General features: G+C 64.5%; 54 protein-coding genes and 4 pseudogenes (1 of these 58 cut by a window edge). 31 read left to right on the top strand and 27 right to left on the bottom strand.

What is annotated here, in order from left to right:
* From ACZ6DT_RS11055 to ACZ6DT_RS11040, 4 genes are all read left to right on the top strand, one after another.
* A protein-coding gene (locus ACZ6DT_RS11055) for a S8 family peptidase (RefSeq protein WP_465592065.1) crosses the window boundary here: on the top strand, positions 1 to 560 show its final stretch. Its footprint begins 856 nt before the window's first position; only the last 560 of its 1416 coding nucleotides appear in the window; the start codon falls outside the window, past its left edge; the stop codon is at positions 558 to 560.
* Between the two features lie 288 nt (positions 561 to 848).
* A complete protein-coding gene (locus ACZ6DT_RS11050; protein WP_465592062.1) occupies positions 849 to 1928 on the top strand; it encodes an AfsR/SARP family transcriptional regulator in 1080 nt (359 codons plus the stop codon).
* Between the two features lie 919 nt (positions 1929 to 2847).
* Entirely contained in the window at positions 2848 to 3261 is a 414-nt protein-coding gene (locus ACZ6DT_RS11045) for an SRPBCC family protein (protein ID WP_465592059.1), read from the top strand.
* 92 nt (positions 3262 to 3353) lie between these two features.
* Complete coding sequence (locus tag ACZ6DT_RS11040; protein WP_465592056.1) at positions 3354 to 4547, top strand: MFS transporter; 1194 nt, start codon at positions 3354 to 3356, stop codon at positions 4545 to 4547.
* 288 nt (positions 4548 to 4835) lie between these two features.
* Here the strand turns inward: ACZ6DT_RS11040 and ACZ6DT_RS11035 are convergent, their stop codons facing one another.
* The gene (locus ACZ6DT_RS11035; protein WP_465592053.1) at positions 4836 to 5243 is read right to left on the bottom strand and encodes a nuclear transport factor 2 family protein; all 408 of its coding nucleotides are present in this window, start codon (positions 5241 to 5243) and stop codon (positions 4836 to 4838) included.
* 71 nt (positions 5244 to 5314) lie between these two features.
* On the opposite strand from ACZ6DT_RS11035, the gene ACZ6DT_RS11030 reads away from it, so the two are divergent.
* The 6 genes from ACZ6DT_RS11030 (at position 5315) to ACZ6DT_RS11005 (ending at position 13809) form a co-directional block, all read left to right on the top strand.
* Complete coding sequence (locus tag ACZ6DT_RS11030) at positions 5315 to 6256, top strand: LysR family transcriptional regulator (RefSeq protein ID WP_465592050.1); 942 nt, start codon at positions 5315 to 5317, stop codon at positions 6254 to 6256.
* Complete coding sequence (locus ACZ6DT_RS11025) at positions 6257 to 7177, top strand: LysR family transcriptional regulator (protein WP_465592047.1); 921 nt, start codon at positions 6257 to 6259, stop codon at positions 7175 to 7177.
* A gap of 428 nt (positions 7178 to 7605) precedes the next feature.
* Entirely contained in the window at positions 7606 to 9264 is a 1659-nt protein-coding gene (locus tag ACZ6DT_RS11020; RefSeq protein WP_465592044.1) for an FAD-dependent monooxygenase, read from the top strand.
* A gap of 1039 nt (positions 9265 to 10303) precedes the next feature.
* The gene (locus ACZ6DT_RS11015; RefSeq protein WP_465592041.1) at positions 10304 to 11275 is read left to right on the top strand and encodes an NAD-dependent epimerase/dehydratase family protein; all 972 of its coding nucleotides are present in this window, start codon (positions 10304 to 10306) and stop codon (positions 11273 to 11275) included.
* 706 nt (positions 11276 to 11981) lie between these two features.
* The gene (locus ACZ6DT_RS11010; protein ID WP_465592039.1) at positions 11982 to 12338 is read left to right on the top strand and encodes a peptidase inhibitor family I36 protein; all 357 of its coding nucleotides are present in this window, start codon (positions 11982 to 11984) and stop codon (positions 12336 to 12338) included.
* A 1069-nt stretch (positions 12339 to 13407) separates the two neighbouring features.
* Positions 13408 to 13809: a DUF6924 domain-containing protein gene (locus ACZ6DT_RS11005; protein ID WP_465592036.1), complete on the top strand. Its 402-nt coding sequence runs from the start codon at positions 13408 to 13410 to the stop codon at positions 13807 to 13809.
* Positions 13810 to 14168: 359 nt separating this feature from the next.
* On the opposite strand, the gene ACZ6DT_RS11000 is transcribed toward ACZ6DT_RS11005, so the two are convergent.
* Complete coding sequence (locus ACZ6DT_RS11000; RefSeq protein ID WP_465592033.1) at positions 14169 to 14948, bottom strand: alpha/beta hydrolase family protein; 780 nt, start codon at positions 14946 to 14948, stop codon at positions 14169 to 14171.
* A 534-nt stretch (positions 14949 to 15482) separates the two neighbouring features.
* On the bottom strand, positions 15483 to 16241 hold the full coding sequence (locus tag ACZ6DT_RS10995) for an SDR family oxidoreductase (protein ID WP_465592030.1): 759 nt from the start codon (positions 16239 to 16241) through the stop codon (positions 15483 to 15485).
* A 102-nt stretch (positions 16242 to 16343) separates the two neighbouring features.
* Here ACZ6DT_RS10995 and ACZ6DT_RS10990 point away from each other — a divergent pair, with 102 nt between their 5' ends.
* Positions 16344 to 17303 (top strand): helix-turn-helix domain-containing protein, encoded by a 960-nt coding sequence (locus ACZ6DT_RS10990; RefSeq protein WP_465592975.1) that lies wholly within the window; start codon positions 16344 to 16346, stop codon positions 17301 to 17303.
* Between the two features lie 600 nt (positions 17304 to 17903).
* Here ACZ6DT_RS10990 and ACZ6DT_RS10985 read toward each other — a convergent pair.
* Positions 17904 to 18941 (bottom strand): hypothetical protein, encoded by a 1038-nt coding sequence (locus ACZ6DT_RS10985; protein ID WP_465592027.1) that lies wholly within the window; start codon positions 18939 to 18941, stop codon positions 17904 to 17906.
* A gap of 56 nt (positions 18942 to 18997) precedes the next feature.
* Complete coding sequence (locus ACZ6DT_RS10980; RefSeq protein WP_465592024.1) at positions 18998 to 19414, bottom strand: hypothetical protein; 417 nt, start codon at positions 19412 to 19414, stop codon at positions 18998 to 19000.
* A gap of 362 nt (positions 19415 to 19776) precedes the next feature.
* On the opposite strand from ACZ6DT_RS10980, the pseudogene ACZ6DT_RS10975 reads away from it, so the two are divergent.
* Both ACZ6DT_RS10975 and ACZ6DT_RS10970 read left to right on the top strand, forming a co-directional pair.
* Positions 19777 to 20025 (top strand): annotated as a pseudogene (locus ACZ6DT_RS10975) (IS982 family transposase); the annotation flags it as partial.
* Entirely contained in the window at positions 20016 to 20192 is a 177-nt protein-coding gene (locus tag ACZ6DT_RS10970) for a hypothetical protein (protein WP_465593005.1), read from the top strand. The pseudogene ACZ6DT_RS10975 and the gene ACZ6DT_RS10970, both read left to right, overlap by 10 nt.
* A gap of 388 nt (positions 20193 to 20580) precedes the next feature.
* Here the strand turns inward: ACZ6DT_RS10970 and ACZ6DT_RS10965 are convergent, their stop codons facing one another.
* Both ACZ6DT_RS10965 and ACZ6DT_RS10960 read right to left on the bottom strand, forming a co-directional pair.
* Positions 20581 to 20943: a DUF4345 family protein gene (locus ACZ6DT_RS10965; protein ID WP_465592022.1), complete on the bottom strand. Its 363-nt coding sequence runs from the start codon at positions 20941 to 20943 to the stop codon at positions 20581 to 20583.
* Positions 20940 to 21317, bottom strand: coding sequence for a hypothetical protein (locus tag ACZ6DT_RS10960; protein ID WP_465592019.1), 378 nt, complete (start codon positions 21315 to 21317; stop codon positions 20940 to 20942). The genes ACZ6DT_RS10965 and ACZ6DT_RS10960 overlap by 4 nt, the downstream gene beginning before the upstream one ends.
* Before the next feature lie 34 nt (positions 21318 to 21351).
* Between ACZ6DT_RS10960 and ACZ6DT_RS10955 the strand changes: the two genes are divergently transcribed.
* The 7 genes from ACZ6DT_RS10955 (at position 21352) to ACZ6DT_RS10925 (ending at position 26881) form a co-directional block, all read left to right on the top strand.
* A complete protein-coding gene (locus ACZ6DT_RS10955; RefSeq protein WP_465592016.1) occupies positions 21352 to 21963 on the top strand; it encodes a helix-turn-helix domain-containing protein in 612 nt (203 codons plus the stop codon).
* 619 nt (positions 21964 to 22582) lie between these two features.
* Positions 22583 to 23428, top strand: coding sequence for a hypothetical protein (locus ACZ6DT_RS10950; protein ID WP_465592013.1), 846 nt, complete (start codon positions 22583 to 22585; stop codon positions 23426 to 23428).
* A gap of 10 nt (positions 23429 to 23438) precedes the next feature.
* On the top strand, positions 23439 to 24290 hold the full coding sequence (locus tag ACZ6DT_RS10945) for a hypothetical protein (RefSeq protein ID WP_465592010.1): 852 nt from the start codon (positions 23439 to 23441) through the stop codon (positions 24288 to 24290).
* On the top strand, positions 24287 to 24727 hold the full coding sequence (locus ACZ6DT_RS10940) for a hypothetical protein (RefSeq protein ID WP_465592007.1): 441 nt from the start codon (positions 24287 to 24289) through the stop codon (positions 24725 to 24727). The genes ACZ6DT_RS10945 and ACZ6DT_RS10940 overlap by 4 nt, the downstream gene beginning before the upstream one ends.
* A gap of 906 nt (positions 24728 to 25633) precedes the next feature.
* Entirely contained in the window at positions 25634 to 25843 is a 210-nt protein-coding gene (locus ACZ6DT_RS10935; protein ID WP_465592004.1) for a hypothetical protein, read from the top strand.
* 10 nt (positions 25844 to 25853) lie between these two features.
* Complete coding sequence (locus tag ACZ6DT_RS10930; RefSeq protein ID WP_465592002.1) at positions 25854 to 26183, top strand: transposase; 330 nt, start codon at positions 25854 to 25856, stop codon at positions 26181 to 26183.
* A complete protein-coding gene (locus ACZ6DT_RS10925) occupies positions 26180 to 26881 on the top strand; it encodes an IS3 family transposase (protein WP_465591999.1) in 702 nt (233 codons plus the stop codon). Before ACZ6DT_RS10930 ends, ACZ6DT_RS10925 begins: the two co-directional genes overlap by 4 nt.
* Before the next feature lie 95 nt (positions 26882 to 26976).
* Here the strand turns inward: ACZ6DT_RS10925 and ACZ6DT_RS10920 are convergent.
* Both ACZ6DT_RS10920 and ACZ6DT_RS10915 read right to left on the bottom strand, forming a co-directional pair.
* Positions 26977 to 28229, bottom strand: a pseudogene (locus tag ACZ6DT_RS10920) (IS4 family transposase).
* 195 nt (positions 28230 to 28424) lie between these two features.
* A pseudogene (locus tag ACZ6DT_RS10915) lies at positions 28425 to 29606 on the bottom strand (IS3 family transposase); the annotation flags it as partial.
* A gap of 270 nt (positions 29607 to 29876) precedes the next feature.
* Between ACZ6DT_RS10915 and ACZ6DT_RS10910 the strand changes: the two are divergent.
* A complete protein-coding gene (locus ACZ6DT_RS10910; RefSeq protein WP_465591996.1) occupies positions 29877 to 30296 on the top strand; it encodes a histone-like nucleoid-structuring protein Lsr2 in 420 nt (139 codons plus the stop codon).
* A 135-nt stretch (positions 30297 to 30431) separates the two neighbouring features.
* On the opposite strand, the gene ACZ6DT_RS10905 is transcribed toward ACZ6DT_RS10910, so the two are convergent.
* Genes ACZ6DT_RS10905 through ACZ6DT_RS10895 form a run of 3 tightly spaced genes read right to left on the bottom strand, consistent with a single transcriptional unit; the run spans position 30432 to position 31575 of the window.
* Entirely contained in the window at positions 30432 to 30785 is a 354-nt protein-coding gene (locus tag ACZ6DT_RS10905; protein ID WP_465591993.1) for a hypothetical protein, read from the bottom strand.
* Positions 30786 to 30804: 19 nt separating this feature from the next.
* On the bottom strand, positions 30805 to 31284 hold the full coding sequence (locus tag ACZ6DT_RS10900; RefSeq protein WP_465591990.1) for a hypothetical protein: 480 nt from the start codon (positions 31282 to 31284) through the stop codon (positions 30805 to 30807).
* A gap of 57 nt (positions 31285 to 31341) precedes the next feature.
* Positions 31342 to 31575, bottom strand: a complete 234-nt coding sequence (locus ACZ6DT_RS10895; protein WP_465591987.1) for a hypothetical protein — start codon at positions 31573 to 31575, stop codon at positions 31342 to 31344.
* A gap of 579 nt (positions 31576 to 32154) precedes the next feature.
* On the opposite strand from ACZ6DT_RS10895, the gene ACZ6DT_RS10890 reads away from it, so the two are divergent.
* The 6 genes from ACZ6DT_RS10890 (at position 32155) to ACZ6DT_RS10865 (ending at position 37155) form a co-directional block, all read left to right on the top strand.
* Complete coding sequence (locus ACZ6DT_RS10890; RefSeq protein WP_465591984.1) at positions 32155 to 32415, top strand: hypothetical protein; 261 nt, start codon at positions 32155 to 32157, stop codon at positions 32413 to 32415.
* Positions 32416 to 32783: 368 nt separating this feature from the next.
* Positions 32784 to 33776, top strand: coding sequence for an ornithine carbamoyltransferase (locus ACZ6DT_RS10885; protein WP_465591981.1), 993 nt, complete (start codon positions 32784 to 32786; stop codon positions 33774 to 33776).
* Complete coding sequence (locus tag ACZ6DT_RS10880) at positions 33773 to 34690, top strand: methyltransferase domain-containing protein (RefSeq protein ID WP_465591978.1); 918 nt, start codon at positions 33773 to 33775, stop codon at positions 34688 to 34690. Before ACZ6DT_RS10885 ends, ACZ6DT_RS10880 begins: the two co-directional genes overlap by 4 nt.
* Before the next feature lie 27 nt (positions 34691 to 34717).
* A complete protein-coding gene (locus ACZ6DT_RS10875) occupies positions 34718 to 35824 on the top strand; it encodes a carboxylate-amine ligase (RefSeq protein ID WP_465591975.1) in 1107 nt (368 codons plus the stop codon).
* Positions 35825 to 35840: 16 nt separating this feature from the next.
* Positions 35841 to 36071, top strand: coding sequence for a CDGSH iron-sulfur domain-containing protein (locus ACZ6DT_RS10870; protein ID WP_465591972.1), 231 nt, complete (start codon positions 35841 to 35843; stop codon positions 36069 to 36071).
* A gap of 10 nt (positions 36072 to 36081) precedes the next feature.
* Positions 36082 to 37155 (top strand): iron-containing redox enzyme family protein, encoded by a 1074-nt coding sequence (locus ACZ6DT_RS10865; RefSeq protein WP_465591969.1) that lies wholly within the window; start codon positions 36082 to 36084, stop codon positions 37153 to 37155.
* 154 nt (positions 37156 to 37309) lie between these two features.
* On the opposite strand, the gene ACZ6DT_RS10860 is transcribed toward ACZ6DT_RS10865, so the two are convergent.
* The 8 genes from ACZ6DT_RS10860 to ACZ6DT_RS10825 all read right to left on the bottom strand — a co-directional run bounded on the left by ACZ6DT_RS10860 (position 37310) and on the right by ACZ6DT_RS10825 (position 43924).
* On the bottom strand, positions 37310 to 38206 hold the full coding sequence (locus ACZ6DT_RS10860) for an SAM-dependent methyltransferase (RefSeq protein WP_465591966.1): 897 nt from the start codon (positions 38204 to 38206) through the stop codon (positions 37310 to 37312).
* Positions 38173 to 38805, bottom strand: coding sequence for a cysteine hydrolase family protein (locus ACZ6DT_RS10855; protein ID WP_465591963.1), 633 nt, complete (start codon positions 38803 to 38805; stop codon positions 38173 to 38175). Before ACZ6DT_RS10855 ends, ACZ6DT_RS10860 begins: the two co-directional genes overlap by 34 nt.
* Positions 38802 to 39884: an isocitrate/isopropylmalate family dehydrogenase gene (locus ACZ6DT_RS10850; RefSeq protein ID WP_465591960.1), complete on the bottom strand. Its 1083-nt coding sequence runs from the start codon at positions 39882 to 39884 to the stop codon at positions 38802 to 38804. The genes ACZ6DT_RS10855 and ACZ6DT_RS10850 overlap by 4 nt, the downstream gene beginning before the upstream one ends.
* A gap of 30 nt (positions 39885 to 39914) precedes the next feature.
* On the bottom strand, positions 39915 to 40451 hold the full coding sequence (locus ACZ6DT_RS10845; RefSeq protein WP_465591957.1) for an EF-hand domain-containing protein: 537 nt from the start codon (positions 40449 to 40451) through the stop codon (positions 39915 to 39917).
* 328 nt (positions 40452 to 40779) lie between these two features.
* Positions 40780 to 41130 carry an ABATE domain-containing protein gene (locus ACZ6DT_RS10840; RefSeq protein WP_465591954.1) on the bottom strand — a complete coding sequence of 117 codons (351 nt, stop codon included), beginning with the start codon at positions 41128 to 41130 and terminating at the stop codon, positions 40780 to 40782.
* A 141-nt stretch (positions 41131 to 41271) separates the two neighbouring features.
* Positions 41272 to 41955: a GmrSD restriction endonuclease domain-containing protein gene (locus ACZ6DT_RS10835; RefSeq protein WP_465591951.1), complete on the bottom strand. Its 684-nt coding sequence runs from the start codon at positions 41953 to 41955 to the stop codon at positions 41272 to 41274.
* A 57-nt stretch (positions 41956 to 42012) separates the two neighbouring features.
* Complete coding sequence (locus tag ACZ6DT_RS10830; RefSeq protein WP_465591948.1) at positions 42013 to 42555, bottom strand: hypothetical protein; 543 nt, start codon at positions 42553 to 42555, stop codon at positions 42013 to 42015.
* Positions 42556 to 43096: 541 nt separating this feature from the next.
* Positions 43097 to 43924, bottom strand: coding sequence for a hypothetical protein (locus ACZ6DT_RS10825; protein ID WP_465591945.1), 828 nt, complete (start codon positions 43922 to 43924; stop codon positions 43097 to 43099).
* Positions 43925 to 44309: 385 nt separating this feature from the next.
* On the opposite strand from ACZ6DT_RS10825, the gene pip reads away from it, so the two are divergent.
* The 3 genes from pip to ACZ6DT_RS10810 all read left to right on the top strand — a co-directional run bounded on the left by pip (position 44310) and on the right by ACZ6DT_RS10810 (position 46833).
* The gene (gene pip / locus ACZ6DT_RS10820; protein WP_465591942.1) at positions 44310 to 45287 is read left to right on the top strand and encodes a prolyl aminopeptidase; all 978 of its coding nucleotides are present in this window, start codon (positions 44310 to 44312) and stop codon (positions 45285 to 45287) included.
* A gap of 44 nt (positions 45288 to 45331) precedes the next feature.
* Entirely contained in the window at positions 45332 to 45484 is a 153-nt protein-coding gene (locus ACZ6DT_RS10815) for a hypothetical protein (RefSeq protein ID WP_465591939.1), read from the top strand.
* 1154 nt (positions 45485 to 46638) lie between these two features.
* The gene (locus tag ACZ6DT_RS10810; protein ID WP_465591936.1) at positions 46639 to 46833 is read left to right on the top strand and encodes a hypothetical protein; all 195 of its coding nucleotides are present in this window, start codon (positions 46639 to 46641) and stop codon (positions 46831 to 46833) included.
* Between the two features lie 124 nt (positions 46834 to 46957).
* Here the strand turns inward: ACZ6DT_RS10810 and ACZ6DT_RS10805 are convergent, their stop codons facing one another.
* Together ACZ6DT_RS10805 and ACZ6DT_RS10800 are read right to left on the bottom strand one after the other, a co-directional pair.
* Complete coding sequence (locus ACZ6DT_RS10805) at positions 46958 to 48235, bottom strand: pentapeptide repeat-containing protein (protein ID WP_465591933.1); 1278 nt, start codon at positions 48233 to 48235, stop codon at positions 46958 to 46960.
* An 866-nt stretch (positions 48236 to 49101) separates the two neighbouring features.
* A pseudogene (locus ACZ6DT_RS10800) lies at positions 49102 to 50209 on the bottom strand (IS256 family transposase); the annotation flags it as partial.
* A gap of 925 nt (positions 50210 to 51134) precedes the next feature.
* Here ACZ6DT_RS10800 and ACZ6DT_RS10795 point away from each other — a divergent pair.
* Entirely contained in the window at positions 51135 to 51341 is a 207-nt protein-coding gene (locus ACZ6DT_RS10795; RefSeq protein WP_465591930.1) for a hypothetical protein, read from the top strand.
* 23 nt (positions 51342 to 51364) lie between these two features.
* On the opposite strand, the gene ACZ6DT_RS10790 is transcribed toward ACZ6DT_RS10795, so the two are convergent.
* From ACZ6DT_RS10790 to ACZ6DT_RS10770, 5 genes are read right to left on the bottom strand one after another with little or no spacing between them, the layout of a single operon-like run.
* Positions 51365 to 52579, bottom strand: a complete 1215-nt coding sequence (locus tag ACZ6DT_RS10790; RefSeq protein WP_465591927.1) for an MFS transporter — start codon at positions 52577 to 52579, stop codon at positions 51365 to 51367.
* 5 nt (positions 52580 to 52584) lie between these two features.
* Entirely contained in the window at positions 52585 to 53883 is a 1299-nt protein-coding gene (locus tag ACZ6DT_RS10785; RefSeq protein ID WP_465591924.1) for an aminotransferase class III-fold pyridoxal phosphate-dependent enzyme, read from the bottom strand.
* 18 nt (positions 53884 to 53901) lie between these two features.
* Entirely contained in the window at positions 53902 to 54795 is an 894-nt protein-coding gene (locus tag ACZ6DT_RS10780) for an NAD-dependent epimerase/dehydratase family protein (RefSeq protein WP_465591921.1), read from the bottom strand.
* A complete protein-coding gene (locus ACZ6DT_RS10775) occupies positions 54780 to 55520 on the bottom strand; it encodes an HAD family hydrolase (RefSeq protein WP_465591918.1) in 741 nt (246 codons plus the stop codon). Before ACZ6DT_RS10775 ends, ACZ6DT_RS10780 begins: the two co-directional genes overlap by 16 nt.
* A complete protein-coding gene (locus tag ACZ6DT_RS10770) occupies positions 55517 to 56587 on the bottom strand; it encodes a trehalose-6-phosphate synthase (protein ID WP_465591915.1) in 1071 nt (356 codons plus the stop codon). Before ACZ6DT_RS10770 ends, ACZ6DT_RS10775 begins: the two co-directional genes overlap by 4 nt.
* Positions 56588 to 56662: the final 75 nt, after the last annotated feature.

Genomic DNA, 56662 nt, shown 5'->3' with positions numbered 1-56662 from the left:
CGGTCAGTTCGCTGGGTAACAACAATTGGGACCTCGCCCACGACATCGTCGACACGTTGAGCCCGACCAATGGAACGCACTTGACTCGGAATACCGACGCGTCGTGCGTGAGCCTTCCGGCCGAGATTCCGGGAGTCGTCGGTGTATCCGCGGTAGGCGCGGCGAAGAGCCGCTATTACGCGTCGAATTACGGTACCGGTGTGGCAGATCTCACGGCGCCGGGAGGTGACTGGAGGTTCCAGACCCCGTCGACGCCGGATGCGAACGGGCGAGTGCTGTCCACGATTCCGGGTGGCCAGTACGGCTACCTGCAGGGGACTTCCATGGCAGCACCACATGTCACCGGTGTGCTGGCACTTCTGAAGAGCCGCTACCCGATGCTGTCCGGGGATTCACTCAAAGCCGCTGCCGAAGCCGGCGCGGAGGTTCTGCCGTGCCCAGCCGGCGGCGTCCACGACCCAGGAGGCACTGGTCAGTTCCGCGCCGTCTGTGAAGGAGGCGTGAGCGGAGCGGGCTTCTACGGGAAGGGTTTGGTCAACGCGCTCCGAGCGGTCGGCTGACCGGTTCGAAACCACTATAACGTCAGCTGATAACAGAAAACACGCTGTTTGGAAGTACAAGTCGGTCGATGGTGCTCCTCGCGAGTGGCGCCATCGGCCGACTTGCTTTCGCGAGCACTTCGTAATTCCACCGAGAGTGCTGGCCGCGGTCCTGGGGGCCGACCGCGAGCGCTGCGGCCAAGAGTCCGACGGTGATGCGAAGTGAACTTCGCCGTTGTCGAAGTCAGAGTCGCAAATGCAGGACTGGCGGTAGTAGTGTCTGCTGTGAAGTTGTGCACTGGGGGTTCGATGGAAATCGGAATGCTGGGTTCTGTTTCAGTCTTGACCGATGAGGGACCGCTTACACTGGGTGGTCCGAAACCACGCACACTGCTGGCTCGGTTGGCGGTGTCGGCTGGCGCTGTCGTGTCAGTAGAACAGCTTATCGACGCGGTATGGGATGCGGACGCGCTGAAACGCTCCAGAGCGTCGGTGCACACCTATGTGTCCACGCTTCGAAAAGTCATTGTTGAAGGTGGCGGCCAAGATGTGATCATGCGTGGGCCTGGTGGTTACCGGCTGGCGCCCGACGTCGCGTCGATCGACTTCGACGGCTTCGTGCTTTCCGTACGGGACGGGAGGCGAGCGCTACGTGAGCATCGGTTCGCGGCCGCCGCGAAGTCGCTCGGCGACGGGCTCGACCAGTGGCACGGTACCGCATTGGGCGGTGCGGACGGCGGTTGGATGAGCGCTGAACGGGACCGGCTTTCGGAAATGCGGCTCGCAGCAGTGGAGGACTGGTCAGCGGCCAGGCGACCTGGAAGGTCTTTCGTGTCGATTGATGATGTGCCGACCCCTGCGGCGGGTGCTTCTCCGGACGGCCCTGCGGCGGCTTTCGTCGATGCTTTCGCGCAGGGGTGGAGGGCGCCTGCCGATGCCGATGAGCTAGCCGACCACTTTGACCCCTGGCTCCATGCCGACTACCGGTTCACGCAGCCGCTGATCCGGGCTCCCGGCTCCGGGCGCAACGCGTTCCGAGAAAGGTTCGCGCGTCCGATCTTTTCGCTGTGCTCCGATGTACGTGGATCGGTGGAGTCCTGGGCTCACCGAGATGGAATGCTTTTCATCGCGTTTCGTCTCGACGTTACCGTCGGCCGTCGCAGGGTACGGTTGCGTGTCTGTGACCAGGTACTCCTTGACGATGGCCTCGTCGCTGAACGACACACCCATTTGGATGTGGTGCCGTTGCTGGGTGCCATCCTGCGCAGTCCACGCCTATGGTGGCGTGTGGCGAGGTGGCAGTGTGACGACATGATCGCCAAGCGGAGGCAACTGAGAACACGGCGAGATGACGGCTGGCTGTTCTCCGGATATCCGGGCCGGAAATGATCGGTGATGGGATCCGTGATATTGGCGAAGGGGGCGGTTTCTAGAGAACTTCTATCAACGGCTTCACGGGATCGGCGCGGTCGTGCGCGAGGAGCTTGTCGCAAATTCTGGCACTACCATCGCCGATATATTTGAAGCGCAACTATTCGGTGGCTCTGCGATGCTGGAATCGGCTTACGGTCACATGGCCATTCGAAATTCGGAAAACTTTAGCCGGGCTCCGGGCTCGCGTGCTTTGCTCGGCTCTGGCTGCCTCATCCGAGGAGCTGGATCTGCCAAGGTCGTGCATGGTCTCATATCGGGCTGTTGCCTGGTCGAACAGCGTCGAGCAGGGCGCTGAGGATCAGCTCAAGTCGATAGAATGCGGCCCCGGAACTCCTGGGGGAGAGCTGCCGGGGCCGCCGCATGAAACGGTCGTCTCCTGGGGGAGAGGCTGGCGACCGTTCCGAAAACAACGCAGTTCTCATTCCTTCATCTACTGGTAGGCCACTTTAGAGGAACCGGATGCCTAAGATCAAGTCTGCTCGCTCGCACGGGTAAGTGAGGAGTTCGGAATATTGCGTTACCGGTGTTCAGGGACCCTGGGGAACGAATCATGCAAAAATCCGTCGATCGATATCTTCTTGTCTATATCTGCGGCGCACGCCGGGCTTCTGTGGTCTCGTTCGTAGCGGGAATGGTGGGGGATTCGGCACCGGGACAAGTCGACCGCTTGTGGTTACGGAGCAGTGAGACTACTTCAACGGGTAGTTCGGCCATTCGCGCCGTAGGTGCCGACCGGCACTCAGGCTGGAGACGTGCGCGTTGTACGGTTCGTGGCGTTTCGGCGCTGGCCCATCGAGGTCCCTGTCGGCTGTACGTGGTCTTCAGGCGGCTGTTACCGCTGGACAAGTAGTAGGCAAACGCTTACAGTAAACAGGTGCATATAGAAACGCTTCATGCCGAGACGCGATCGGTGTCCATCAAGGCGTCCCCGCAAATCGTCGTTGACCTGGTGTCCGATCCGCATAATCTCCCTCTGTGGGCCCCAGGAGCGGCATCTGCGGTGCGTCCTGATGGTGACGCGTGGTTGGTCGAGAGTGGCGGAACCGAGACCCGTATGTTCGTGCGTGTCTCGCGGGAGCACGGGACCGTCGACCTCTTGGTTGCCGAGGATCCTCCTCAGGGGGTGTTCACCCGTGTCCTGCCCAGCGGTAAGGGTGCCGAGTATCAGTTCACCCTTCTGTTCCCCGAGGGGACGCCCGAACAGGCCGTCGCACAGCAGATGACCATTGTCGAAGAAGAACTGCAGATGGTGCGTAGACTGTCCGAAGAGCGTCAAAGCAGTAAGTAGCAGTTCGAGCTTGGCCCGACTTTCTCTCGCGCCGAAAATCGTACGGAGTTCATTCCATGTCTGGCCCCGACGCTGAGGCAGAGCTCTCAAGCGTGGTGCAGCTGCTACGTGGCAGCCGGCCTTTACGAGCGCTCTTCTCGGCACGAGTGATCTCCTATACTGGGGATTCGCTCAGCCTTGTCACGTTGATGCTTCATGTGGCCAATTCCACCGGCCAGGGTCTGGCGGTGGCCTTGTTGCTGCTGGTCGGCGACTTCGTGCCCTCACTGCTCGGCCCGCTCGCCGGAGCCATCAGTGATCGGTTCGATCTGCGTAAAGTAATGATCACGTGCGAGATCGTGCAGGGCGTGGTGATGCTGCTCATCGCACTCACGCTGCCGCCGCTTCCGTTCCTGCTCGCTTTGGTCGGTGTTCGCGCCGTCGCCTCGCAGGTGTTTCAGCCCGCCTCCCGGTCGGCCGTTCCGGCCATGGTCGGCGGCCGGGATCTGGAGGTCGCGAACTCGGCTGTCGGCTTCGGCTCGAACTGCGCCGAAGCGTTCGGTCCCCTTCTCGCCGCCGCCATGCTGCCGTTCCTGGGTATCCGCGGCGTTCTGCTGATCGATGCTGCGTCGTTCTTGCTGTCCGCTGCGATTCTGACGGCCACCAAGCCAATGTCACCTGAACCGGATCCGGACAATCTGGCGTTATCGGCCCAGGCAAGGGTCGGTCTCAGTTACATTCTACGCACGCCCGCTGTTCGGATCTTGTCCTTGGGCTTCTGTGCGGTGGTGGCCTTCAACGGGATCGATGATGTGGCATTGGTACTGCTGGCCAAAGAAGAGCTGAAGTCAGGCGATAGCTCCGTGGGCCTTCTGCTTGGAGCAGTCGGAATAGGCCTCCTCATCGGCTACGCACTATTGAGCCGGTTCAGTGCCAAGGTCTCGATGCCTGCGCTGCTGATCGCCGGGTTCTTCGTGAGCAGTGCGGGGAACTTCCTCACAGGTCTTGCCTGGTCCGTCGTCGCCGCGTTCACCGTGCAAGCCACGAGAGGGCTCGGTCTTGCCGGCATGGACGTGGCTTCCTCGACCATCCTGCAACGAATCGTGCCGCCGAAGCTGCTGGGTAGAGTGTTCGGCAATCTTTACGGTGCGATCGGGGTGGCAGCCGCACTGTCTTATATCGGCGGCGGCCTGTTGCTCGACCTCGCCGGCGCTCGGGCCACGTTTCTCGTTGCGGGAGTCAGTGGAACTTTGTGCACCCTGTTGGTGGCACTGGTGCTGCCACGGGCCATACGCAAGCATCGCTGAGTCTGTAGTTCGATGACTCGTACTGAAAGAATATTATGGCGACTCCCGAAGGAAGAAGGTGCGGTGCGTATATCACCGAGTGAAGATCTGCTGCGGAGAGCGAAGACCCGAAATTAGTCGTCAGTCGTGTAAAGCCTGGCAGTGCAATCGCTGCCAGGCGCTTACTGGTTCGACCCGTGAGGCGAGAATCCGGTGGGGGTCGACAGCTGCGTGCGTTATATTCAGCTCACCTTGATCCGCAGGTTCGCGGTGCGGGTGGTATGTTGATGAACGGTTTCGAACAGTGAATCAGCGGGTGGGAAGTTTCAGAACCTTCTCCACCAGGGCAGAGTTGCAGTATTCGACGACTTCGACGATTCGATCGTCCGTCAGGCGAAAGATGAAGCAGTATGTTTGATCGTAAGTATCCCCATTTTTCGTCGTGGCATGGCCGCGTGCTTGTACGACCACATGATCCTCGGCTGCGAGGATCATGTCTGCCTCGCTGCGGTAACTGTCGGAAAACTGCGCCATCAGAGGGCGAAGTAACTTGTGCACCACTTCCGTCTTCGGCTCCCAGACGCCGCCCCATGACCAATCTCCCGGAAAAATCCATCGACACTCGTCGGCCATGGCATCGGTCAGGGCACGAGCGTTTCCCGCTGCCAACTGATCGAACACCGTCACGAGGAGTTTCCTGTTGTCTTCCGCACTCATGTTTCTGACGCTACGCTGGCGCGAGTAATGCGACAAGTGACATGTTCGCATGACTGCTATGCTTGTTCGGCATGAGCGACTTCACGATTTTGGGTTTACGCGTGGTTCGGGCGGCGGTACGCTATGGCTCGTTTTCCATAGCGGCAGAGAATCTGGGGTATACGCAATCCGCTGTTTCCCGGCAGATAGCCTTGATGGAGAGAGCGGCTGGCGTCGCGCTATTCGATCGGCAGGCTCGCGGCGTTCAGCCCACGGATGCGGGGCGAATTGTCGCGCAACACGCAGAAACGGTTCTCAATGAATTGAACATAACTGAACAGTCGCTACGCGAACTGGGCTCCCCGTCCTCTCGTCGGTTACGTGTCGGCGCCTACTCAACGGCAATGGCGGCTCTGGTGCCGGTCGCCATCGCAGAGTATGCGACCCGCGAACCGTTGACCCGCATCAAACTGCGAGAAGGGCTCTCGGCAGCGCTGTTGGCATCAATGGTTTCCGGACGGCTCGACATGGCGATAGTCACAGAACCCCACCGTAAACCGGTGGGAATCGACCTCACTCCTCTGCTCGAAGACGAGTTGTATCTGGCTATGCCTGTCAACCACCGGCTTGCCGGCAGGCGTAGCGTCACTGGCGAGGAGTTGCGCGGGGAACGCTGGATTTCAGGGGCCGCCAACCCGACTGATGGACTGCTGGGTATCTGGAATCAGTCGACGGAACAGCTCAACATAAACTTCATCGTTCGTGATTGGATCTCGAAGATCGGGCTGGTGGCGGCGGGGTTAGGGCTGGCCGTCGTCCCTGGGCTGATGGTTCCATCATTGCCCGAAGGCGTAGCAGTGGCTCGGATCGGAGAAGCAGGCGCGAAGCGTGTCACGTTCGCGGCCACGCCGGCAACTGCCGAAGGAGAAGAGCGTTGCCGTGAATTCCTGATCACGCTGCGCGAATCAGCGGTTGAAGTCGGACTCGGAGCGGCTCGACGACTGCGAAACACTCGTTATCCTAGGAGGATGTAGATGAATCGTTGGAATGCACCGACAATACATCAGTTGAGAGCTTTTCTCGTTTTGGCTGAGGAGCTGCATTTTGGCCGCGCTGCTGCACGGCTCTTCATGAGTCAGCCTGCGTTGAGCCGGCAGTTCAACGTCTTGGAGCAACGTCTTGGAATTCAGCTCCTTGATCGAAACCAGCGGTCCGTCAAGCTGACGCAGGTAGGTGAGGTGATCCTCCCCAAAGTGACGGCGGTTCTCGCGGCGACGGATGAGCTCCACCGGGTTTCGATCGAATACTCCGAAACAGTGACCGCGAACCTTATCGTGGGAACGGTCGGCGCCGAGGCGGCTATGGAGCACACACGCCTGGTGATAGCCGAAGTAGCACGGCGGTATCCGAACCTGCACATAGACGTCCGGTTGCTCAATGCCACAGAACAGTTTCGCAGTCTCTACACCGGAGACGTGGACGTCGTCTTCTGTCGCCCACCTGTTCCGGAGCAGATTCAGACTCATCATCTCGCAACCGAAGCCCGTGTGGTCTGTGTGCCGGCAGACGACACGCTCGCGTCGAGGAAGGAAGTATCTCTTGCGGAACTCGACGGGCGCGTGATGATCGATTACCCGCCCGAGTGCCCGCAGGTTTGGCGGAAGTTCTGGGCGGTGGACCCACGCCCAGACGGTTCTCCGGTCAAGTACGGACCGATTGTGAGAGATGTCGAATCGCTGCTGGCCACTGTGGCGCAAGGCAGAGCCATCGCGTTCCAGCCCGCAGCGGCAAGGCACTTCTTTCCGCGTCCGGGCATCGCGTTCCTCGATGTCACTGGTATCGATCCATGCACCTCGGCGCTGGCTTGGCACGCCGACAGCGCACAACGACCCGCTGTCAAGGCCATCAGGCTGGCAGCCGAGGAATTGTTCCCTTCTCACGTTCAGGAACCGTGACCTCGCAGCTTCGGCCGGCCACGCGAAAAGGACGGAATGGCTGTGTCGTAGGTCATGGTGGTGATGGACGTAGAGATGGGCTTGGCAAGCCATCCCGCGTAACGACACCGACGTAGAAAGAAGCGACGGATCTGCGGATGGTCGAAGAACGCGAACACTGGGGCGATAATCTTATCGCGGGAGAGCTGAAGTGCAAGCAGTTCGGTTATGCATTTTAGTGAGAGAAGATAGCATGTTGTATATGAGACGTGCTCAAGGCTCTTTCAACTACACCTTCAGGGCTGCCTGATGAAGTTGTCCATGGCAGGTCTTCAATTTCGCTTCTGGCTTCCCCTCATTTCCAATTTATAGCGCACAGGAGGGCTTGCGGCAAGCCCTGGTCGGTTCGGCAGAATCGTCGGCGTAACCCAGACGCCAAGGAAGTTGGAATGGAAATCATGAGCCCTGCCCCCACCGTCCGCTCTACGGCTAGCCAGGATGTGCGGTCCGAAGTCGATGTCGTCATCGTGGGCGCCGGCCCGGTCGGGCTGATGCTGGCCTGTGAACTGCGGCTCGCCGGCGTTCGATCCATGGTTCTCGAGCGGCAGCCGCAGCTGCGTGAAATTCCGAAGGCCAACGGGCTTGGCGGGCAGATCTTGGAACTACTTCGTTACCGGGGCTTGCTCGAAAGGTTCGAGGCGGCCTGTGACGCGCCGAGTCATCCCGCTCCTCGCTACCCGTTCGGCGAAGTACATGTCGACTTCTCGCCGCTGTCCGAACCTCCGCTACGGGGCCTCACCCTTGCTCAACCGATCCTCGAACGTCTCCTGGACGAACGGGCACGCGAACTGGGTGCGGTCGTGCGCCGCGGGCACGAGGTGGTCGAGATCGTTGACGACGGCTCCACAGTGACCGCCCAAGTAGAGGGACGTGACGGACGATACCTGGTGACCTCTCGATACCTGGTGGGGTGCGACGGCGGACACAGCAGGATTCGCGAGCTGGCCGGGATCGAATTCCCAGGAACAACGTATCCCGAGGTTCATCGGCTCGGACAGATCACGTTGCCCGATTCGATGGCCGGACCCGAAACCGGCGAGTTCCTCGACTTGCCCGGTGCCGGCAAGGTAAAAGCCGGCTTCACGCGCACAGAACGCGGCGTATTCGGATACGGGGCATTGACTCCAGAGGTTCTGCTCGTCTCCACCACGGAGAAGGAGGCGGTCGACACCGACGACAACACGCCGATGTGCCTGGCGGAGTTCCAGGACAGTGTCCGCCGCGTCCTGGGTGTAGAGATACCTGTCAAGGAGGTGATCCGGCTTTCGCGCTATCAGTTGCACGCTCGGCAGGCCGATCGATACCGCAGCGGACGAATCCTGCTGGCGGGCGACGCGGCACACCTCTTTCCCGCCACAGGCGTGGGCCTGAACACTGGCATGCTCGATGCGGTCAATCTTGCCTGGAAGCTGGCGGCGGACATCGACGGCTGGGCGCCGACGGGACTGCTCGATACCTATCACGACGAACGTCGGATGGCCGGTATGAGGACCATGCTCCACACGCAGGCCCAGGTGGCCCTGCGACGCGGTCAGGACTCCGCCGCTGACGCGCTGCGGACGATTTTCCTGGAGCTGTTCTCCGATGAGCAGCCGCTACGCCGTATTGGAGGTATGCTCGCCGGTACAGACGTCCGTTCCCCACTGCACACCTATGACTCTCACGCCCTGACCGGAACTTTCGTTCCCGATCTCGTGCTTCATACCGAAAATGGCACTACGACGAGCATCGCGACCCTGATGCAGGCCGCACGACCGATCTTGCTCGTTCTGGCCGATCGAGCGGATCTACGCGACGCTGCTCGAGAGTGGGATACTCGTGTCATCACTCAAGTCGCGAAAACCAGTGACAGGCCGGCCGATGCCCTTTTGATCCTGCCGGATGCTCACGTTGCGTGGACCGCAGGCATCGACGAATCGACGAACACGGCCGTGCTCGCGTTGCAACAAGCCCTTACCGCATGGTTCGGCACACCTCCGGATACGCGGCCGGAAACCGCTCCCAGCGGAGTGCCGCGAACTCAGGATTCGGAGACGTCACGAGAGTGAAGAAAGTCGAGGCTTGGTCAGTGTTGAACTCTGCACCTCAAGTTATTGAGAGGTAAGGCAAAGGTGTCCGGCCGCCGAAGCCTTGCGTGGCCCGATCGCCGGGGTCCGGCGCGTCCGTGACCGTCCACAAGGACTCCAGAACGGATCTCGGCGCCCGATTTGAGCATTTACCGTAGCTTTGCGCGGGGGTCGTAAGTGGCGGTTCGGGTTATTGAGGGGGTAAGGCAACTTGGCGTACTGGAGTCGGAGGCGGGCGCGAAATCGCTGAAGGGGCCTGGCGTGGTTTCGACAGTCCACAGGGATATCACGATCCCTGTGTCCGCTGGGCCGCTGCCATGATTGTCTCTCGCATGGGTACACGAAGGCCCCCTTCCTTGCGCTAGGCGCAAGGAAGGGGGCCTTCATGTACTCCACGTCCGCCCCAGGCGCACCGGCGCAGCCGACGAAACCCGACCCTCACCCTCCCGAAGTACTTGACGGCCTCCTTCCCCGTTTTCAGAGAAGGGAAGGAGGCCGTCACAGACCTGCGATCGGTCGAAGCCGCAATGCAGTAGGTATCCAAGACACTCTTGGCCCCAACTGTCTTCACTCACGACCCCAGCGCGGGGCTACGCAAAGCACTCGAATCGGGCACTTGAGGGAGACGGGATGTCCGTCGTGGACAGTTGCGGCCGAGGGCGGCCTGTGTCCGGCTCACGTCCCCGAAACCCTTTTATGGAGTCAACGAAACAACCGGTGCGGCAAGGCTCGCAACACGACACGTTTTGCCCTCCCTCAATAGTTCGGCGCAGCGGTAGCATCAAGGCGCGATGTTGTTGAAGGGTGGCGAGGTCGAGAATCCATTACCGGAGGTGAACGTACGGTTCGTCGAGCCGCCAGTGAGTAGCTGTGGCGCGCCGTTGCAACGCTCCGGCTAGCACGGTTGTCTCTCCGCGTGCTCGCCGCCGTCGGACGTTCGCAGCGGTGACGGAGCGGCCGCATCGAAGCGGACGCTCGAACTTGTGGCCCGTGAGGTGCACAGAGAAGGATTGGACACCATTTGCGAATAGTCATCATCGGCGGCAGCGGACATGTCGGTACCTTCCTCGTCCCACGGCTGATACGCGCCGGTCACGATGTGGTCAATATCAGCCGCGGGACACGAGTTGCCTATGCCGACGCTTCGGAGTGGCAGCAGGTACGTCAAGTCACCGCGGACCGGCATCGCGAGGACGAGCAGGGAACGTTCGGCGAACGGGTGGCCGGGCTGGCGCCGGATGTCGTGATCGATATGGTGTGCTTCACCCTGGACTCGGCGAGCGCGCTGGTCGCGGCTCTGCGCGGAAGAACCGGTCATCTGCTGCATTGCGGTTCGATGTGGCGCTACGGGCCCAGTCACAAACTGCCGATCTCGGAGGCTGACGGCTCGGCACCGATCGGTGAGTACGGCATCCAAAAGGACAAGATCGCGCGGATGCTGAAAGCGGAGACTGCCGCCGGAGGCCTCGAGACGACCTCCCTGCATCCCGGGCACCTCGTGGGTCCGGGCTGGCATCCGGTCAACCCGGTGGGCAACTTCGATCCGGTCACCTGGTTCACGCTGTCCTCTGGAGCACCAATGCAAATTCCAGGAAGCGGTGCCGAAGTGATGCATCACGTGCATGCCGACGACGTCGCACACGCCTTCGAGCAGGCGATCGAACACCGCACCGCCGCGGTGGGAGAGGATTTCAACGTCGTCGCGCCCACCGCCTTGACCGTCCGCGGCTATGCAGCGGCGGCGGCCGGTTGGTTCGGTCGGGCCATCGCGCTTGAGCCCGTCACCTGGGAGCAGTTCCGGCGGGCCACACCCCCCGACCAAGCCCAGCACAGCTGGAACCACCTGCACCGGAGCCAGTGCCTGACCATCGAGAAAGCCCGAACGCTCCTCGGCTACGCCCCCCGGTACGAACCCGAAGAGGCGGTACTCGAGGCCGTTCGCTGGCTGATCGAACACGACGAACTCAAGGTCGCCGCCCCCCTCGTCGTCTGACCACGGGGTGCGACACAGGGGGGCCTTCGCTATGAGTTCCGTCGGGCACGCGAAGAAGCGGGGATGCCGAAACCCTGTGTCTCATTGGGCGCGACCCCGGCCTCGGATGAGTGGCTTGCGTCACGCGAGCGACGTGATCGGGTTGGCCGCCGCCCTGACAATCCCAGCACGTTCATGCAGTTCCGGACTTCGTCGTGAACGTCTCGTTCATCATGCTCGTGCTGGATCGCGCTGCGACGGGGGAGGACGATGCCGCGCCGGGCCACCTGGTCGGTGATCCTCGCCGGACACTGGCACCGCCTGGCGCCACTGCACGAGCGTGATGCGCGTTGATGTCCGATAGTGCATCGTGGGTCGAGCAGATCGCATCACGGGGTCATTGCTTTTCCCGCGGTGCAGGACAAGGCTGAATCTCGCAGACGTCCTCGGATCGAGCGATCGCCCCTGCGGTGATCTGGGTGGCCACGGCCGTCAGATCGAGGGTCTCCTCACCGGTGCCTCGGCAGCACACCTGAATGAAGCGCTCCGCGCGATCGGTGTCGTCGCGTCGGGGGAGTGGGTGGCTTCACCGACGTACTCGGTACTTCTGGAGGCACTTACCTTTGTCATGCTCGCATCGATACCGCTAGGCGAGAACGGCGCAACGATCTTCGTCTGGACGTGAACCGCAGAGGTCTCTGAGCTGGATCAAGTGAAAGGAAAACAGATGTCGTTCTTCAAGAGAGGTCTTGGCATCGTGGTGATCGCTTTGGCCGGTGTGCTGGTCACCGTGCCGTCGGCGGACGCTGCGACGGGATATGACCGCTGTACGGTGGGGTATATGTGCCTGTTCGCGGGAGATGACGGACAAGGTGCCATGGCACTCTTTCAGGTTGGTTCACCGGACTTGTCCTTGCAGAATTTCGATGATCGTACGAGGAGTTGGAACAACAGGAATTCGAGCTCGTTCTGCATGTATGTCAACAAGAACTATGACAACAGTGCGGGTGCCGGTACCTTTCATTCAGGAACCAAGGGTAACGTTGCCGAATTCAATCGGTACAGCTCACTTCGCCGTTGCTGACGAAGGCCCGCCTCTGGATGGGCTGAACTTCGTCACCGGTGTTGCACTTTCTGCCCGGAAATCGCGGAGCTGATGATGCGGTCGGCCGTGCCTCCGGACGAGATGTCGACTCCTGCGGAGGCGGTGACTTTCGAGTGCGACGTCACGCCATCGTTCCCCTGTGCCGTCGGCTGGATGGATGCCGTAGGTGGTCGGACTCGCGACAGCCCGGAGTCGTGCTTGTTCGCCGGCGCTGATCGAGGACTGGAGAACGGCAGCTTCGGTGTGCTTGTGGCCCAGCTCCGGCTACACCCGCGTCTTGACTGAGGGCATTCGCGTGGTCGTAGGTCGCCGGAGATGCTCACGCATTGACGAGCGATGGGATGGGACCGCAGAACAGGTCGTGGTCACGTGTCGCCCGGCTGCGGATCGCGGTACCTGCTTCAAGCCCACATCGAACTTCTCCACGCTCTGGCGGTACGGCGGGAAGAATCGTGCGCCGAGTTGCAGGTTCGTGGTCGCCTGGGGCGGTGATCCGTCGGCGCGGTGTGTGTGGGTGAGCACAGAGCGCCGGCCTCGGCCGGTTCGTGCGGTACTGCCGCCCCCGCCGGCGGGAATCGGTCGTCGTGTCCGATATCGCCACCGACCGGTTCTGGAGGATTTCCAGGCTGGCTTGGTAAGCCAAGCCAGCCTGGACGCCTGCTGGTCGACGCCGACCCTGGCCCGTGACGGGGCCTGCTGGAACCTTCCCATGAACCGTCGTGTCCAGCGCGTCCCGCAGGACTCCGCCCCCGCCCGAGTTTCGGCTGGCACCGCGGCCCTGATTATCGAACGCCACTATAACGAGCAGGCAGGGCAAAACGCGGAGGACAGGCCGCCGGTATTCCCTCCCGGCCGTTCTGGAAGCCCGCCTCACTGATCGCGAGTATCCGGCTAATGTTTGAGCACGGGATCATGGTTCAGTCGTCTGCCGCGCTCGGGTTGCCGCAGTCGTGGTAAGCCAGAGCTAAGGTGGCAGACAGGAGCGCGGGTGTCTCTGAAATTCAGCTAACTGGCATGTCGCATGCGCGAGAAGTGAAAGGACGTCGCCATGAAAAGTCAGCCTGAAGCTGTCGGAACTCCGCTGATTCGCACGGATTTCTCCGATCCGGCTCGCTGGGAGGCATTGCGAACGGCGGTGGAGACACCGAACGAGGACGACTTCCTGGCGCATGTGCACTTCGTGGACGACCAAGCCTATCGCGACATGACCGCCGAGCAGCTTCTGCCGTTGATCGGTCGACATTCGCTCTTCATCGTCGCCGACAGACGGGCATTGTCTGACTTCGGCCGACCGTTACTGTGCATATACCGAGGTGGCCAGCAAACTGAACAGCTAAGAGTTATCTCTAGAGAGTTGTGGTCAATCGAGAACAACATTTCCTTGGCGAACATGGACTGGGACGAGTTCGCCCGCGCGGCAGACGACGACGGCGTCTTTCGAGGGTTTTGAGCTGCAAATCGCGCCGGAATAGATGTGGTATCCCGCAGCGGGCCTGCTTACGTTGGACAACGATGTCAACACGAACACGATCTCGGGGAACGCCACACGATCGTTCACCGGGCGGGGCCCCGCTGACGTGACTCAATTCTGGGATCAACGCCTACAGCTCATCCGAACCCAAGCGCGGCGATAGATCTTTGCCTCGCCATCAGCACAGGGGTTGCGACGGCATCGGCACCGTCTGCGAAGTCGGAGAAAGCGTGTGGTCACCGGCCAAGGCTGCCTTGACCGGCATCCGGTCCCGCATCGGACCGATGAACCTTGACCTGACTGGTGCGACGCGTGAGTCAGCACTGCTCTGGCCGAGCTCAGCTCCTGGTGAGCCCGAGGTGCTCAGTCAGGAACTCAGCCCGGTCGGCATACGCGGCCACGTCGTTGATCACGTGCCCCGAGTCGTACCATCTCTGCTGCTTGGGCTGCGGCGCCATCGCGTAGAACTCCTCGGACTCCGCCGCGGTGACACCGATGTCGAACCGCGCGAACTGGTAGAGCACTGGGACTCGCACGTCACCGATGAAATGTTCCGCGTCGTACGGCGCCATCTCGGCCAGGGTCCGCTCGAACAACTCCGGAGGCAACGACGCCCGCATCCGTGCGACCTCGGGGTGGTGGGTGTTGCGCCAGTGATGCGTCAGGCCCGCCATCGGCACTTCGAGTACGAAACACGCAAACCGCTGGTCGAGCCCGGCAACCACCGCCATCGTCATCGCACCACCGCTGTGCCCGACACCCGCGATCCGATCTGTCCGGCCCAGCAGCAGATCCGCGCCCCGACGCAGGGCCAGCATCGACCGGCGGATCGCGGCCACCTGGTCGTCATCGACGTACTGGAACTGCAAGCACAATCCGATCCCGCCCGATCTGGCCAGCGCGATCGCCTCCGGCAGGAACCCCTCCGTGCCACTGGTGGTGTGCATGTAAAGCACGCCCGCCCTGGGTGTGCCGTCGGGCTCGACCAAGTATCCTGTGACGCGGCCGCCCTCGGCGTTTTCGAACGAGCAACGAGAAATCGTCACGCCGGGACGGACGGCAAGCAGTTCGGAAGTTTCGTGCAGCGGGGCAGACGGGTCGCAGTGCAAGTCGGGCATGAATCCAGTATATACGCGCCCGACAGCGGCCGACCCGATTTTTGCCGTCTTTAACAAGCTTAACCTGCTGCGTGCCAAACGGGTGGGGCCCTGCCGACGGCGTTTTCCAGCGGACGCTTCGATTCCGTCGTTGCGCGGCGTTGCGGGCAGTCCGGGATGAACAACCGGATCGAGCTGAGCTCTTTCGGAGCAGTGAACACTGAGTCCATTTCCTGGCGATGTTCGTGGCGATGATGACGACTTTCGCCGTCTGCGGACAGCTTCAGTCCTGCTCGACAGTTCCCGGACAGCTCCACTCACATCTGGAGGCCTTCACCCGTCAGCATGACAGGCCTAACCACCCCAACCCGAATTACACCTCAAGTGCTCGCTGATGCGGAATATGGCACTTCGATGCTTGTCTGTTTATCGATGCGTGAACAGTGAGGTGGCAGGGATCGGCGTCGGGCTGGGCAGCCTATACGCGTGAATCTCGGGGCAGCGACCCTGTAGGACCGCTCGGTGGTAACACAGCGAAGACGGTCACTCGTCGTCCTACTGCGGTTGGGCAGACGGCATCACCGTGAGCTGGGAGAGGCACGTCCCCACCGGACGGCTCACCGCGTAAGCGATCGCGTCAGCGACGGTAGCCGGATCGAGCAGTTTCCCACTACGGACCGCCGAGGCGAGCCGATCGCGGATGCCGGTATGAGTGGTGTGTTCGAACAGTTCGGTGGCAACGCCACCGGGTTTGACGTCGGTGACTCTAAGTCCCGTGGCGGCGAGTTCCACACGTAGAGCTCGGGATAGATAGGACAGTGCGGCCTTCGTCGCGCCGTAGACGGCAAATGCGGAGACGGGGACGTCAGCGCCGGTACTGGAGACGTTGACGACGTCCGCGGCCCTCCCGGCGCTAGCTGCGGCTTGGAGACTGGGGAGCAGTGTGCGAGTCGTGTGGAGAACCGCGCTTACGTTCAGGTCGAGCATCTGCCGCCACTCTTCGTCGCGACCCTCGGTCAGTGGATTGGGGAGCATGACGGCGGCGTTGTTGACCAGGAGATCGACGGTCTTGAGGTTGACACGATCGACGAGTGCTTCGACAGCGTGCCGATCGGTGAGATCTGCCGGTATCGCTACGGCCTGGTCGCCGATCTCGTCGGCGAGTGCCTTCAGGCGGTCGGCACGACGGGCGACGAGAACGACACGAGCACCGTCTTCGGCGAGACGACGGGCGGTAGCGGCACCGATTCCGGACGCGGCACCGGTGATCAGTGCTTGCCGCCCGGCAAGTGGTGCGGTAGGGGTTGTCGACATGGTCGGAAGTCTGACCCCGCCCCAGATGGTGTATCCAGGCCTGGTTCTGACTAGGTTGGATTGACCCATGTTACGGGCGGATCGATCGTGGATGATGGAACCATGTGTTCGGAACTAGGCGGCTTCCTCCGGTCCCGGCGTGCTCGCATCCAGCCGGCCGACGTAGGGCTCAGCCCACAGGGCCGGCGTCGGGTGCCCGGATTGCGTCGCGATGAGGTGGCCGTAGCGGCCGGGGTGAGCACCGATTACTACACCCGCGTCGAGCAGGGGAGAGCGACACCGTCGTGGCAGGTGCTGGCCGCGGTGGCCGCCGTGCTGCGGCTCGACGACGTCGAACGTGAACATCTGCTTCGCCTGACCGGTCCTCGGTCGTGGCCACAGCGTTGTGAACAGCACGCGGCGGAGGGCGTGCAAGCCGGGATGCGGGAGATCTTGGTTCGGCTGGTGGATCTACCCGCCGTCGTTCTGAGTGGAACTCTGGACGTGCTCGCGTGGACACCCCTCGCGGCCGAGCTTCTCGGTCTGCACCCCGACGGTGAGCGCAATATGGCGCGCAGACTCTTCCTGCAGCCGGAGAGCCGCCTCCTTTATCCCGAGTGGAACACCGTAGCAGCGGAAACAGTGAGTCATCTGCGCCGGATTTCGGTAGAACGGCCGTCAGATGTCGAGCTTGTGCACCTCGTGCGGGAACTCTCTGTCACATCCGCCGATTTCGCTCGGCTATGGCGCAGGCACGATGTGGCAGCTGGAACTAGCCGTCGTAAGGTCTTCTACCATCCTCAGGCAGGCTGCTTCGAGCTCGAACCCGAAGTACTGGCCTCTGCCCGTGACCGGCAAACGTTGTGTATCTATCGGGCGGAGACGGGAACCGTCGGCGCGGATGCGCTGGTATCGCTCAAGGCGCTCGGTCTCGCGGGCTCGGACGACCGGCTGGCTGAGGCACCTCGGAATAGGCAGATTCGTGACGGCATACGGCAAACACCCCGTCGGCAGGGGTCCTCGCCTCAAGCGGGGTCACTCCTCGCGCCGTCGGCTTGTCCGAACTCGGTGCCCGCGAGGTGAGGGTCGGGCTGGAGGGCGTCGACCGGTGAGTCGATCTCATCCTCGGCACCGTGGGCGGACTGTAGCTGACAGCTGCCCGGGAGTTGCTCGCAGCAGGCGGCGGTGTGAAAAACGTCCTCGTTTTCTTCTTTGGCCAGACCAAGAAGAGGAGCACATTAAATGATACCCGGACGGTGGATCGTGGCGGCTGGAAGGTGTGCCCACAGCCGCCCCAAGCACTTTTGGACCGTCGCATCGCCGGTAAAGGCGTGCTGTAAGTGGATCTGGCGACCGATGGACAGCGTCGCCATCTTCCGAATTGTTGTTACGGCGCAAGGCGTCGTTGCCCGCGACCGGGCACATCGGTGCGACCCCCATCTCGTACTTATCCGCGTTGGTGAGGCAGCAATGATTTCACTCGAGCCTGGTCGGCAGCGGGGAACGCTGCCGACCAGGCTCGGGTCTGACGGGTTGGGTACAAGAAAGGTACTGGGCGTGACCGTCGCCGACCCGCCGGTCAGGTATCGACCCGCTGGCCACCCGGGGTGCTGAGGTTGTCTCTATCTTGTGGCAGTGGGCCAGAGGCAAGGGCCGTGGTGATGGTGTCGACGGCCGTCGTTTCTACAGAGTCCACCGTACGGCTCTGGAATTGCCTTGCTGCGTTAGGGCACTTCCCGCGGCGAAGGTTTTTGCGGCGATGGAAACCGCGTGGCTGCTGGTTCCGTTGGGGAGTGTTCCGAGAGGGGTGACGTTGCCGTCGGCGTCCCAGGTGACGGCGTGCGCCTGGTTTCCGCTGAACGAGGCGCCTGAGCTGGTGCCACTGGCGTCTATGCCCCACGCGTAGCTCGCCGAATCGCCGGGTAGGACGCCAAGGTCGGTGACCGCCCCGGTGGCGCTCCAGCGGACGGCATGATTCTGACCGTTCACGGTGGTGGAGTTTCCGACGACGACGCCGTTGTCGTTGATACCCCAGGCCGCGGTTGTCGACCCGCCGAGGCCGGGGAGTTCGGTAGCGGTTCCGTCCACAGCCCATCGGACAGCTCTGCTCTGAGCTGTCTGTGTCGATACGCCGACGACCACGCCGTAATTGTTGACACGGCGTGCTTCGCTGGCACTATCGCCCGGGAGTGTCCCTAGATCGATCACGCCACCGGTGGCGCCCCAGCGCACAGCGTGCCGCTGGCCGGCGCTGGTCGTCGCGTAGCCGCTGGCAATACCGTTGTCATTGATTCCGTAGGCGTAGCTGCTGGTTCCACCGATGCCGGGCAGGGCGGCGACGGCACCGGATGCAGACCAGCGGACGGCACGCGGATTGGTTTGTGAGCTGAGCGACGCGCCGGCGGCCGTTCCCGCGGTGTTGACCGCCCAGCTGTAACTGCTCGGATCACCGGGCAGTGCGCTGAGGGCGGTCGCTGTGCCGTCGGCCGCCCACCGGACGGCACGAACGCGGCCGTCCGTGTGCGAAGCGCCGACAACCACACCCTGAGCGTTCACACCCTGGCCCTCGCTCCACAAGTCTCCTGGCAACGTGCCCAGGTCTGTGATCGCGGCGAGCGCCGAAGATGCCGGATCCGGCGCGGCGGAGGCGGTTCCGCTCCACGACGCGATCGCGGCTGTCGTCAAAACCACGACACCGACTCTTCCCCAGAACTTCGACATGGTTTCCTTTCAACGAGGAGAGTTCTGTTCACTTGCTGATCATCGACACGATTCGATTAGAGCGCGTTCTCCGGGCGAAACTGTTGTCGACTGACAGCATCAAGACGCGACACTGCCGGCGACTGTTTCTCCTGGGAGTGCAGACAGACGACGCAGGTGCATTTCCATCCAGCTCCCCCCGCATACCCGCAAGCATCGACCACGCCGCTGACCTCTGGCGTGTTGGCGAAGCTCGCTCCTGACGGCACATAGGTCACATAACAGTTGACCGGCTCTCCGGGGCAACCACTTCCGGTGAGCATCAGTTGGTCAGGCCATCTTGCGTTGGTGATTTCCCCGTGGAAACCACCGGTCCCGGTATTGCGCCAGAGCTTGACGTGGCGGCCTTGCGTCTCGATCTCTTGCACGAGGGTGTAGCCGGCGAGAGATTCCGAGTGTGCCCCCGGAGCGAACCAGACCGACGCCAAAGTCATGATTCCCATTATCATACTGATGACAAGCCGTTGGCTCTTTGTTGAACGGTGCATGGAGTACGTCCTTCATCGAAGGAGTCTCAGGCCGCAGACCCAGCGCCCCGAGCGTATAAGCCGACTGTGGAGCCGGAAATTTCACTGTAACCACGTGAACTGGGCGCGACCAGGTGCTCGGTAATGCGAAAAAACCGTGACCCGATACCCGCTTGGTTGTCATAGCTGGCCATCGTCCTCAGCTGACAATTTCCGTAAAGGAGACTGTGTCCTGTATGCGCATTGATCGCCGCCTTCGTGCGTTCGGTATCGTTTGCAGTAGCGCATGGCGAGAAGTACGAAAAAAGCTGAATTTCGATGCCGACGATGCTGAATCACCCTTGCTGTGCAAGGCAATCCTTACACTGGCCGCGTGCTGCCCATCCTGGTTCGACGACCTGTGGATCACAGACGCCACCCCCGTGCCCTGCGGAATGTCCCGCGAGACCGTGAAACGCTCCGACCTGGCCGGACACGTCAGCTACGGCTACTGCGCGTCACACTCCCGCTGGTACCGGGGCCTGAAGCTCTACCTCGTCTGCACCGGAGACGGAATGCCGATCATGTGGTGCCCGGCGATCGTCCTGGCACCTTGCACGCGCTCGAACGGGCCCGCCGGGCCGCACCAGAGCAGACCCGCTTCCACCCGATGGTCCGCGAAACCACCCGCGTCCTGGTCAGCCTGCACCGCCGCAGCAACCCCGACCTCACCAAGTTCGCCACCTGGCTCGGACTCGCCGACTGATAAGGGCGGTACAGACCTCGCCGCAGCTACCGACGTAGCACGCGACCGAGCGACAGAGCCCGCTTGCACTACACCTGTCGCGAACCGCCGGGAGACCCCACCGGCCCAGTCAGGTCCACGCTGCCCAGGCCAGCCCCGCAGTGGCCGACGGGGGCGGTCCGGCGGCGAGTCGGGCCTCGCTGCAAGCCGACCTGGCCAACGCCCAGGGCCAGCTCACCCGTCGGGCTCGCCAGGATAGTCGATTCGCCGGTCGCTCGTCCGGCTTTGCTTTCGGTGACAGTTCCGCTTGACGCATTTATCCCGCGTTCCGAAACAAGCGCAGGCACATGCCGCGGATTCCGGCTGGGTCGTCGTGGCATTTCTGCGCCCCACGTGAGACCGGCCGGTCTCACGTCACGGCGAACAGCAGCGCGGCCGTGACCGCCTCCACCCCGAAGTAGAACCAGACCGGGTAGAACCGCGTGGGGGCGTCGGCGAGCCGGGAGATGAGCCGGCCCAGGGCCATTCCGGCGAGGGCGGCCGCGACGGTGACGACCACGCCGGTACGCAGGCCGTCGAGGAACAGTGCTGTGATGAGCACGGCAGCGATCGCCAGCCCGAAACCACCGTAGACGGCCCGGATCTCCGATCGGCTCTCCGGCGCGTCGACGACGATGCGAAACGGCTTGGCGAGCGCCGCGGGCACGATGAGCGCGTAGAGGCCTATGCCGAGGAAGAACAACGCGGTGAGGACGATAATGGCTGTCGTCATGCGCCCTCCCCGGAGGTCCGCACCAGCGCCGTTCCCGCTGCCAGGAGCAGCAGCGCCGCGGCGTCGACCTGCGCCACCCGGAGCACCTGCTCGTTCACCGGCGTCGTGGTCAGCGCCAAGAGCAGGAACGAGCCCATGCTGACGGCGCCGCCGGTGATCGCGGCACGGCGCAGTGCCGGGCGGAACGCCGACACGAGCACGAACGCGCCGGTCAGGGCGAGCAGGACCGCCCGGTGTCGCAGCAACACCTCCAGGTCCGCACTCCCGATCCCGACGCCGTACGCCGATCGCATCGACCCCGGCGACACCGCCCCCACCCCCGGCACGACGTTGATCAGCCCCACCACCACGAACAACGCCTGCCCGAATCTCATTCGTCTGCTCTGCACGCGTGGAATCATCGGGGGTATGGACGACGCCGCGCTTCCAGAAACGTGCTGCCCGCAGAACCGGGCCACAATCTGGCTCTGGCCGGGCCACGCCGCCTACCTCGGCCCATCGCTCCACCTCCACCCCCACTTCAGCTCCGTGCACTGCTTCGCGGTCGGCGTCGACACGCCGTTCCTGCTGCGTATCGGTGACAACGAGCGGAAAGTCCGCAGCGCGCTGATCCCGGCCAGGACGCGGCACCAGGTCGTGTCCGAGGGCCGGATGCTGTTCCTCTACCTGGAGCCGGACCTCGCCGACGAGCGGATCCGAACCGCGCTGGGCCTGCTCCGCGCGCACCCGTGCCTGAGCGCCCCGGAGGTCGCCGCCGAGATCAGCCTGTCGACGTCGCGGTTCCTGCACCTGTTCTCGGCGCAGACGGGCACGAGCTTCCGCCGCTACCGGCTGTGGGCGCGGATGCTGCGCGTCGCGGCGGCCAGGGCGGAAGGCGCGGACCTCACCAGGGCGTCGGCGGAGGCCGGGTTCGCCTCGCCGAGCCACTTCAGCGACGCCTTCCACGACATGTTCGGGCTGACCGCGAGCACCGTGCTCACGAGAAACACCCGAATCGTCCTCGACCCGAGGCTGGGGTAAGCAGCGGTGCCGCCGGAAGTCCGTGGCGCACCCTGTCGAATCGCTCGTAACTGGCGATACCGTCCGACGCATGCAGGTTACCTCGGGCTGCTCGGTGGTGCGTTGGGTGGCGTCCTCGGTGGGAACGTCACTTACCTCGCGACCCGAACGAAGGCGCGGCTCGAATTGGTGCACGCACACGACCTCACGCTGCAGGCCGAGCGTCTCGGTCGTTACCAGCGACTTTTCCCCCTGTCAGCACGGCTGCCCCGTTACTGGCAGCCAGGTGAGGAGCCTGACAGGCAGGACGAGGCCCTACAAGGTGTAGGTTCTCACGTCCGATGTCGTAATCTCACGGGCAATGTCGTACGGATGTCGTATGCGAAATCGCGATGAGATTTACTCCGGCGCAAAGTCGATGTTGGGCCGTGTGGTGTCGGCGACATTCCGACTCCGCATGACGTTCGTAAACCTCCGGATTCACCCCTTCAGTGGACCTCGCTGCCTGTGATCCACGCTACAGTGGCCACTCGATCTCGAACTCAGCCAAGGCTTGCCGGGGGGTCAGCCAATGCATAGAGCATCGTTCCGTACCTTATCGCTGTCAATCGGGGCCGCATTTGTGCTCGTTCTGAGTACAGTGACGATCTCCGGTTCTGTCGCTGTAGCCGAGGTGCAGTCACAGGAAAGCAATCAACTCAAAATCAGCGATTCATCGACGAGCCACGCGGCCGGCAAGTTCGCCCGCTCGGCCACGACAGTGGAATTCAGTGCCATTACGAAGAATTCCGTCACCACGGATGTCAAGATCACGGTGGCCGGCAAGACCTTCACTGCCAGCAAGGACATCGCGACCGGCACGGCGCGGTGGTCCGGTGGCGAGGCCACTCTGGTCGAGGACGACCGGGCTGCGGTCTCCGCATTCACCTACGCGTTGAACTCGGCGTGGGTTGAACCGGCGAACGCGGCGAAGTCCACGATTCCGGCGCACCAGGATCTCGCTTTCCGGCTCGCGTTGCTGGTCGGCGACGCACCGCTGTACGAGAAGATCGGCTCACAGGAGGTGCCGCGGCCAGTCGAGCGGTCGGTTGCCAAACAAGTATCGGCCGACGTACCGGCGGACGCCTGCGTCCAGGATGGCATCGCCAGCACCAATCCGAATTCCGCTGAGCGGCGCCACGTGATCATCCAGTGCCAGCAGGCCAATGAGGACGACATCCTCTACACCGGCTGCAACGTCTACGCCTCACTCATGCACGACTTCGACAACCACTGTTTCACCACGCAGATGATCTACGTGGGCCCGGCGTCGTACGACTGCATGGCCAAGTGCGGCAGCGGGTGCTTCATCATCACCGGCTACACCTACGACTGCGGCGACCATGATCAGTGCAACAGAGAGCACAACTCGAACATGGGCGGTTGCAGCGACGAGTTCTGGGAAGCGGATGATGACTTCTTGTGGTCGAGCAACCAGTGTGACTAGGAAGTTGCTGTTGGTCATATCGGTTGCTCTTGTCGCTTTCCCGGCCGCTGCGTGCAGGGAGAGCGGCGAGGCCGCGATCGGCCCCAACACGGTCGCCACGGTTGCCGGAAAACCGATATCGATCGACGTGGTCCGGCCGCTCGTCCGGGACGACCCGTTGCCGCCGGTACGGATCGCGGGCCGCAAGTACGTCACCCCGTTGCGGGCGGCGGCCGACCGCGCGATCCGCGACGAGTTGCTCGCCAGGGAAGCCGCACATCGCGGAATCGAGGCGACGACCAGAGCCGAGCAGATGGCGAAACTCATCGCCGAGGAAAAGCAGAAGGGCGACAACCTCGCCGTCGAGGCCATCGACGATCACGAGGTACGTTCCTGGTACCAGGAGCACGTCTCCGAAATCGGCAGGGTGCACGAGGCCGAGGTAGTTTGGGCCAAGATCACGAATGGCGATGTGGCCGGAACACTGCTCGAGCGGGTGGCGAGCAGCGACCAAAAGGGTTTCCTGCGTCTGGTCAAGGAAACCGGCGCCGCCGACAGCGGAACCGCCACCATTCACGGCGACGGCGGGCACACCGTCGACACGATGGTCGTGCGTGCCACTTTCGGCACCGGTTTCGCCGGCGGGGTGAGACTGGCCGAGGACCCGAAGAACAAGACGTGGTGGCTGGTCCGGATCGGCGGTATCTCGTTCGAGGAGGTAATCTGGGATGCAGCGAAGACACATCAGATCAAGTCGACGATGGCAGCCCGGCGCGAGAACGAGCACCTGCAGCGGCTGGCCGACTCACTGCACGAGCGGTGGCCGGTCCAGGTGCACGAGGCCCACCTAGCCAAATTCGACACTAGGGAGACACCCCAATGAATGTCGCCGCCATCACTGGGATCTGCGTCGCGCTTTTCGTAGCCGTGGCGGCATTGTTCTACCTGCGGGGTCGCTCGGCCGCCGCACCGCTGCTTGGCCGGGTGCTGAGCTGGCTCGCTCTCGCGGGAACACTGGGGATCGCGATCGCGATGCTGCCCGCGGCGCTCGACGACAGTCCTTCCGTTCCGTACCTTCTGGCGATTCCCGTGCTGGCGGCTCTGCTCGCGGTGATCGCCGATGTGACCGGGAAGGCCGTCCTCATCCTGACAGGCGTCGCCGCGCTGGTAATGCTGGCCATGGGTTTGTTCTTCGCCATGTTCCTCACGCCGCTGTTCCTGGCTCTGGTGCCGGTGCTCGGAGCGGCGGCTATCGCGGCGATCCGCCCACGCGGCCATCGCACCGGCAACGAACACGATCAGCACGCCGTGAACCCATGATGGACAAGCCCGCCGGCCGTTCGACGGCCGGCGGGCTCCATCATTTCTCGCTGTCTCGGGATCACGCTGTTCGCGCGGCGAATTCATGCATGTCCAATTGGCCGGTGATTTCGCCACCCGATCGGAGCTATCTAGCCCCTGGGCGGGCTGCTAATTCCGGGTTGGTCTGAGGCTGTGGTGCACGCGACCGCGGCCCGAGGGCGAATTCTTGGGAATTAGCCGTCGCTGCTGGGAGCGACGTGCGAGTCGGCAGTCGAATGCCGTTGTGGTGCGTGCGAACCATTCGACAGTAGGTGAATCGGCTATTCGGCAGGACGCTGTCCGGTGCTGGAATCGTGGAGGTCCGCATCGACTTGAACGACAAAGGGGCCGTTATGGCTTGTTCATCACTTGGCTGAAATACGCGCCTCCCAGAGGCGGCGTCGTGGTCATGGGGCCCGGAAGGCGGCCAGCCCGCGGTGAACGGAGGATCAACAACATCCTCACCGCCGTGCGGTGCTTCCTCGGGTTCGCCGTCGCAGTGCGGGAGGCTCCCCGCCACGTTTTGAGCCAGGTCTACGAGGTGGCCGACGACTCTGACCTTCCGTTGGCCGCCCGCCGCGAGGATTCCGGGCTTACCCTCTGGCTCCGCACGCGCCATCGGTTGCAGGAACCCCAGCGGCCTGTGGACCGCGCGACCGACGAGGAAGTCGTTGCTTTGGTCGCCGCCTGCCGCTCCGCTCGCGACAGGCTGATCGTCCTGCTGATGGCGCGTGCTGGGCTCCGCTGCGGCGAGGTCGCCGGCCTGCACCGTGAGGACAACCAGCGGCGCTGGGATGCCCAATTCAAGGCGAGCACCTGCACGTGGTGCGTCGAGAAAACGTCAACGGTGCCTGGGCGAAGTCGCGACGATCGCGGGCGGTGCCAATGGACTTCATGCTGGTTCAGGCCTTCGACCAGTACGAAAACGAGCGAGCGCTCGTTCCGGAGCCGTCGGCGAGCGACTTCCTTCTGGTGAACCTGTTTCGCCAGCCGTTGGGCCAGCTGATCCGGCCCCAGGCGCTTAACGAACTGGTGGTGACGCTGGGGGAGCGCGCCGGGTTGGCGCGGCAGCTGGCGCCACTGAGAGGCCTCTGATCTTCCGGACGTGAAACCCATTAAGGTTTTACTCGGAAGAGAGGTGTTTGTGTCGAAGAAGCGTCGGTCGTTTACTCCTGAGTTTAAGGACGAGGCGGCGAAAATGGTGGTCGATGGAGTTCGTCCGGTTCCGTCGGTCGCGCGGGAGCTGGGTCTGAACGAGCAGACCCTGCGGAATTGGGTGAACAGTTACCGTGAGACCCATGCCGGGGATGAGCCGCCGCTGGCGGTCTCTGAGCGTGCCCGGCTGCGCGAACTGGAGAAGGAAGTCCGCGAGCTTCGGCTGGAGAAGGAGTTCCTGGGAAAAGCCGCAGCCTTCTTCGCGAGCGAGTATCGGTGAGCGAGCTCTACGAGTTCATCGACGAGGAGAAGGACACGGCGACCGAGGCCGACGAAAACAAGTTCACCACGGCGAAAATGTGTGCGTGGCTGAATGTGTCGACTTCGGGATTTTACGACTGGCGGTCCCGGCCGGAGTCCGCGACCGCGCGACGGCGCGCGTATCTGGCGGCGCTGATCCAGAAGATCTTCGCTGCCTCCGACGAGACCTACGGCCACCGGCGGATCCATGCCCAGCTGGTCCGCCAGGGAGAGCACGCCACCCCGGAACTGGTCCGCGGCATCATGCGCGAGCTGGGGCTCGAGCCGTGCCAGCCGAGGCCGTGGCGGCTGGGACTCACCGAGGGCGCTCCCAGCCTGCTGCCCGACCTCGTGCTGCGGGACTTCACCGCCGACGCGCCCGGCACGAAAATGGTCGGCGACATAACATATATCCCTACCTGGGAAGGATGGGTATACCTCGCCACAGTCATCGATTGCCACACCAAAGCCGTCCTCGGCTGGGCCATGGACGACAACTACCAAACACCGCTGATCGAGAACGCGATACACATGGCCGCGCGAAATTACCCGATCACACGCGGAGCGATCTTCCATTCCGATCGAGGCGGCAACTACCAATGCCACTTAGTTAAGCCGTACGTTTCAGGACGTTCGGGTGCGGGTCATAGTGTTCCTGCTGGTGGCGAGGCGTCTTGATGGGGAATGTGTGACGGTTGCCCTTCTTGCAGACTCGCGGGTAGGTTCGGTGTCGTCGCTTGTTGCGCCGCTCTACGGTTTCCTGGATCGCCCGATCATGGTTCAGGCGTGCCGTTTCGGGGGGAAAACACCGCTGGGTCGGTGACCTGGCGGCGGATGATGTTCAAGGTTCTGGTGAAAGATATCTGATCCGGGTCAATATCGACGCTGTCAGCCGCCTCGTGCATGAACGAGCGTATCGCGTAGTGGCTGACCAGTAAGCCCCAGAATTCTTGTTCCACCATTTCTGGCTTTTTCGACCGGAGTCCACCGCCGTTCAGTAGTTGAACCTCAAGTTCGTGGAACGCTGTCTCGATCTCCCAACGCTGATGATAGGTGTTGGCGAGTTCCTCCGCGGACACATCCTCGGGGTCCAGCATTGTGGTCATCAAGCGGAAGGTTTCCGACTTTCCTGCGGTGTCGCGATGCCCGGAGATCTGGTATTCGACGACGCGAACCCTGATATGTGTGGCCAGCCGGATGTCTCCGATGTCGTCAAGAAGGATGCGTGTTTTCCACCTTGAACAGACTTTTTGCAGATCTCGGCGATCCAGGTTCCATCTGCCAGCACCTCGACAGGCGTCAGTTTCATCGTGGCCCATGCCCGGAACAGCAAGTCCGCGCCAGTCTCGAGAAAGTCGCTCCACACCTGATAGCTGAAGAACCCGCGGTCCGCGATGATCAGCATCTCCTCGGAGACGGAATCCAGCAGCTGACCTGCGAGTTCACGCTCACCAACACGGATCGAGCCCACCGCTGCGGCAACGATCGCATGTGTGGAACATTCAGAGAGGCCGACGGCACGCATCTGCGGGAACGGGCGCCGCGTCCCACCTACCGCTTTCGGGTACCGATCACAATTCTCCGCAGTGTCAGGCATATCTATCATCACACCGTCAATCGCCATGAGCCGCCGTCGGCCGAGCCACGCGCCCGGCGTCCCGGCCGTGGCCACCGGCGAGGCGACACGAGCGAAAAGAGCCTTCATAGGGGCGGCCCCCAATCGCTGTCGGGCCTGCGTTATCGCGCCCGTTGTCGGGACCGCCCAATTCACACTCCAGACGCGCGCGAATCGCAGCCCGTTCACAAGCTTCCGCAGAACCTCTTCGTAGCCATCGTGAAACAACGCCAATGCGAGAACGAAATAGACCACCACGTGAGCCGGCAGGGAACGCGAGCGTCTTTCCCGACTTCCCGTCTCGTCAATAACCTCGTCGACGATGTACCTGGGAACAACTCTCGTCAATACGCCCAACGACACGTGATCTGTCAACTTATCTTTAATGCCCGCCGACACCCGATCGCCCATAAATTGATACTACCGAATGCGCTGAGCATGCCGACCATTTATGCGCTCAACACGCCGAAACATCCTTTCGGTCAAGGATCCTTCAACATGAACAATCTGCCACTGAATTGGCGAGTGGCGGCCTCACGCGGAACGAACTCGCATGACACCCGGGCTAACGACCTTGACGTCCCTCATCAGCGCAAACAGGCTTAACTAAGTGGCATTGTTCCCAATACACCCCAAGGGCGTTCGGGCAGCGACTCCGCGCCGCCGGGCTGCTCGTTTCGATGGGAACAGTCGGAGATTGTTACGAAAACGCCATGATGGAATCCTTCTGGAGCACCTCCAACTCGAAATACTCGACACCAAACAACGGAAAACCCGCGACCAGCTTGCCAACGCAATATTCGAATGGATAGAGTGCTGGTACAACCTCAAACGGCGGCACTTCAACATTGGAATGCACGCCCCGGTCACGTTCGAGGCCCTCCACACGCCACCCGACACAACCGCCTGACCCCACACCCGCCGTGGCGTTGCCCCTTGTCTCCGGACTGTCGTCTGTGGAGTGTCAGGCGGGTTGTTGTAGTTCGTGGAATCTTTCATACTCGACTGGGGTGAGGTATCCGAGTTTGGAATGGCGACGTTGCCGGTTGCGGAAGATCTCGAGGTACTGGAAGATCTCGTTGGCCAGTTCGGTCCGGGTTTCCATTTTCTTCGGTCGATAAGTTCGGTCTGCATCTTCGACCAGAACGACTCCATCATCGCGTTGTCGTATCCGTCGCCGACGGTTCCGAGCGAGGACATCAGCCCGGCGGCCTTGACTCGGTTGGTGAAGGTCCAGGACGTGTATTGCACGCCGTGGTCGGAGTGAAAGGCGGTGCCAGGATTAGGATTCCGGTTGCTGAGTGCCATCTCCAGGGCGTTCACGACGAGGGCGGTGTTCTGCCTGTTGTCGATAGACCAGCCCACTATCTTGCGGTTGAACGCGTCCGGCACCGCGCAGCAGTAGAGCTTCCCTTCGCGGGTGGGATGCTCGGTGATGTCGCACACCCACAGCAAATTGGTATGGGCGCGCAGGAAATTCCGGTTGACCAGGTCCTCGCTGCGGACCTCGATCTTGGAGTTCATGCGAGTCTGCCGTCGCGGAATCCCGGCCAGCCCGGCCGCCCGCATGAGTTTCGCGACCGTCTTACGGCTAACCATGATGCCCATCCCCAGCCGAAGTTTGGCGTGCACCCGTGGAGCGCCGTAGGTGCCGCGGGAGCGGGCATGGATCTCGGTGATCACCCCGGTCAGCCACTCCCGGCGCAGCGCCGCCGGCGAGGTTGGCCTCGATCGCCACTCGTAGAACCCGGAATGACTCACCTCCAGCAGCCAGCAGGCCATCTTGACCGGTAGCCCTCGCTCCGCGAGCCGTCATCTGGGGGCAACGCCACCGTGTCCGGCGAACGGGGGGACTCACAGAAGATCCAGCATCGAGCCTGCTCGTTCGGGTCTCTCCCGCACACTTCTCTTGCTGTTGCACGAAGTTTCACACCACGTGACACCGCGCAACACCACCGTACCGAGGCCGTCTCCAGGACGGATACCTCATACGCCTAGAATTATTGACACTGCGCCAACCTGAAGTGGCGTGGCATGACCTAGCGGAAGGCACTATCGATGGCACAAAAGGTATCCGTCCAGATCGTCGACGACATCGACGGGGGCGAAGCCACCCAGACCGTGCCCTTCGCGCTCGACGGCGTCACCTACGAGATCGACCTCTCCGACGACAACGCCGGCGCCCTGCGCGAAGAGCTCGAGCGCTTCATCGACGCCAGCAGGCGAGTCGGCGGACGCAAAGTGAGGGTCGCGACCGGACAGTCCACCGTGGCCGGTGGTACGGCGAACCCCACCGACCGCGAACGCAACCAGCAGGTCCGCGCCTGGGCATCGGCCAACGGCTACGCGATCGCCGAACGCGGCCGCATCCCCAACGACATCTACGAAGCGTTCGACAACGTCGAATCGACCCCCGCTGAACCGGTCGCCGAAGAGACTCCCGTCAAGCGCAAGCGCGCACCTCGCAAGAAGTCCTGACCCTCGATCGCACCCTTGACGTCCCTTCCCCCGATTGCCCCGGACAGGGACCTCAAGGAAGCACAGGCGCAGATCCCCAGCCGGCCGTGGAGACCCTCGCTGCTGTCTCGGCCATGCACAGCGGTGTGTCCGTTCTTATCCGCATTGAAGTTCGACCGCGGCCGGCCGGTCCGGACAGATGCGGCACACGACGATGTACAAGTCCCCGACGTCGCCGATCATGAGACCCAGCCCACCGGGTTCGGCGCTATCGAGGGGAATGACTTCTTCTGTCACTGACTCCGGTACGACGGCGCGGCCGAGCACGGTGAACGTGGCAGGGTCGAACTCCTCGTCCAGCCCGATCATGGTGTGGCTCGTGCAGCCATCGACCATCGTGAACCGTATCCGTTTCCCGAAGGACGTCCGGGCCCGCGTTTCCAGTGGCATCCACGCCTGCCAGGCGTCGTAGCCACATTCGGACGTGGCCACCGTGAACAGGTGATCCATCCGATGCCCCTCGTCGCATTCAGGCCAGAACGGGCTTTGTTCCCGGCGCAACGGACAGATGCCGGCCGTAGCTCCACTCCCGCCCCTTCTCCCACGCCGCGATCTGTTCACGCAGTTCCTCGGACGGCAGATCGTCCCAGTCGGGAAAGTCCACCACCCGCTCCGGCGTGATCCGGCACGACGCAGGAAGATAACCGTCCTCGCTGTGCTCGCGGTCCGGTTCAGGTACAGCGGCCACCGCGGACACCGCCGTGGCGTCGCGCCACCGCACATCGACCCGCGGCGCGTAATCGGGCTCGTGATCAGTGGGACACCACAACACCTGGCACACATCGGTTCCCTCAGGAAAGGGCAACTCCGGCACATCACGCGCGTAGAACTGCGCGACCGCCACCATGGGCAACCGTGCCGCCGGATCACTCGCGTAATCCACCCGACGCGCCTGCGGGATACGGGCTTCCACCGCTTCGTACTCGCGGGACAGCGACGGCTCCACCATGGCGGTAGCACGGGCGTTCACCGCCGCGCGCAACTCGACGAGGCGCCGCTCCCACTTCTACCCCTCCGCGCTGCGCAACGGCCGATCATCAGGGTGATCGATCGTGCACACCGGCCACGCCTCGTCCGCCGGCCACGACAACAGTCCACCCAACGACGACTCGTGCGCCGTGGTCACGCCCCGCTGCGGATGCAGTCGCACCGTCGTCCGCGCCAAACCAGCCAGTACCGGAAACAACTCCCCCACATCCACCGGCTTATCCGGCGTTGTGAACCCCATCTGCGTATCCATATGAGCAGCCTCCATGAGGGCACGACAAGCTGGGCCGCAGAGGAGGTAACAACAACCATCACACATCCGCAACGACACCCATCGTTGCGGGCCAGCTCCTGGGTGCAGGAACGGGTTTCAGGCGTTGCCGCACCTCAACATGCGGGTCGCGTTCATCCAAACGCCAGCGTTGTGCGTCGACGTTTCGAGCCGGTGCCGACCTTCCTCAGAGCTCGCCGAGCATCGTCGGCCGTAACGCAGATCCCACACCTCTCCGGCACACCGGCATGCCGGGTTTAAGGACCGATTTCGAAAGGCTCCAATGATCGATCTTTGGCAGCCATGTCCCAATCGAGAATGTTGCGCGCGCTTCGACTGCTTGCGAGCTCCAGCATCACAGCGGCCATCGGCCGCCTTGTCCTCGTCCAGTCATCAGGACTGTGTCGGCTCTGGTATACCACGTGCCATTTATCAGGATTGGATGTCCAGGGCAGCCAGAAAAGTGCACCCCCTCAACATCGGAAGCGAACGGAATCACTCCATTGAGCTCCGGAAAAGGCGGAAAACTATCATACGGCCGACACCCCTGCCGCGGGGCAGGTGCTGCGGCAGCTGGCCTGGCAGGCCCCGGACGGCATCCCCCGGGACCTACTGGCCGGTGCGATCGGGGAACCGGAGCTGGCCGAGGCGCTGGGCCGCCTGCCCACCTACAGCATGATCACCCTGAGCGGGGACACCGTCGCCGTGAACCGTCTGGTTCAGGCGGTTACCCGCACACCCGCACCGTCAGCCCGCCGACTCGACCAGGCGGTCCTGCGCAGCATCGAAGTCACCCCGGACAAACAGGGACCGATCGGATAGAACACCGCATCGGCACTCGACCTGTCCCGGTCGCGGTACCGAGTAGCTCGCGCGCCGAGAGCGGCTCGTCCCGCTTGTCGGCCGCCTCGACGACGCTCCCCATACCGGGGGGCCGGACTCGGCTGCCTGGATGTGGCAGTCGGCCGCGTTGTCGCCACCGGTTCTCTTCCGATCTTCCGGCGAGGCTCATGATCAAGTTGTCCATGCCGGGCACGTTCGATGAGGCTTCGCCCGGGTGCGCGGCGCCGGCGCAAGCCTTGATCCGGCCCGCGGCGTGTCCTAGTAGCCCGTCTCGCGGATGCGCTCAGACGCCCGAGCTGGAAGGCTGTAGTCCGGTCACGTTCCGACTACGGTGAGGCGCACTGCCAATGAGACCGGTCCAAGGTGCTCCGCAGGTTTGTCCCGAGTCCGGCTTGCTGTCGTTGCGTGATCTCGACGAGAACGAACTCGACCGCATTGCCGTGAGGGCTGTCGACCTGTACGAGAACCCCCTGGCGCACGACCGTCCGCTGGCCGGGAGAGCGATCGGGGTGCTGTTCACGAAAACATCCACGCGGACGCGGACCGCCTTTTCCGTCGGAGCCCACCGGCTGGGTGCCCACGTCCTGGCCTATGGTCCGGCTGACCTGCAGGTCAACACCGGCGAGTCACTCACCGACACCGCCCGCGTCCTCGGGGCCATGCTCGACGGACTGGTGGCCAGAACCGCCGGGCCGCTTCGCGATCTGCGGGCCATCTCCCGGGAAAGTGGAATTCCGGTGGTGAACGCCATGGCCACCGAGGAACATCCGACCCAGGGAATCTGCGACCTGGCCACGATCCGGCTGCATCGCGGAGACCTCAGCGGCGTGACGGTCCTTTACGTCGGCGAGGGCAACAACACCACGACAGCGCTGGCACACGGCCTGGCGAAGGTCCCGTCCAGCACATTGATCATCGCAACGCCTGAGGGTTACGGAATTCCCGGCGAGGAGCTGACCGCGGCGCGAACGGCCGGCGCGTCCGTCGGCGCCACCGTGGTGACGACCACGTCGATGGCTGACCTCCCCACCGACGTCGACGTCGTCTACACCACCCGCTGGCAGACGACCGGCACAGCCAAGAGCGATCCCGACTGGCGGGAAGCGTTCCGCCCCTTCCATATCGACCAGGCGTTCATGGATCGGTCGCCGTCCGCGCTGTTCATGCACGATCTGCCTGCGTGTCGCGGCGACGAAGTGTCGGGTGCCGTGCTCGACGGACCCCGATCGATCGCCTGGAGCCAGGCAGCCATGAAGCTCAGCAGCGCGATGGCGGTGCTGGAGTTCTGTGCGACCGGCGGCCGAGCCGGACTCCCGGTAACGAATGGAAGTCCAGGATGAGCAAGACCGCGGAAATCGTTCCCCGGATCACCCGGTTCCACCACCTCACCCCGGCCGATCTGCGACCACCGCGGCGGCGCGACGTGTTCTTCGACCCGATCGACACCGAGATCGGGATCTGGGCCACCGCCGACCTCCTCGAACCCGGCTGCACCGTTCTCGATCTCGGTTCTGGAAGCGGTGCGGCGGCACGGGCCGTCGCGCGCGCGGGCGCCGGTCACGTCCACGGCGTGGACATCGCCGCCGGCAGCGTCTCATGGGCGTCCGAGCACTATGCACGGGAGGGCGACCCACGCGTCACCTTCTCCGTCGCGGATTACAGCGTCGCGACCACAAGTGACCTGCTCGCCGGCTGCCCGTTCCGATCCGCGCCCACCATCGTCACGAGCAACCCACCCTACGTTCCCCTCCCTGTACCTCCCGACGGCACCGGCAAGGTCTCGATCGATGGTGGAAGCGACGGGCTTCGCCTCGTCCGTCACGTCGTTCGCCACGCTTCCACCTTGGGCGCCGAACTGGCGATCACGATCGGCAGCTACACCTCGCCGCGCGCGATGACCGCGCTGTTGCTCGACTCCGGCTACCGCATAGCCCAGCTGACACTCGGGGTACTACCGCTCGGCGAGCACACGGTGGCCAACCGGCGACTGGTCCGGCAACTGGCTGACCGCGGAGACGGACCGTTGATCGAGGTGGCCGGTGTCACTCATTACCTGGTCCTCGGCTTGTCCTGCCGCCGGATCCGAGGCCCGGCCGAGTACGTCGTCACCCCGGACGAAGTATTGGCGCTTCTCCAGCGCGCCTGTGCGTCCACGACGAACCGGTTGGAAGCGCTCGACGATTTCGCCACCGCCACCACGCTTCCGTTGCGCGTGGTGGTACTCAGCGACGACATCGTCCGCCACCATCCCTGAAACCACCAGCAGAAAGGCGTTCCAGCTGTGCCAGAGCCGCTTACCGTCGGGGTCGAAGAAGAGTTCTTCGCAGTCGACCCGCAGGAGCGACGCCCGCTGAATGACACGTCGGCGCTGCTGGAGTTCGCCCATCGACTTCCCGGTGGCCGTGAGAGCTACAGCGCCGAGCTGAGGACCTGCATGCTCGAGAGCAGGACCGGAATCTGCCGGACCCTCGACCAGGTCCGTGACGAGCTCCGCGAACTGCGCGCCGGGCTCGGCCACGCCGCGCAGGAGACAGGTGGCCGGATCGTCGCGGCCGGCACGCTGGCCCTGACGGACTGGCGGACGCAGAAGTTCCTCGACCAGTCGCGGACCCACTTCATCGTCGACCGCTATGCGTGGATGGCGCGCACCCACGTGATGTGCGCTTGCCAGGTGCACGTCGGCGTCCCCGACCGAGACACCGCGATCCAGGTGGTCAACCGCGTCAGGCCGTGGCTGCCCCTGCTCAACGCGCTGTCGGCCAGCTCACCGTTCTGGATGGGCGAGGACACCGGCTTCGCCAGCTACCGCGGCACCGTCTGGGAGAGCTGGCCGATGGGCGGCATACCACCGGTCTTCTCCTCCTACGAGGAGTACGTCGAACGGATGGCCGCCCTGACGCGCAACGACACCATCAACGACGTCGGGCAGCTCTACTGGGACGTCCGGCCGGGCACGAACTATCGCACCGTCGAGTTCCGGTCAGCCGACTCCTGTACGACGGTCGACGACACCGTCCTGCAGGCAGGTCTCTGCCGCGCCCTGGTGAAGCACGCGCTCGACGAGCTCCAGCGGAACTCGGACGGCCCCGATCCGTGGCCAGAGCTGCTTCGTGCGGCCAAATGGCGGGCGGCGCGGTACGGGCTTTCCGCCGATCTCCTTGATCCCGTTTCCGGTGAACTGGTGCCTGCCGGAGAGCTGATCGACCGCCTGATGCGCATGGTCGAACCGGCCCTCGAACACGCCGGCGACCACGACGAGGTGGCCAAACTCCTCGCGCGCAAGAGGATCGACGGCACCTCAGCCGATCGACAGCGCGCGGTGCTCGCCGCAGGCGGCACCTTCGCCGACGTCACCGACCTTCTCGTGCGGCAGACCGCCGCACCGTGACGAAAGGAGTGCGGTCATGCGCAAGCCCGATTCGCCGGTGGTGATCACCGAGTACCGGAACGGGCCATTGCTCGTCCGGGGCGACTTCCAGTTGCTCGATGCCGACGGCCAGGAGATTCCCACCACTCGCCGGACCGTGGCGCTCTGCCGCTGCGGCCGTTCCAGTCAGAAACCGTGGTGCGACAGCTCGCACAAACTCGTCCGGCAGTCCCGCAGGACGGCTTCCCCGAGCACCTCGACCGATTGAGAGCGCAGTCATGTCCATCACGGCCGACTCGTCGACACCGCTGTCCCCGGAGCGCTGGGAGCCGCCGCTGCCACACCCCCGAGGACCGATCAGCGAGGTCGTGCTCACCGCCCTGTCCCGTGACCCGGGTGACCTGGCCGCCATCCCCGCGCCCACCGGCGATCCCCTCTCGGATGACGATCTGCACCTGGCACTGTACATCTGTTACGAGCTCCACTACCGCGGTTTCGCGGGCGTCAACCCGCGATGGGAGTGGAATCCGGCGCTGCTCGCCGTCCGCGAACGACTCGAGGCGCCATTCGAGTCCGCACTTCGCGCGGCCTACCCCGTCGATTCCCTTCACGGTCAAGAAGACGTCCGGGCCGGGCTACTCCGGATCGCCGATCTCCCGGGACCGGCACTGTCCCCGTACCTGCGTGACAAGGCGACGAAGGAACAGTTCCTCGAGGTGATCGTGCTCCGCTCGGCCTACCGGTTGAAGGAGTCCGATCCGCACTCGTTCGCCATCCCGCGACTGGAGAACAAAGCCAAGGCCGCACTGGTCGAGATCGAGTACGACGAGTTCGGTTCCGGCCGAGCGGACCAGATTCACGCGGTCCTCTACCGGGACGGCATGAACGCCATGGGACTGGACGCGCGCTACGGCGCCTACCTCGACCTGGTACCGGGCATCGCGCTCGCGACCGTCAACGTCATGTCGTTGTTCGGGCTGCACCGGCGGTTCCGCGCGGCAGCGGTCGGGCACCTCGCCATCGCCGAAATGACCTCGGCACTGTCGAACAAACGCCAGGCCGACGGTCTTCGCCGCCTCGGGTTCGATCCGATCGCCACCCGCTTCTTCGACGAACACGTCATCGCCGACTCCGTGCACGACGTCATCGCGCTCAACGATATGGCCGGTGGCCTTGCCGCACAGGAACCCGAACTCGTCGACGACATACTTTTCGGCGCCTCCACCGGCACCGGACTCGACCACGCGCTCGCCCGGTACATCTTCGATCGATGGGAATCGGAACGGTCGTCCCTGCGCTCCACGCTCGGCGTCGTCGACTCGTCGGCTCGGGCTCACTCGAATCGCGGCTGACCAACTGTTCCACCACAACGAATGGGCGGACTTTGGAGGCGGTGACCGTCATCGAGCACTCCCCGGTCATCCAACGCGACTCAGCCGAGGTCCACTTACGGAGGCGGCTTCCCCTGCTGCGGCAGGCGCGACATGTGACCAGGGCCTTCCGCCGTCATTGTCGAGACTTGCCCGCGAAGACCCACCTATTGCTCGCCAGCGCGTCGTCCGGCTCGGGCCGGGGGCCTCGCCCGAACTCGCGGGTGTAGTCGAAGGGCGTCTTGACGTCGGCGGTCCATCCTTTGCTCTTGAGGTCCCCGATGGAGTCCGGGCGTGATCCAGGGTCGAACAGGGTGAGCAGGTCGACCCCGATCCGCTGTTTCGCCGTGGTGTAGACGGCGTTCGCGCGGACTTCGGGCCGTTCGACGCCGAGTTTGACTTCGAACGCCAGCGAACTGCCTTCAGCGCTCAGGTTGTCCACGGTGTGGATGAGGCTCCGCTCAGCGTCAGCGGACAGGTAGAGCATCAGGCCTTCAGCCAGCCAGACACACGGCTCCACCGGATCGAATCCGGCGTCGATCAGGGTTGCCGCCCAGTCGCCGCGCAGGTCGCCCGCGATCGGTACGCGCCGGGTTTTCGTTGTGGCGCCGAGGGTGTCGAGGACGTCCTGTTTGAAGTGCAGCACCGGCTCGCGGTCGATCTCGAACAGCACACAGTCCTCGGGCAAGTCGAGGCGGTAGGCCCGCGAGTCCAGGCCCGCGCCGAGAAGCACGACCTGACGTCCTCCGGCCCTCGTCGCCCGGAGGACGAAGTCGTCCAAGACCCTGGTTCGCAGGCCGAAGTAGCGCCCGAGCCTGCCCCACAGCGGGTCGGCATCGCCCCCTGGCACCTGTTCCATGCGCAGCGGCCAGTCTTCGCAGACCCGGGTGGCACGCACGAAATACTCCGCATAACCGTCTTGGACGAGCGAGTCCGGACGGTGGGTTTCGATCGCTCGGGCGGCGGCGACCATGAGCGCGGTCCGGCCGACACCGTGTTCTATGGTGCCACTGTCGTGCTTCGTACCGGCCAAGATTCCTGCCTTTCGGGCGGTGCCCAGGCTTCCGGATCGTCGATGGTGGTCACGCAGGCGCCGTAGACGGTGCTCATGAACCGCAGGATCGTGTCGTCGGGCAGGTGGAGACTCGTCGTGCAGTCGGTGAGGACGGTCACGTGGAAACCCAGCTGGAACGCCGTCCGTGCGGTGGAGTCCACGCAGACGTCGGTGTAGAGACCCGCGAACACCAGATGCCCGACACCGTTGCGGGTGAGGTGTTCTTCGAAACCGTCGGTGAGGAAGGCGTCGAAGCGCGCGTTCTTGGTGAAGACACGTTCGCCCAGTACCGGCTCGACCCGGTGGAACTCCGCTCCCCAGGTGCCTGCCCGGCATTTGGGCCGCTTGCCGAGCAACAGATCCCGGTGCCGCCAGCTCGGGCCCTGACGCTCGACGTCGCCGTGGAACCGGACGAAGACGACCTCGGTACCGCGAGCCCTCGCCACGTCCACCGCCCGCCCGGCACCGGCCGTCGCGGCGTCCAGTGTGGACAGACTGCCCGCGTATCTGGCCGCCACGACCGGTCCGGTGCAGAAGTCGTTCTGCAGGTCCATGACGATCAGCGCAGTCCCGGTCACCCTTCCACTGCCGACAGGGCTTCCGCGGGCCCACCGGGCTGTTTCAGCAGGTCCAGTACGGCTTCCGTCACCTCCGTGGTGGAGTGGTGCCCACCCAGATCGGGTGTGGTGATTCCCCGGCTCCCTGCGGACTCGAGAGCGTCCTCGGTCCTCTTGATCGCGCCCGCGCAGCCGGCATGCCGTTCCGCGATCGCCGCCGCGGCCCGGATGGTCGCCACGGGATTGACGATGTCCAGGCCTGCCAGGTCATCGGCGGAACCATGCACGGTCTGGTACTCGACCAGGCCGGCGACGTCGGGATGCAGGTGGATGTTCTCGGTATAGCGGTTCTCCTGCTTTTCGGAACCCAGCCTGTCCAGCAGGACCACGTGCATGATGTCGGCCCATTCGTTGGCCCCGATGACGACGGTGCGCCGCGGCAAACCGTGCTCGATGAGGTTGCGGTTGACCGTGTCCGGCTGGGCGAGGGCGATCTCGACGCCGTGCCGAGCGGCGATCTCCGCCACCCAAGCACCGAGAGCGCCGTCGAGGAGGTGGAACTTGTAGGCCATCACCACCCGTTCCACCGGCTCATCGGGCCACTGCCGCCGCGCCTGCACCAGTGCGGCGGCGACTACTTTCTCGGTGATCTCCTTGCTGAACATCAGGGTGCGGTGGACGACACCGGGGCTATGGCTGTTCTCGCCGGTGTAAAAGCCCTGGGCCTCGTCGCGCACCATCAGCAGTGACGAGTCCCCATTCTCGATGAGGTCGACCTTCACCGCCTGTAGCCGCTCGCGGACCAGGTACAACGACTGGGCGTTGATCGCCGTGCGGAAGACGGCGGTGACGCCCGCACTCGCTTGGGCGCGGCAGAACCGTTCGTAGTGGTCGGCGTCCTGCCGGGTCAGTCCGCCGATGTCCTCGAATCCGCTTCCTTCGGCCTTGAGAGAGAAGTACGAGTGGTACAGCCTGGGCGAACGCACGATGCGCATGGTCGTCGAAGATGCCGTCCCGAGGGTGGTCAGGACACTTTCGAAGACATTCGCGAGTTCCGGCCCGGTACCGCGGCCGACGGCCAACCCGATGGTCGAGACCACCGTGCTCCTTTCGCTGCTCGGATATCGGATTCAGGCCGTGGGCGCACCGGTGACCAGGTGATCGCCGGCAATGTCCGTCTTCGTCGGGTTGTAGTAGTCCTTGATCCCGGCCACCCAGGTCGAGACCGTGATCTGATCCGCGACGGACGGGTCGAAAGCGTCGAAGAGCGCCTCGATGTTCGCCCGTTCGAAACCGATCGCCGCCATGAGCGCATGGAAGACGTGTCGCTCGATGAGACCATCCCCGTCCGGGTCGCCCAGCGTCGCCAGCGCCTCGGCGAAAGCACCGATGGTGGCGTCGAAGCGTTCCGGTGACAGGACGACGGCGGTGTACTCGTCGAAGGTGATCTCGCCGTCGCGATCGACGTCCAATTCCTCGACCAGGGTCCGCCAGTATTGCCGGAACGCCGACCTCATCGCGTCCTTGGCCGCCGCACCGGATTCGGGAGCCGCCTCGACGACGTCGGCGGCCATGATCTCGAAGTCTTCGGCTTCGAGGTGCCCGTTTCCGTTGCGGTCGAACAAAGTGAAGATGAGCCTGACACGCTCGAGGGCATCCGTCTGCATCAAGGAACCGTCCTTCACTCGGATGGAAAAAGGGGGTAACGGCGAAATGCTCGATCGTGACTATGCCAGCGGCGACGCCAAGGAAATACAGAAAGAACGCGGCCGTCACCGTAAAGTGTGGTTCTCTGTCGAACACGTCAGAACGCCCGAACGCATGTTGTTTCATCGTCGCCGTTATGCAGCGCCCACACCCTGGCAGGTGCTGGAACCACTCTCGGTCTTCGTGTTCGGGGCGCCGGGTCCATCCGTCGGCAGCACCGGAATCCCGATCGGGTCTCCGGTCGCGACCCGCCGTCACCCGGTTCGAGCCAGATGTAGCGACCTGTGCCTACGAAGTGGATCTGGCCGGCCGGACGGCCTCGTCGTTGTCCAAACCTCTCGGGGACGAGATCAGGCTGGCGTGCCGCATGGCCTCGGCGTATGCCTGCTGGAGGTGCGTGAGCGCTGAGGCGGGAGGGTCGTCACCTTGGGCGATAGCGGCGAAAATCGTGTAAATGTTCTGGCGTAGTTGTCGGGTGCGGCGAAGAGTGTCCCGGGCGACTTCGGGGTCGCGTTGGCCGCGTTTGCGCAGTGAACCTGCCCGGTTCCCCACCCCGATGAAGGACCTGCAAGGGCGGGCAAACCTCAGTAGCGCGCCTGTCCCTGCGGATCGCGGGGAGACCGCGCCCGGACTCGGCATCCACGGCCGGAGCGCTCACCGCGGGCCGGAAAGCCGTTGCCCAGCTCCGGAAAGCGCTCGAGGTTGCTCAGGGCGAGAACCTGGACCTGCGTCGTCGGCTGGCCGCCTACGAACCGGAATGAGGCCGCGAGCATGACGGCCTCAGCAACGGTCGAGCATGCTCGACAACGCGTTCCGTTCCGGAACGGTGATCGTCAACCCATAGTGGCGCTTGACCACGATCCAGTCCGTCGCATACGTGCACCAGAACGACACCAGCGGCGGCTTCCACTGGTCCGGCGCCTTGTCGCTCTTCTCCTGGTTGACGTTGTCGGTCACCGCCCGCAGCTGCGGGCGGATCAGGTCGTTCGCGAACTCTTCGCGCTTGGCCTGCGGCCACGACTTCGCCCCGCTGACCCACGCCTGACCCAAGGGCACAACGTGGTCGGCGTCCACATCGGACGCCTTTGTCCACGTCTCGCCGTCATAAGCGCTGCGCCAGGACCCGGCAACAGAAGCGCAGCTCGCGTCCACCTTGACGTCCACGCCATCGCGTTTGAGCAGTTCCTCACGCACGTTGCAGCTGCCCGACACGGTCTTCCAATGAGGGAACTTCTTCCGGTCATAGCCATCCATAACCCCGCGGACCGCGACCGTCAGCTCGCCGAGGCGCTTCCGTGCCTCGGCCACAGGAATCGTCGGCGACGCGCCCGCGGTTGAGCCGCCGTCGTTCGGGCTTTTCGGAGCCGCATCGGTGATCTCACACCCAGCCAACAGCGCCAAGACCATCGCGCCGACCGATACACCTGCCGCCACCCTTGAGACACGCCGAAGTTTCGCAGCCAACTTGATCAACCTTCTTGTCGTCAGTATGTTGCTCACAACTTGACCAGCGGAAACGCCTCAGAAGGGCGTCGCGGGCGCGGATACCATGTGATCGACGTCCACATCGGCGGCCTTGCGCCACGTCTCCCCGTCGTACGGGCTACGCCACGACCCGGACACCGCCACGCACTCGTCGTTGACCTTGACATTCGTACCGTCGCGTTTCAGCAGTTCCTCACGGACGTTGCAGCTGCCGGACACGGTTGTCCAAGGCGGGAACTTCTTCGCCCGGTCATAGCCATCGAGAACGCCGCGCACCGCGACCGGCAGCCCGGCGAGACGCTTTCGCGCCTCGGCCACCGGGATCGTCGGCGCCGCACTCGCGGTCTCGTTGTCGCTGCCCGGCTCCGCCGGGCTGGCGCGCGGAACCTCACACCCCGCCAGAAACGTCGACGTCAGCAATGCCACGCCGGCCGCGGCAGCCGCCACCACGTCGCGGACACACCGCCCCTGTCCGACCACGATGCCCATCCCCCTCGTCAACGACCCTGGTGCCCACGACGTGACCAGTAAACCGGAAAGCGGCGACACCAGACGAGAACAGAGAGCACCGTCCTTCACGCCGGCGACTCCCTGTTGCTACGGCACCTACGATGGGGCGCGACGGTGACCGCGCAGCGCTGGTTCCGGGCAGGAAGGGCCGGTGCTCGTGCAGGGGGGCCGGTGATCAGGCAGTGGTGCAGGGCACTGAGCAGACGGCCGAATAGGTTCGAGGCACTGCGTTGTGCCGTCAGTGTCACCTTCGCGGTGGTACTGACGGTGCACCCGACCTTCTCAGGCCGGTTAGAACGCTTCCGCTTCCTTGGGGCCGTTCAGATACGACCTTCCTCGCGAGCTGCGACCGGCAGTTGCCGACAGCCGGAAGGTCGACGCTCGCCGGCTAAAACTGCCTCCGGGGGGCCTCACCGACGAGCAAGCGAGGCATCAGGCCTCGTGGCAGTTCGCCCCGTGCTCGGCTAGGAGGTCTCGCAGCGGTCGCGGGGGTCGAACCCGTTCACGAGGGTTGGGCACGGTTCCCAGCCGGCGTCGAGCTCAGCGATGTCGTCCTGGACGCCGCCGGGGACCGCTAGTCGCTGTCGCTGGCTCGCCGGTAATGCGTGAACTACTTCACGTCCCAGTGCGCCAGCGCCGGGTGTTTCCCGGATGCTGCCCACCGCAGGGCCTCGACTTCGGGCGGAATCTCGGTCAGGCCGTTCATCGTGTTCAAGGAGATCACCTCCAGCATCGGGCAACCGGCGAACGAGGGCAGCCCGGTGACCTGCCTGAGCTCGAACAACGACAGATACCGCAGCGTCGCGATCCGTCCGACCGCCGACACGTCACTCAAGCCACGAATCTGCCACAACCCCAGGGCCTCCAGCGAGCCGAGCTCCGGCAAGGCGTCGAGATCCTTGGTGCCGCCTCCGATGAGGTTGAACGCGGCCAACTGTTGCAGCGGTCTTAGCACGGCAAGGTCGGATAGCGTGATCGACCGGAACTGCAGGGCCCGCAACCCGGTCATCGTCCCGACGACCTCGATGTCCTTGGTAAACCCGGTGAGGTCCAGCAGTTGCAGGGTCGTAAGGTGCTCGATCGCCCGCAGACTCAACCGCTTCTTGGTCTTCCCCAGCTCCAGCGACACCAGATCGTCTGGCAGGTGCCGCAACCCATCGAGACTTTCCGCCAGGTAGTGTGCGCCCTCAAAATGCCGGATACGCGGGAAATATCGCAGATACTCGAAGTCGGTGAAGCTGTTCTGGTAGTACGAGTACGCCCGCAGCGTCACCCGTGGATAGCCGCTCAGAAAGTCGCTCAGCCGCTGGTATTCGTCCGTTGTCAGGGGCTGATTGAACTGCACGACCTCGCAGCGCTCGTCCATCGGCGCCAGCATCTCCGGGGTCAGGGGCGAGGCCACCTGCCGCCGGTCCGGTGACAGCTGCACCTCGTCCATCCAGCTCCCTCGGATAAGTAAGCCCGCACCCGACGACTGTCGATTCATGTCGCCGATCTGCGACTGGTCAGCCTAGCTGGGGGTGTCGCCGACGTGCATGCCCACTACCGCGGCAGCTTGACAGAACCGTAGGGACACCCCCCGCGCTCCGGATTCCGCCGTCCGTTCATGTCCCGGCTCGGCGAAGGTGGTGAGGACCCGGAATGCGTCACGGGGATGTGACCGCGAAGGGGCGTGTTGGCAGGTAGGGCGCGGCCGCGTTGCTACCCGGCCGACAGCGGCCGGGACGGCGCCGGGCTGGCGCGACCGTCGCGCGGGCGGGGAATCCGTGACAACTTTCGAACTCCCTCCCTCCTGTCGGGCACCGGCACGCGATGATGCCTGTATGGCGAGTACATCCGACGACGGGCGTTATCCATCGATCGAGCCGCACGAGTCAGGCATGCTGGAGGTCGGCGACGGCCATTCGCTGTATTGGGAGGTGTCGGGCAATCCCGACGGCAAGCCGGCCGTGGTGCTGCACGGCGGTCCCGGTTCGGGGAGCTTTCCCAGGATGCGGAGCTTGTTCGACCCGGACCGCTACCGCGTGGTTCTGTTCGACCAGCGCAACTCCGGGCGCAGCACGCCTTCGGCCGCCGATCCGGTCGTTGACCTGTCGGCCAACACCACCCAGCACCTCGTCACCGACATCGAGGCGCTGCGGATCCACCTGGGAATCGAGCGCTGGCTGGTGTGGGGTGGCTCGTGGGGCGTCACACTCGCGCTCACCTACGCCCAAGCGCATCCCGAGCAGGTGACCGAACTGGTACTCGCCGCCATCACCAATGGTGACCGACGCGACACTGACTGGATCACCCGCGACATGGGCCGCGTTTTCCCGCGCGAGTGGGAACGGTTCCGCGACGGCGTGCCCGCCTCCGAACGCGACGGTGACCTGTCGGCCGCCTACAGCCGGCTGCTCCACGACCCCGACCCCGAGGTCCGGGCCAAGGCCGCACGCAGGTGGTGCGAGTGGGAGGACACGCACATGTCGCTGGCCCCCGACGCCGCACCATCCTTGTCGGTTGCCGACCCGGCATTTCAGCTGACCTTCGCCCGCCTCGTCACCCACTACTGGTCCCACGGCTGCTTTCTGGACGAGGGCCAGCTACTGCGTGACATCGAGCGGCTCCACGGAATTCCTGGCGTGTTGATCCACGGGCGTTACGACATCAGCGGTCCACTCGGCACGGCCTGGGCGTTGCACCGGGCCTGGCCCGGAAGCGAGCTCGTCGTTCTCGACGACACCGGTCATAACGGCGGCAGCATGACCACCGCGATCATCACCGCCACCGACCGCCTCGCCCAAGACCAGGACGAGTAGCCGTCACGGCCCCCTGCCCCGCTAACCGACCCACGGAGGCCCTGATGGAACATGACGAGGACACAACATTGATCACCCGCTCGCTGGACGACCTCGAAGAGGGTGCGTGCCGGATAGCCCCCGGCGCCTACCAGGACGCGACCGAACGCACGCGCCGGCTTGACGCCCTCCAGCACGGAGGGCGGCCGCTGAAATGACAGGACCGGGAGTTGTGGAAAGAGCAGACCACTGCCTGGAACGCCGTCGCTCAGTGGCGGAGCGACCTCATCGAGACCGCCCCGCCCGTCGCGACGTCGTGGTGGCCGGGGGCGTGGCTTGGCTTCTCCACCGCCCGGCGATTCGGCTACCGCGGGCTGCCCGGCCAGATCGACGGTCTGAACGTCTGGCCCACCGAAACCGCCGCCCACGCGGGGGCCCGGATCGGGCACCCGCCGAGGAGTGGACCGTCACCTGGACACCAACCGCCCGCAACGACATCGAAGAAGTACCGCTGGACCAGTCCTTCTGGGCCCAGCCGTCGCAAACGCCCCCCGGGTCGCCGGCCCCGCGCAAGCGTTCGCAGAGGCCAGGACGCCGATAGCGTGGCGCTACTCGACGACCTCGCGACAAGGTCATCGAAGATCTGGGAAGCAGCCGAAGACGCATACCGACTCTGGACCGCGCTTCCGTGCTCGTCAAGGACGCCCCCGTCGCGTATCTGGCGCAGCGCGAACTGCCGCTCGTTGCATCGAGGAGCGCGTACGGCGATACTCGACCAGGTGGTCGGGAAGCAGACGACCGTGAATTGCTGCAACACGTGCGGACGTCGGCTGGGTATCAGCGGTTCGCCGCAGCGCGTCATCGCGTTTTGCACCTGGCACTGCCTCTGGCAGGGCATACGGACCCTGTGGAACTCCGCTGAGTACCAGGCGTCACTCTCGCGGACAATGGGGCTGACGAACACCATGGTCGGTGACCTGGCGCAGCACAGGGCCGCGCACAACGAACGCGGTGACTGACAATCGAGCCGTGAGCGCCCTGTTCTGAGCCCCGTGAGCGGCACGCTCGCGACGCGCACCACTTTACGGTGCCGGACAGCGCCGAACCCGGTACGCCCGGCACGACGCCGTCCTGACATCGCACACGGGCTCCGGCCGAACGACCGTTTTCCCGAAACCGTGCCACCATGATCAGTCTCAAACTCATGGCATTTCTTCAGCGGGCGTGAGCCAGATGCCTGCGGCGGCCGGGCAGCATGGGCTAGTCCACCCGCCTGCCCAAGCGTCCTCATCGCGGCATGAGAGTGCGTTTGCGCTCAGAGGCGAGCGTCCGGGTGGCACCATCCGGTGAGACGATCCATGAGCTCCAGCACATGATCTTTCGGCGGGATCCTCGTAGCGTCGGTTGCTGCCGGCTGCTGCGCGGCCTGGTCGAGCAGCGTCAGGTCGACGAACTGGTCTCGCTGTCCCGGCGGCTGCACGACCACGGAACCCTGTGGGAGCTCAGGAAACTCGCCGGCAACCCGGCCCCGGAACACCACACCTTGATCCTGACTTTCGCCTGCTGATCGGTCGCTCCCCGACAGCATTACTGCGGCCTGGGAGCGCAACCGACCTCCATCTCGGCAGCCTCTTCAGCCTGCGCCCCACTCCACTGACCGGCACCAACCTGGAGGCGGGCTGCCCTCTTTCCTAAGCGTGGATCACAATGGGCTTTCCGTTGCCGAATCTCGTGCAGGAGGCGCATCTCCAGGAGCATGCGGCGGCACGCGTCGCCATCGACCATGTCAGGACGCCACCGACGAACACGGTTTCGTCTGAGCCCCCCGACGAGCGACTGAAAAGCTTGCCGTTCATCGATGCCCCGTCGTACGAGACTTCGCCGTTGAAGGTCGCGCCGTCAAACCAGGCGGTGCTGAAGGTCGCTTCGCGGAACCACGCTTCGCTGTTGAAGGTCGCCCCGTCAAACCAGGCAACGCGAGTAAAGAGCGCTTCGTCAAACCAAGCGTCGCCGTTGAAGGCCGCCCTGCGGAACACGGCACCGTCATTGAAGGTCGCCCTGTCGAACCAGGCAGCGCTGGTGAAGGTTGTCCCGCTGAACCACGCGCCGCCGCTGAAAGTCGTTTTATGAAACCGGGCGTCACCGGTAAAGGTGGCTTGGCGAAAGCTGCTGTTTCTGATCCGGGCGTCGGTCAAGTCGAAGTTGATGAGCTGGGCACCGGCTAGGTCCAGGTCAAGTGGCCCCCAGTAGGCGGAGCCGCTGTCGGGTTTGAGGTGCTCGCCGAGGAGGCGCTGGACGGCGAGTCGGACTTCCCGTTCCTGCACGCTCTCGCGGTAGTTGTCGCGCTGTTCGGTGCCGGCGCTGTCGTCGCGGCCCAGTTCGTTCGGGAGGTCGAAGGGCATGCGCAGGTAGGCGCAGAAGACGTTGACGATGGTCTGGCGCTGGGTCTCGTTGTCCTGGGCGAGGCGTTCGAGAGCGTAGAGGCCGCCGAAGCGAACCGGGGCTTTGTCGGATCCGAGCTGTTCGACGGCTTTGAGGTAGAGCTCGGTGATCCGGCGCTCGATCGCGTCGGCTCTGGCGTCGTCAGCAGTCCGTTCCTGGTGCGCCTGGGTGACCGCGGCGACGTCCTGTTGGTGAGCGAGGGCGCGTTCGCGGTTGTCGAGGTCGGCTTCAGTGGAGTGCTGGCGGCGCCAAGCGAGGTACAGCGCGACCACGCCGCCACTGCCGACACCGATGCTGAGCCCGATCTTCAGCGCGTCCAACCGTGCCTTGATCAGATCCGCGCCGGTGAGCCCGGCGGTGGCCGGCCACCACAGCACGATCACCGCGCCCGCGGTCAGCACAGTGATCACGCCCGCAGTAGCCCACATCGTGGTCCGGGTCAGCTCAGGCAGCCGCTTCACCGAAGACGGTGCGGAGCCCTGGGCCGAGGAACTGCTCGCGGCCGCCGGCCGCCCATCGTCGGTCATAACATTCATCGTGGCGGAAACCAGTGAAGACTTTGAGGAAATCGGCGGGGATGCCGCAAGACCCGGGCACGCCCGACCGTTCACACGGCATTTGGCGTAGTGCGACCTCAGCGGGGATACTCCGTCGGTCACTCCGCGACGTCCGTTCGGATGACAATTCCTGCCCGGACGATCGTCCACATCGGCTTGTCTCGGCGAGCTCCGGTTGGGAGCGTGACGGGATGTACTCCCGGCACGTCAGCGACCGAGGAACGTATGACACCGACTGCGGCGAGCCGAAGACATCTCCGTTGTGAGTTCTCACCGCTCGTGACATGACGATCTTGTACGACTTGGGCGTTCTCGGTTTGTCTCACGGTGTCGTCACGATAGTCAGTCTCAACTCTTGGCATTCCTCGGCTGAGCTGAGCCTCGCGGCTGCGGCGACCGGGCAGCGTGGACTGGTTTAGCCGCCTGTCCGAAGGTCCTCATCGCGGCATAGACAGATGTTCTGCGTGTCGGTGCTCCACGAAGGAACGCCCCCTGATGCGCTGTCGGGCTTGGTGTCCCATCGCACGAGGAGGACGTTCATGGGTAACAGTAGTGGGATCTCCCGAGGTGACCGCAACCGCAACGCTCGACTGGCCCGGCTCCGCGCACTGGTCCCCGCTCAGAACGCGATCGTGGGCATCGACCTCGCCGACAGCAAACAGATGATCGTCGTCCCGACCATGACTCGAAAGTGCTGGTACGTAAAACATTCCGCTGCCGCGCTTGGGATCTTGGGACCGCGCTGGACTGGGCCGCCCAGCGGGCGAGCACGGCCGGGCACACCGGAATCACCGTGGCATGCGAACCGACCGGACACCGGTGGCGGGTACTGGGCCAACTCGCCGCCGACCGAGGCATGCCGTTGTCGCGGCGGTGTCGCTGTCGAAATGTCCGCGCTTCTTGGTGATTTTCCGGAGCTGGGAGTTGATGTTCTCGATCAGGTTTTTTGTGTAGACAATCCGGCAGAGTTCAGGTGGATAGTCAAGGAATGGGGTGAAGTCGTTCCAGGCGTGCCGCCACACCTGGATAGCGGCCGGGTATTGCGTGCCGAAGTCTTTGTCGAAACGCGTGAGCGCGATCTCGGCTGCCTCGAGTGTCGGCGCGGTGTAGATGTCCCGCATGGCGGCGGCGACTTTCTTCCGGTCGCCATAGTAAATGAATCGCATGGCGTTGCGGATCACGTGCACGACGCAGGTTTGGACCACGGTCTCGGGGAAACGCGCCGCGGAGCGCGTCAGGCAGTCCGGTCAGACCGTCGCAGCAGGCGATCAGGATGTCCTTCACGCCACGGTTCCGCAGGTCGGTGACGACCTTGGCCCAGAACTTCGCCGCTTCGGTCTCGGCGATCCAGAGCCCGAGGGCGTGTTTACGGCCTTCCATGTCCACACCGATGGCCAGGTAGACGACCTTGGAGGTGACCACGCCCTTGTCCTTGCCCCGCTGCTGCCGCAGACCGTCGGCATAGAGAATCGGGTACATCTCGTCCAAAGGCCGGGATTGCCACAACGCGATCTCGTCGGTCACCACTTCGGTCACATTGAAGATCAATTCCTGTGACACGTTCACGCCATATACTTCACGCACATGAGATTCGATGTCCCGCGTGGTCATGCCACGCGAATACAGCGACAGGATCGCCTCGTCAATATTACCCAGCCTGCGTGGGCGTTTCGGCACGATCGCCGGCTCGAACGAACCATTCCGGTCGCGCGGCACCGCCAGCTCGACCGGACCATTCGAAGTGGACACGGTTTTCGGAGACCTGCCGTTCCGGGAATTCCCGGACCCGTTCCCGGCGGGATCTCCTTTCTCATAACCGAGATGATGGGTCATTTCGGCGTCCAGCGCCCGCTCGAGCACCGCCCTGGTCATCTCGTTCAGCAATTCTTGCGCGCCCAGCGCGCCGCCACGCGCATACGCGTCCTTCACCAACGCGTCGAGCATGTCCGGCGGCAGCACACGCGCGAGCGCCTCGTCGGCCGCGGAACCGGAATCCCGATCAGATGTGTCCTCAGTCACAGATAGAGCCTTTCTGGGTCGCGTCCGAGGATCCGATCCTGGTCCATCCGCGGCTTACACGGTTGTCATGACACGGCCCACGGACTGCGCCGAGGTGCTGATCGACGGTGGCAACATCGCCACACCGGGCGGGCCGCCGCCGGAGGTGATGGTCGACGGCACGGGGAAACCCTGCTGCCCGGGCTGATCGACGCACACACCCACACCTTCGACGGCAATCTGCTGTCCAGCCGGTACGAGCCGTCCCAGGAGGCGAGCACCACGAGGAACACCAGGACATGGACACGCCAGCGGCCATCTCGGCCTGTCCGCGAGCCAGGTGTTCACCATCACCCGTGCCGTGCGGTTGCGTCCAGACTTCGGGCGACCGGTCCCCTGGGACCTTGTGCATGTCGAAAACTACGTCCGTGCGGGTTAAGCGGCATGGCGATACTCGTGGGACGACTCTGCCGAGACGGTCCTGTCGGTCTGTGGTGAGGCGTTCGATGTCGGTTTTTACCTAGAGCCCCGAGCGGGGCAGTGGTGTTCACCGTGGATGAGAAGACCCAGGTGCAAACCCTGGACCGGACTCAGCCGCTGCTGCCGATCACCTTCGCCGCGACCGAGAAACGCACCCATGACTATGTCCATCACGGTGTGACCAACTTGTTCGCGGCGTTGGACGTCGGCACCGGCGAAGTGTTCGGCGAGTGCTATTCGGCCCGGGACGGCGCGAGCTTCCTGGCTTTCCTGAAGGCGGCCTCCGGGGTGGCGGGCGCTGGGCCAGAGGGCGCCGGTGTCGTCGAAGGTATCGGGGTCTTGGCCTTCGTGGATCCGGCAGATGATCTCGGCGTAGGACGGGCGGAGACGTTTGGGCAACGCCGCCGAAGTCGCGGAGACCGAGGGGGCAATCTTCGTCGAGGGCACTGGCAGCCAGGTCCGCCTGACCGGTCCCGGCGGAACCGGTGTCACGGACCCTCAGGGCGCTCGTCGAAAGGTCGTGATCACGCTGGAACTCATCGCGCAGGTCGACAAGAGCCTGGACATCACGGGGAATCGGAAGCGCACCACTCCCTGACGAGTTTGTGATCCGAAGGCAGCCTAATTTCCGGCTTGGTGGACGTCGCTCGGCGGCCTTCGGCGGGGCAGGATCGCCGCGCCGCACGCGGCGACCAGGATGATCACCACGGGGATCGTCATGCCGATCGTGAGGCCGAAATTTTCGGCGGCCAGGCCGATCACCGCGGGCCCCGAAAAGAAGCCGAGGTATCCCAGCGTCGACACGTTCGCGATGGTGCGGCTGGGATGCAGGGTGGGCACGGAACCGCTGGCGGTGAAGGTGACCGGCAGGGTGTAGGACAATCCCAGGCCAAGCAGCGCCAGCCCGGCCAGCCCGGCCGCAGTGCTGTCGAGCAGGAGCGCGGCCCCGAACCCGAGGCCGGCAACCAGAGTTCCGGCCAGGAACGGCCATCGAAGCCCGAACCGGTCGATCAGCCGGTCCCCGAGCAACCTCCCGATGAACATCGTCGCGGCGAAAAGACCAAATCCGACCGCGGCCACCGAGGTGCTGGCGCCGGTCTCTTCGTGCAGGTAGACCGTGGCCCAGTCGTTGGCCGCCCCCTCGGCGAGCGCGACGCAGAACGCCAGCAGGCCCAGCAGGATCACCTGGGGTGGCCAGCGGGCGGTGAATCCTCCCGCCCGGTCGCCGGGCAGGACGGGCGCTACCGCGTCGGTCAGCGAGGGCAGCAGGGCACGGCCGCCGACTGTCGCGGCCGCGGCGGCCAGCACGCTGGTCAGTACGAAATGCACCGGCACCGGCAGGTGGAGCAGTTCGGCGAGTGCACCGAGCAGTGCGCCGGCGACGGCACCGAGGCTGTGGCAGGCGTGGATGCCCGAAAGCAGGGCCCGGCCAGTGACCCGCTCAACGGACACGCCGTGGGCATTCATCGCCACGTCGACCACGCTGTTGACCATCGCGAAGACGAACACGGCGGCGGTGAGCCCGGCCAGATCGCCGGCGAGGATGAGCCCGGACAGGCTGGCGGCGAACAGCGGCATCGCCGCGCGCAGGGTGGCGCGGCTGCCGAAGCGCGGGGCTACCAGCCCTCCGAGTTGCAGCCCGAACACCGCGCCGAGGTTCAGCCCCGCCAGCACCACGGCCAGCTCGCCGGCGCTCAGGCCGAGCTGGGTCTTCAGCGTCGGGATGCGAGCGGCCCAGGTCGCGAACAGCAACCCGGTGAGCGCGAAGACGAGTCGCACCGCCCACAACGCCGCCCGGTGCCGTGGTGCCAATGTGGGCGCTGATCCCACCGACATCGGCACTATCCCCTCGCAGTGGCGAACTGCTCGGCGTCGAATCCTGGCCACCAGGCGCGCACACTGTCCTGGGTCGCCCCGAACGCGCGTCCGGCCAGCGCGTGAGCGTCCTCGTCCCGCACGCCACCGTCGCGGGCCACCAGCTGCCCGCTTCGCTCCAACTCGGTGAGGGTGTGCTCGGCGGCCTGCAGCGTGTGGGCCAGGTCGTCGGAGGAGGTGGCCGCGGAGATCATATGCACGCCGCCGTATTCCATCAGCACCCCGCGGCGCAGCAGTCCGCTGTAGAAGGCGTGGCCGGTGTCGTCATCGCAGAAGAGCACCCGGAACATCGACGGCCGGCCGAAGGCGACCGCGGGCACCGAAAACCGGCCGAAGACCTGGTTCAGACCGCGGATCATCGTGGTGCCCGTGGCGCGCATGGCCTCGGTGGGGTCGGTGGAGGCGAACACTTTCAGGCAGGCGGCCGCAGCCGCGTAGGGCGTCACTTCCCGCTGGTAGGTGCTGCCGAAGTAGGCATCCCCCGGCCCGTCGAACACGTCGGCCCGGCCGAGCACCGCGGACAGGGCGAATCCGTTGGCCAGTCCCTTGCTTACGGTGATCAGGTCCGGTTGGATGCCCGCGATCGGGGAGTACCCGCCGAGGGCGTACCGGAAGCCCGTCATCACCTCGTCGAGTACCAGCAGGCAGCCGTGCCCGTGCACCAGTTCGGCCAGCCGTACGTGGTACTCGTGGGGGTAGAACGCGACTTCCGGGGTGAGGATCACGCACGCCACCTCCTCGGCCCTGGTTTCGAGTAGCTCCGCGAGCCGGGACAGGTCGTAGCCGAAGTCGACCGTTTCGGGGTCGCGGCCGGGCAGGCCGCCGAACGCGGTCTGCAGGTGCCAGTCGTGCCAGCCGTGGAAGCCGGTGGTCAGCACCAACCGGCGGCCGGTGTGCAGCCGGCACATGCGGGTCACCGCGGTGGTGGCGCAGGAGCCGGTGCGGAAGAACCGCGCCCGCTCGGCGAACGGGAACATCGACAGGAGCAGTTCCGCGGTCTCGATCCGCGCCGGGGTCAGGGTGTTCGGCACGATGCCGCCCTGGTGCAGCGTGGCGATCGCGGCTTCCAGGACCGCGGGATGGCCGATGCCCAGTGGCGCCGCGCCGCTGCACGAGGTGTAGTCGATGTAGCGCTTGCCGTCGGCGTCCCACACGTGGCAGCCTCGCGCGCGGTCGGCGACCACCGGGAACCGCTTTTCCAGGTCCCAGCGCCGGCTGGCGGTGGAGGCCAGGGATCGGTCGATCAGCTCGGCCATGGTTGTCATGAACGGAGGTCTCCTTGGCTATCGATTGTGGACGGACGAAGTGGACAGTGCGGGCGAGCCGTCAGCGCGGGCGACGGTGTGGTCCCGCCAGGAGCGGTGCGGTTGGTAGCCGAGCACCGCGCGCGCCCGCTCGGTGCACTGGAGCGAGCCGAAGCCGGGCACGAGACCGGACACGGGCGTTTCGGGTGCGTAGGCGGCCAGTAGTTCTTCGGTGGGCCGGTCCATCAGCGTGTCCGGTGCCGCGATGATGAAGTTCTGCGCGCCGTCGATCGGCGCGTCCAGCGCGATCCGGCAGCTGTCGACGACATCGCGGATGTCCACATAGCTCCACAGGTTCCAGCTCGCCAGGTCTGGATCGGCCCACCAGCGTGGTAGCCGGTGGTAGTCCTGTTCGTCGAGGACCACCGAGAAGCGCAAGCCCACCACGGTCAGCTCACCGCGGCGCGCGGCGTGCTCGGCCAGATGCTCCGCAGTCGCTTTGGCCAGCGCATAGCTGTACTCGGGCCGGCGGGGATGCTGCTCGGTCAGCGGGGCGAAATCCGGTGGTCGCTGCCGGAACGGGAAACCCATGACGGTTTCGCTGGAGGCCCATACCACTCGGGGAATGCCCAGCTCACCGGCCGCCAGGAAGACGTTGTAGCAGGACAGGGTGTTGGCGGCGAAGACCGATTGCTCGGCCAGCAGCGGGTACGAACCCCCCTCGGGGGCACCCATTCCGGCGAGGTGCACGACGGCGTCTACGCCTTCGAGAGCGTCCAGGGTCTGCCACAGCTCGCGCAGGTCGGCGCGACGGTAGTTCTCTCCGTAGTCGCGGCCGACGTCGATGCCGCGGACGCGGTGACCCGCCGAGGCCAGATCGGCCAGCACCCGGCTGCCGATTTTCCCACTCGCTCCGGTTACTCCGATGAGCACGATGTCACTCCTTGACTGATCGGGATTGGCGGTGGCGCCCCGCCCTCCTGGACGCCCAGGACGTCCAGCAGTGGCGCGAGCCCGCGGACCGCACCCCGCGGCTGGTTCGGCAGCAGGTACACCTGGGCGCCGATCGCGAGCGCGGCGCCGTCGTTGACCAGGTCGTCCCCGGCCATGACCACGTCCTCGGGCGGAACACCCAGCTCGGCGCAGGCGGTGCGGAACATGGCGGTGTCGGGCTTTTCGGTGCCCTGTTCACAGGACAGCACGAAACTGTCCACGCCTGCCGCGAGCTCGTGGTGGACGAAAGTCGGCCGAATGTCCCAGCCCACGTTGCTCACCACCGCGACCGGCACACCGCCTCGCCGCAACCGAGTCAGGACCTCGGGCACGTCGGCATAGGGCAGCCAGTCCGGGGGCGTAGTGAGCCGGCGGTGCAGCGCCTCGGCCAGCACCTCGCCGGTGCCCGCCTCCCGGAACCAGAACAGCGACGCGTCCCGGTGCGTCACCGGCGATCGCTGGCATCCCTGCTGCGCTTCGCGCACCCGCGACCAGGTCCTGGCCTCCTCGATCCGCGCGTACAGCCGGCGTACCGCAGTCTCGTCGATGGTCATCGCGCAGTCCCGAATCGCGGCACGCAACCAGGAGATGCTGTCGTCGAAGGCGAACAGGGTGTGGTCGAAGTCCAGCAGCAGCGCCCGCGGGGCCCGGGTGCGGCCGGTCACCGAACTCGCACCGCGAGCGCATCGAGGTGGTCGGACGACGCGCGGCGGGGCGGCGAACCGGCCGTCACCGCCTCCAGATCGGCCAGCTGGTGCTCGAACCACCGGGACGGGTTTGCCTCCGCTACCGCGGTGTTCATGGCGCGGGCACGCTCCCGGCGTGCCTTGACAGGCAGTGACAGCGCGAATTCCATGGCGTCCGCCGTCGCCTCGACGCTGCGCGGGTCGGTCAACGGCACCGCGCCGGTGAGCAGGCCGGCCGCGCCGGTGGTGGCGGAGAGCACGGTCACTCCGTCGTTCTTGTTGAGCAGGGCGGCTTCCTGCGCGACCAGGTTCATGCCGTCGGACACCGGATTGACCAGAAGGAGGTCGTGCCCGGCGAGCAGGCCGAAGGCACGGTCCTGGTTCTCGCCCAGATACACCGTGACCGCGCCGGGATACCGGTCGTTGATCTCCCGCACTCGGCGGTGCACCCGCCCGGCGTAGTCGCGGTAGCTGGCCAGCCATTCCCGTGACGGGATCAGGCAGGCGACCAGGCGCGTCTCCATCGCGAACCGCGGGTCGCGATCGAGCAGCCGGGCGTAGGCTTCGAACCCGCGCAGCGCGTTCTTGGCCGGGTCCAGGCGATCGACCCTGGCGATCACCCGGCGCGGATCGCCGCCGCGGATATGCCGTGCCCACCGCCGTACCTCGGGTGACTGCGCACGGGCGAGCACCGCCGCCGCGTCCACGGTCACCGGGTAGGTGCGCACCCACACCGTCCGGTCGTCCACGCGCACGGCACCCGCCGCCCCGTCGACCTCGAAGCCGAGCCGGTCGCAGCACCACAGGAACCGGTGTGCCCACAACGAGCACTGGAAGCCGAGCAGGTCGGCGCCCAGCAGACCGCCCACCAGCTCACGCACCACATCCGGCGCCAGCGCGGACAGCGATCCGGCAGTCGGAAACGGGGTGTGGCTGAAGTGGGCGATCCGGACGTCGCCGCGCAACCGCCGCACCATGTTGGGGGTCAGCAGCAGCTGGTAGTCGTGCACCGAGACGACCGCCCCGGCCGGGGCGTCGCGGGCCACCTCAGCGGGGGGGGGGGGGGGTGGCGGGTGGTGGGCGTTGGGGGGGGTGGCCCCTTACTGTTGGGCGGGGAACGC

The sequence above is a fragment of the Amycolatopsis sp. NPDC041971 genome, assembly GCF_055588925.1.
This window is presented reverse-complemented; position numbering and strand designations above follow the sequence as displayed.

Coding starts and splice junctions, on each gene's coding strand:
- ACZ6DT_RS10870 (WP_465591972.1), top strand. CDS start 35,841: ATGCGCAAGCCCGATTCGCCGGTGGTGATCACCGAGTACCGGAACGGG.
- ACZ6DT_RS10940 (WP_465592007.1), top strand. CDS start 24,287: ATGAATGTCGCCGCCATCACTGGGATCTGCGTCGCGCTTTTCGTAGCC.
- ACZ6DT_RS10805 (WP_465591933.1), bottom strand. CDS start 48,235: ATGACCGACGATGGGCGGCCGGCGGCCGCGAGCAGTTCCTCGGCCCAG.
- ACZ6DT_RS10990 (WP_465592975.1), top strand. CDS start 16,344: ATGTGTTCGGAACTAGGCGGCTTCCTCCGGTCCCGGCGTGCTCGCATC.
- ACZ6DT_RS11000 (WP_465592033.1), bottom strand. CDS start 14,948: ATGCCCGACTTGCACTGCGACCCGTCTGCCCCGCTGCACGAAACTTCC.
- ACZ6DT_RS10825 (WP_465591945.1), bottom strand. CDS start 43,924: ATGGACGAGGTGCAGCTGTCACCGGACCGGCGGCAGGTGGCCTCGCCC.
- ACZ6DT_RS10880 (WP_465591978.1), top strand. CDS start 33,773: ATGAGCAAGACCGCGGAAATCGTTCCCCGGATCACCCGGTTCCACCAC.
- ACZ6DT_RS10885 (WP_465591981.1), top strand. CDS start 32,784: ATGAGACCGGTCCAAGGTGCTCCGCAGGTTTGTCCCGAGTCCGGCTTG.
- ACZ6DT_RS10980 (WP_465592024.1), bottom strand. CDS start 19,414: ATGACTTTGGCGTCGGTCTGGTTCGCTCCGGGGGCACACTCGGAATCT.
- ACZ6DT_RS10995 (WP_465592030.1), bottom strand. CDS start 16,241: ATGTCGACAACCCCTACCGCACCACTTGCCGGGCGGCAAGCACTGATC.
- ACZ6DT_RS10900 (WP_465591990.1), bottom strand. CDS start 31,284: ATGGTGGAGCCGTCGCTGTCCCGCGAGTACGAAGCGGTGGAAGCCCGT.
- ACZ6DT_RS10785 (WP_465591924.1), bottom strand. CDS start 53,883: ATGACAACCATGGCCGAGCTGATCGACCGATCCCTGGCCTCCACCGCC.
- ACZ6DT_RS10935 (WP_465592004.1), top strand. CDS start 25,634: ATGGACTTCATGCTGGTTCAGGCCTTCGACCAGTACGAAAACGAGCGA.
- ACZ6DT_RS10905 (WP_465591993.1), bottom strand. CDS start 30,785: ATGGATCACCTGTTCACGGTGGCCACGTCCGAATGTGGCTACGACGCC.
- ACZ6DT_RS10790 (WP_465591927.1), bottom strand. CDS start 52,579: ATGTCGGTGGGATCAGCGCCCACATTGGCACCACGGCACCGGGCGGCG.
- ACZ6DT_RS11035 (WP_465592053.1), bottom strand. CDS start 5,243: ATGAGTGCGGAAGACAACAGGAAACTCCTCGTGACGGTGTTCGATCAG.
- ACZ6DT_RS11030 (WP_465592050.1), top strand. CDS start 5,315: ATGAGCGACTTCACGATTTTGGGTTTACGCGTGGTTCGGGCGGCGGTA.
- ACZ6DT_RS10910 (WP_465591996.1), top strand. CDS start 29,877: ATGGCACAAAAGGTATCCGTCCAGATCGTCGACGACATCGACGGGGGC.
- ACZ6DT_RS11010 (WP_465592039.1), top strand. CDS start 11,982: ATGTCGTTCTTCAAGAGAGGTCTTGGCATCGTGGTGATCGCTTTGGCC.
- ACZ6DT_RS11020 (WP_465592044.1), top strand. CDS start 7,606: ATGGAAATCATGAGCCCTGCCCCCACCGTCCGCTCTACGGCTAGCCAG.
- ACZ6DT_RS11050 (WP_465592062.1), top strand. CDS start 849: ATGGAAATCGGAATGCTGGGTTCTGTTTCAGTCTTGACCGATGAGGGA.
- ACZ6DT_RS10865 (WP_465591969.1), top strand. CDS start 36,082: ATGTCCATCACGGCCGACTCGTCGACACCGCTGTCCCCGGAGCGCTGG.
- ACZ6DT_RS10840 (WP_465591954.1), bottom strand. CDS start 41,130: ATGCCGAGTCCGGGCGCGGTCTCCCCGCGATCCGCAGGGACAGGCGCG.
- ACZ6DT_RS10960 (WP_465592019.1), bottom strand. CDS start 21,317: ATGAGATTCGGGCAGGCGTTGTTCGTGGTGGTGGGGCTGATCAACGTC.
- ACZ6DT_RS10955 (WP_465592016.1), top strand. CDS start 21,352: ATGGACGACGCCGCGCTTCCAGAAACGTGCTGCCCGCAGAACCGGGCC.
- ACZ6DT_RS10895 (WP_465591987.1), bottom strand. CDS start 31,575: ATGGATACGCAGATGGGGTTCACAACGCCGGATAAGCCGGTGGATGTG.
- ACZ6DT_RS10810 (WP_465591936.1), top strand. CDS start 46,639: ATGATCTTTCGGCGGGATCCTCGTAGCGTCGGTTGCTGCCGGCTGCTG.
- ACZ6DT_RS11025 (WP_465592047.1), top strand. CDS start 6,257: ATGAATCGTTGGAATGCACCGACAATACATCAGTTGAGAGCTTTTCTC.
- ACZ6DT_RS10985 (WP_465592027.1), bottom strand. CDS start 18,941: ATGTCGAAGTTCTGGGGAAGAGTCGGTGTCGTGGTTTTGACGACAGCC.
- ACZ6DT_RS10845 (WP_465591957.1), bottom strand. CDS start 40,451: ATGCAGACGGATGCCCTCGAGCGTGTCAGGCTCATCTTCACTTTGTTC.
- ACZ6DT_RS11005 (WP_465592036.1), top strand. CDS start 13,408: ATGAAAAGTCAGCCTGAAGCTGTCGGAACTCCGCTGATTCGCACGGAT.
- ACZ6DT_RS10965 (WP_465592022.1), bottom strand. CDS start 20,943: ATGACGACAGCCATTATCGTCCTCACCGCGTTGTTCTTCCTCGGCATA.
- ACZ6DT_RS10815 (WP_465591939.1), top strand. CDS start 45,332: ATGGAACATGACGAGGACACAACATTGATCACCCGCTCGCTGGACGAC.
- pip (WP_465591942.1), top strand. CDS start 44,310: ATGGCGAGTACATCCGACGACGGGCGTTATCCATCGATCGAGCCGCAC.